Here is a 54,326-nt window from a genome sequence, read left to right on the forward strand (position 1 = left end):
CGCGAGTAAGCGGGTTGTACAACGGCATGAACACCGCAGTGAAGATGAACAGCAGCGCCAGTGAACCCAGCGCCACGCGCCCCCAGAAGGTGCCGAAAACCCCGCCGATCAGTGCCCTCAGCATGATTCGAGCACCTGCCAGCCGGCCTTGCGCACCACTTCACAGCGCCAGCACAGGCGCGCTTCCTCGGCGGGGCCGCGGGCGGCGATCAGGTTGTTCCAGAACAGCCGGCGCAGATCACCATCCGGCAGATAGGGTCGCGCCCGTCCCAGATCCTCGCAGTCGAGCAACTCGCGCAGGCGATCACGCCCGGCGCTGCTCGCGGTCATCGGCAGGAAGGCCTGCCACAGGCGGCCGCTCTGCGCCAACAACGGCTGCAGCGCGCGCAGCGCCTCGGCACTGCCGGCCGGGTTGTCGGCCAACCATTGCAGGCCTTCCTCGGCCAGCGCCGGGTGGCCACCGCAGAGTGCCAGCAACTCGGTCAGCACTGCCTCGCGTGGCGGTACGTCGAGATTCATCCGTGCCGCCAGCAGGCGCAGGTCGGCCAGCTCAAGCTCAGGCCAGTGGCTGACCTGGGCGATGTTGAGCAGCGACAGATCGCCACTGCGGTATTTCAGATCTGCCAGCGCCTCGCTGCCGCAGAGCAGCAGGTGCAGGCGACCGCTGTGCATCTCCGAGAGGCTGCGCAGGATGCCGGCCAGAGTCTCGCGCAACGCAGGCGTACCCTGTTCGAAACGGCTGACCAGGACGAACAGTCGCTCACCCGCGGTCAGCCGCGCTTCCAGTGCCGCCTCGAATTCGTAGTCGGAGGTGATGCCGCTAAAACCGCATTGCCGGCCGATGGCGGCGAAGTAATCGGCGGCCACCGTACTGACGCTGAATGGCGGTTGCACATGCAGCACCGCCGCCTCGCCGTACAGGCTGCGTGCCTTGCCCAGCAGCTCGTTGCGAAACGGCGGCTGGCCCCAGTGCGCCTGGGACAGGAGCATGGCGATGGGGTAAGGACGCAACTGGCCGAGGCGCTCGAACAGCTGATCGATGAACAAGGCGAAGGGCCCGACACCATTGCCGACGTCCTGCAGCGGATACTCCGGCTCGAAGCCGGCGGCGCGGAACAGATGGTTGGTTTCCGCCTCGGTCAGGCGCAGGTAGGCGGCGCAGGCGATCAGCCGGTCACGGTTCTTGCTGCTCGGCAGAGAGATGCCGTTGCGCCAGTTGTTCACCGATTCGCGACTGATGCCGATCTCCGCAGCGACACCCGCGGCGCTGGCGCGGATGCGCCGCATGAACAGGGTCAGCAGGCGGGCGAACGCCTCGTTCTTCTCATCCATCCAGCCCGGCTCCCCTGCCCGGTAAAAAGGCGCAAAGCTTACCGGACCACGCCGCTCGCATTGCAGAAAATATTGATGTTCTCGCGCGTATCCTCGATCACCTCGCGGGCCTGGCGCGCGTCCATCTTCTCGGTGCGGCCGGTCAGCACGTTGTAACCCATCACGCCCTCGCGCTGGTACTTCTTCAGGCGCTCCTTGTACATCTCGCAGGCACGCTTGTCGCTGTCGCTCGCCTGTACCGGCAGAACGCTGCAAAGGCCCAGTAGCAGGGCCAGGGAAAGTCGCTGGATGATCATGCTGTCTCTCTCGTTCAGGTAAAAAGTTTCGGCAGCGGCACGTTCAGCGCACCACACCCTGTTCATTGCAAAAGATCTTCACGCTCTCGCGGGCGTCTTCGATGACCGCGCGCGCCTCGCGTGCGTCCATCTTTTCGCGGCGCCCGGTCGCCGGGTCTTGACGCCAGACGCCGTCGAGCTGGTAGCTCTTCAGGCGTTCGCGGTACAGCTCGCACAGACGCTGGCGCAACTCGTCGGCCTGGGCCGGGGCACAACCCAGGGCGAGCAACAGGCCCAGCACTGCGGCGGTTGTGGTTTTGCGCATGGTCACCTCCGCTCAGCGGCACAGCTGCTGGACCCGCTCGCGGGTGCGCTCGATCACGATCCGCGCCTGGTCCGCGCTCATCCGCTGCAGATTGCCACTGCGCGGATCGTAGGCCATCACCCCGTCGCGCTCGAAACTCTGCAGGCGCTCGCGGTACTTCTGGCACAGCTGCCGGTCGGCATCCTCGGCCTGGGCGGTCCCTGCCAGGGGCAGGCTGCAGACCAGGGCCAGCGCCACGCCGGCAATTCGCATATTCATCGTCATCCGCTCCTTTCTAGTTCGCCAGCTGCGCGCGCAGCATCCGCCGACGCAAGCTGCGCCCGGTGAGAAAACCGATGAGGAAGGTCGTACCCAGGGCGATGGCCAGGGTCACCAGCAGGTCTTGGGCGATCGTCAGCAGCGAGGCCTTGCGCTGGTAGCTCTGGCGCAGATCACTGGTGTTCGGGTCGGCGCGTCGATAGAGGATCTCAAGACGGCTGGGGACCGCCCCGCTGGCCTCGTCTTCCGCGCCGCCCGTTGTAGAAAGGTAAACCGCTTCGCTGACGCGGACCTCCCGCTCGAACGGCTGGCCGGCGCCGTCGCTGAAGCGATAGACCAACGCGTAGCGATCACTTTCACGGCCCTTTCGGCCGCTCTCGATCCAGTGCTTCTTCTGCACCACCACTGCCTCGGTGGCGACCCCTTCGGCGAGCATTTCGCGCGCTTCGATGTAGGCATTGCCCCGACCGAAGGCGACCAGCAGCAGCACCGCGGCACTGACCACCAGACCCAGAGTGCGTACCCCGCGCACGCGGCGGGCGATGGTTTGTTCGTTGACTGTGTTCATCTTGGGCTCCGTGCGCTAACTGGAAAGCTCACTGTTCGATCGCAAGGTCGAGGTTGCCGGGCAGGCGTGCCACTGCAGCCGCCAGCTCGTCGTCGCTTTCGGCATGCAGGAAGAGGCCACTGCAGCCGTGGATCTGCAGCAGGGTCGAGCTGCCGGCGAAGGCGAGGACCAGATTGCCCTCGATGTCGTGGCCGATGATCGACTCGGCCAGCCGCTCCTCGACGCTGCGCGGCTCGTCGATGTAGCCGATGCCGGTGTTGGTGTAGAAGCGCACCAGGTTGTTCCACAGCAGATTGGCCAGGGCCTGTGGGTTGGTCAGGCGATAGAACTCCAGACCGCGCTCGTAGGTCGGCGTGAGCACGTAGATGGCGCCGCCGCCGGCCAACGACTCGACGATGCGCAGATCGTCGGCGTGGCGCTGCTCGAGCAGTTCGACGATGCGTCGACCGCCGCAGCGGGCCTGCTCGGTGGCGGTCGGGCTCATCATCGAGGCGCGCTGGTAGAAGTCGCTCAGCAGCGAGATGTCGCAGTCATCCTGGCGCGCCAGACGGGCACTGATGAAGGCGTCGTCCTGCTGGTGGTAGCAGATGCCCCAGATCGGCTCCAGCGGTCGCAGCATGCGCTCCGGCACCTCGGCCTGGCTGCACAGCAGCAGGTCGTTCCTGCCGATGGGGCGCGACGGCTGGATCTCCGGCTCGTCGTCGTGATTCTTGTTGACCACCTCGATCAGCTGGCCATACAGCTCGTTGCGTACACCCATCGCCTGCTCTCCTGTGCACCGGGTTGGTTGGAAGTGGCGCCAGTATCGGCAGCCCCCCTCGCCCACGCAGCACCGCAGTTGTCAGGTGAACCGGACGCGCACTGGACAGAACGTCAAGTGCGCTTCCGACGCTGCAGACGTGAACGCCGTCATCCCGTGGCGCAGCGCCAAGGACGTATCCTGCGCGGCGCGCCTCCGAGGCCGGCACATCGCCACCACCGCGCGTGACCTTCCGTTGCAGGAGATACCCCGACCATGAAACCGCTCGCCGGCGCCCTAGCCGCCCTGTGCCTGTGCTCCTGTGCCAGCGCGAACGACTGCAGCTTCACCTCGCTCGAACTGAGCGCAGACCCCGCCGCGCCGAGCAACTTCGTCGGCGAGGGTCGTCAGCTGCAGGTGCGCTTCGTCAATGAAAACCCGGACATCAGCGCGCCGGATGCCTTTCCCGAACCGCCGCTGGTATTGCTGAACAAGGCCACCGGCGTCAGCTGCAGCATCGAGGACGGCGGCATCTGGGCGCGCTCGCCACTGCTGCTGAGCAGCGACGAAAGCCGCCTGCTGACCTACGAGTTCAGCGGCTCGAATGCCGAGCTGGTGGCCTATGACACGGCCACCTGTGCCGTCGTGCAGCGCCAGGACATTTCCGGCCAGCGCGCGGGCCTTCGCGACGGTCAGCTGACCCTCGGCCAGCAATGCGATGGCGACGGGCTGGACAGCTGCAAACAACTCGCGCCCCTGCCCACCCAAACCTTCTGCGCCCCCTGATCAGGATCCGAAACATGGAAAGTCTCGACCAATGCATCGTCGCCGCCTGCACCCGCAGCTGGGACATGAGCCATATCGCCGGCACCCTCAACCGTAACAACTGCTCGGGCTTCGTCCACTCGGTTGCCGCCGAGCTGGGCGTGCCGCTGCCTGCCGGCAATGCCGATTCGATCATGGGCGGGCTGGCACAGTCCGCGGAATGGAAGAAGCTCGACAATGGCGAGGAGGCAGCCAAAAAGGCGGCCGAGGGTTATCTGGTCATTGCTGGCCTGAAGGGCAACGAACACCAGCCGGGGCGCAACAATGGCCACGTTGCCGTGGTGATCAGCGGCCCGCTGTATCGCGGCAAGTACCCGCGCTGCTGGAGCGGCAGCATCGCCGGCTCGGTCGGTCAGAGCCAGGGCCTGCGCTCTATCGGCGAAATCTGGAACCGTACCGACCGCGATCTGGTGAAGTACTACGTCTACGCCACCGTCAGCTGCCGGGTACCGCGCGGCTGACACCCTGCGCGAATGAGCCCGCCTCATCGCCACGCCACCTGCAGCCCCTTCGCCGCCACTGCCAGAGCGGCCGCCTGCGCCAGCCAGCCGGCGCCGCGAGCGACCAGACGACCCTAGGCAAAAATGGCGCAAGCGTGCCGACCGCTGCACCAGCACGGAAGCGGCGGCCAGGGCGTGACCGAACCGAGCCCCGTCGACTGCCGGACCGGCGCTCCAGCACTGCGACCTAGTGTCGCGTCAACCTGAACGAAATTCATGCAAAAGCGGACCAAGGCCGTGGAACGCGCGGATTTGCTATGATTCGCGCCCTTTTCACCCAGCTGTCAGGTTACCCATGTCCAGCCCGCTCCTCGATCGCAGCGCCCGCCTGCAAGCCCTCCAGCAAGCCCTCAAGGAACGCATCCTGATCCTCGACGGTGGCATGGGCACCATGATCCAGAGCTACCGGCTGGAGGAAGAGGACTACCGCGGCGCGCGCTTCGCCGACTGGCCGCAGGACGTCAAGGGCAACAACGACCTGCTGCTGCTGAGCCGCCCGGACGTGATCCAGGCCATCGAGAAGGCCTACCTCGACGCTGGCGCCGACATCCTCGAAACCAACACCTTCAACGCCACCCAGGTATCCCAGGCCGACTACGGCATGGAAAGCCTGGTGTACGAGCTGAACGTCGAGGGTGCGCGCCTGGCCCGCGCAGTGGCCGACGCCAAGACCCTGGAAACCCCCGACCGCCCGCGCTTCGTCGCCGGCGTCCTCGGCCCGACCAGTCGCACCTGCTCGATCTCGCCGGACGTCAACGACCCCGGCTACCGCAACGTCACCTTCGACGAGCTGGTGGAAAATTACCTCGAAGCCACCCGCGGCCTGATCGAGGGTGGCGCCGACCTGATCCTGATCGAGACCATCTTCGACACCCTCAACGCCAAGGCGGCGATCTTCGCCGTGCAGCAGGTGTTCGAGGAGGACGGCGTCGAACTGCCGATCATGATCTCCGGCACCATCACCGATGCCTCCGGGCGCACCCTCTCCGGGCAGACCACCGAGGCTTTCTGGAACTCGGTCGCCCACGCCCGGCCGATTTCCGTGGGGCTGAACTGCGCCCTCGGCGCCAAGGATCTGCGCCCGTACCTGGCCGAACTCTCGGCCAAGGCCGGCACCCACGTTTCCGCCCACCCCAACGCCGGCTTGCCGAACGCCTTCGGCGAGTACGACGAAACCCCGGCGGAAATGGCGGCGGTGGTCGAGGAATTCGCCGCCTCGGGCTTTCTCAACATCATCGGCGGCTGCTGCGGCACCACGCCGGGGCACATCCAGGCCATCGCCGAAGCCGTGGCCAAGTACCCGCCGCGCGCGATCCCGGAGATTCCCAAGGCCTGCCGCCTGTCCGGCCTTGAGCCCTTCACCATCGATCGCAGCTCGCTGTTCGTCAACGTCGGCGAGCGCACCAACATCACCGGCTCTGCCAAGTTCGCCCGGCTGATCCGCGAGGAGAACTACACCGAGGCGCTGGAAGTCGCCCTGCAGCAGGTCGAAGCCGGTGCCCAGGTGATCGACATCAACATGGACGAGGGCATGCTCGACTCCAAGGCGGCGATGGTGAAGTTCCTCAACCTGATCGCTGGCGAGCCGGACATCTCGCGCGTGCCGATCATGATCGACTCCTCCAAGTGGGAAGTGATCGAGGCCGGCCTGAAGTGCATCCAGGGCAAGGGCATCGTCAACTCCATCTCGATGAAGGAAGGCGTCGAGCAGTTCAAGCATCACGCCCGCCTGTGCAAGCGCTACGGTGCCGCCGTGGTGGTGATGGCCTTCGACGAAGCCGGCCAGGCCGACACCGCCGCGCGCAAGAAGGAAATCTGCCAGCGCTCCTACGACATCCTGGTGGACGAGGTGGGTTTCCCGCCGGAAGACATCATCTTCGACCCGAACATCTTCGCCGTGGCCACCGGCATCGAGGAGCACAACAACTACGCGGTGGACTTCATCGAGGCCTGCGCCTACATCCGCGACAACCTGCCCTACGCATTGACCTCCGGCGGCGTGTCCAACGTGTCCTTCTCGTTCCGTGGCAACAACCCGGTGCGCGAGGCGATCCACTCGGTGTTCCTCTACTACGCCATCCAGAACGGCCTGACGATGGGCATCGTCAACGCCGGCCAGCTGGAGATCTACGACGAGATCCCGAAGGAGCTGCGCGACGCCGTCGAGGACGTGATCCTCAACCGCACCCCGGAAGGCACCGAAGCCCTGCTGGCCCTGGCCGACAAGTACAAGGGCGACGGCAGCGTCAAGGAAGTCGAGGACGAAGCCTGGCGCGCACTGCCGGTCGACAAGCGCCTGGAACACGCCCTGGTCAAGGGCATCACCGCGTTCATCGTCGAGGACACCGAGGAAGCCCGTCAGCAGTGCGCGCGCCCCATCGAGGTCATCGAAGGCCCGCTGATGAGCGGCATGAACATCGTTGGCGACCTGTTCGGCTCGGGCAAGATGTTCCTGCCCCAGGTGGTCAAGTCGGCCCGGGTGATGAAGCAGGCGGTGGCGCACCTGATCCCCTTCATCGAAGCGGAAAAAGGCGACAAGCCCGAGGCCAAGGGCAAGATCCTCATGGCCACGGTCAAGGGCGACGTCCACGACATCGGCAAGAACATCGTCGGCGTGGTGCTCGGCTGCAACGGCTACGACATCGTCGACATGGGCGTGATGGTCCCGGCAGAGAAGATCCTGCAGACGGCGATTGCCGAGAAATGCGACATCATCGGCCTCTCCGGCCTGATCACCCCGTCGCTCGACGAGATGGTCCACGTCGCCAAGGAGATGCAGCGCCAGGGCTTTACCCTGCCGCTGATGATCGGCGGCGCGACCACCTCCAAGGCCCACACCGCGGTGAAGATCGAGCCGAAGTACCAGAACGATGCGGTGATCTACGTCACCGACGCCTCGCGCGCGGTCGGCGTGGCGACCCAGCTGCTGTCCAAGGAGCTCAAGCCGGCCTTCGTGCAGAAGACCCGCGACGAATACGTGACGGTGCGTGAGCGCACCGCCGCGCGCAGCGCCCGCACCGAACGCCTGTCCTACGCTGCCGCCGTCGCCAACAAGCCGCAGTTCGACTGGCAGACCCACCAGCCGACCGCGCCGAGCTTCACCGGCGTCAAGGTGCTGGACGACATCGACCTCTCGGTCCTGGCCGAGTACATCGACTGGACGCCCTTCTTCATCTCCTGGGACCTGGCCGGCAAGTACCCGCGCATCCTCACCGACGAGGTGGTCGGCGAGGCCGCCACCGCGCTGTTCGCCGATGCCCAGGCGATGCTGAAGAAGCTGATCGAGGAAAAGCTGATCAGCGCCCGCGCGGTGTTCGGTTTCTGGCCCGCCAACCAGGTCGACGACGAAGACATCGAGGTCTACGGTGACGACGGCCAGCCACTGGCGCGCCTGCACCACCTGCGCCAGCAGGTCATCAAGCCCGACGGCAAGCCGAACCTGTCGCTGGCCGACTTCGTCGCGCCCAAGGACAGTGGTGTGACCGACTATGTCGGCGGCTTCATCACTACCGCCGGCATCGGTGCCGAGGAAGTGGCCAAGGCCTACCAGGATGCCGGCGACGACTACAACTCGATCATGGTCAAGGCCCTCGCCGACCGCCTCGCCGAAGCCTGCGCCGAATGGCTGCACCAGCGCGTGCGTACCGAGTACTGGGGTTATGACAAGGACGAGCAGTTGAGCAACGAAGACCTGATCCGCGAGCAGTACAAGGGCATCCGCCCTGCTCCCGGCTACCCGGCCTGCCCCGACCACACCGAGAAGGCCACCCTGTTCAGCCTGCTCGACCCCGAAGCCGAGGTCGGCAAGCCCGGCCGCAGCGGCGTGTTCCTCACCGAGCACTACGCCATGTTCCCCGCAGCCGCCGTCTCCGGCTGGTACTTCGCCCACCCCGAGGCGCAGTACTTCGCCGTCGGCAAGGTCGACAAGGATCAGGTCGAAAACTACACCGCACGCAAGGGCCAGGAGCTGGCGGTGACCGAGCGTTGGCTGTCGCCGAACCTGGGGTATGACGACTAAGCCCTGGCGGGCGTCTTCGCAACGAATGCCCGCTTTCCAGAAGGATCTGTCATGGCTCAAAACCCGTTCTACGTTTATGCGCTGAGACCCGCGCCAGAATCCGGCCAAACCCTTCTACATTGGGAAAGGCACCGGGAATCGGGCGTGGGAACATCAGGCCCAGGGTGACGGCTCCGAGAAAGGCACACTAATCCGCGAGATTCTGGAAAGCGGCCACAAGGTCATCCATACCATCATTGCGGACAACCTGACCGAGCCTCAGGCCCTGAAGATCGAGGCTGAGCTGATTTCTGCCTTTTGGCATTCGCAGTCAGGGAGGCCTGCTCACCAACCGCGTGCGCCCGAATACCGAGATCATGGGAAAGCAGCTCAGCCTGAATATTCCCGAAGGCTGTTATGAAAAGGCTCAGATGGGTTTGGAGCTGCTTAAGTCGGCCGTGATGGAGTTGGCGAAAGCCAACCCTAACGGAATTGGTAATGCTGACGTCGCGAAGTACCTTGGACTGCAGTCCGATTACGGTGGTGGCTCCAAGGACTATCTGAGCTACAGCATTCTGGGCCTGCTAATGAAAGAAGGCCGTCTGCAACGGTCTCCGACCGGTCGCCGTCATATTGCCTGCGGCGAATAGACCTCCGTAATACAAGGCGGCAGACCACGATTAGCTCTGGCTCCTTGATTTCTCTGGCTAAGAAGCCGTGATCTGTGTCCGCTATCACCCCGAGGTCAACCCCTCCCCGCAGCCGGACGTGCGTCAGATTCTTCCTACAAACAGTGATCTGCCTCACTCATGCGATCCCGACCGCTGCGCTATACAGCAGGCAGCGGCATTACCGCTAGCCGCTCGCCCTCTGACTAGGTTGTACAAGGGCTAACGGTTTCTTCCCGCAATGACATGAGCAAGGAGATGAGAATGTCCGGAACATTTGAGGTTTACCAGGACAAGGCCGACGAGTTTCGCTTTCGGCTCAACGCCAGCAATGGCCAGACCATCCTTGCTAGCGAGGGCTACAAGGATCGAGCTGGCTGCAACAACGGGATCCAGTCGGTAAAGAACAACGCTACCGAAGACAGTCGCTACGAGCGCAAACAGACCTCCGCCGGCAAGTTCATGTTCAACCTCAAGGCTGCCAACCACCAGATTATCGGCACCAGCCAGTCCTACGAATCGGCCGCCTCCCGTGACAAGGGCATTGAATCGGTGAAGAAGCACGCACCGGACGCCAAGGTGTTAGAAGTCTGACTTCCGACACGGCGCGTCATGAACAAAAGGGGGGACCAACCACGATTAGCTTTGACTTCGTGAGAGCCCGTGGTCTGTCCCGGATTACCCCCTTAAACCGCTGCCCGAAACCCCTCCGCCATAGATGGTCATATCGATGCACTCGCACCTGTGGATTCTGCTGCTGATCCTACTGCCGAACGTGCTGCAGGCCGGTCCGCTACGCGAGCGCCTGCAGGCGCGGCAGACGGTGCCGGAGTGGACTGTGGAGCACGACCTGGCCTACGGACCTGCACCCGAGCAGCGCTATGACGTCTACCGCGCCGCGAACATGCAAGACGCACCGATCATCATGCTGGTGCACGGCGGCGGCTGGGCTCACGGCGACAAGGCGATGGACGCGGTGGTCGAGAACAAGGTGGCGCGCTGGGTGCCGCGCGAGCTGATCCTGGTCTCGGTCAACTACCGTCTGTTGCCACAGGCCCGACCAGCGCAACAGGCCCGCGATATCGCCATGGCCCTGGCCGAGGTGCAGCGCCAGGCGCCGCGCTGGGGCGGCGATCCGGGCAAGGTCGTGCTCATGGGTCACTCAGCCGGGGCGCATCTGGTGGCACTGCTGTCCAGCGACCCGGGCATTCGCCAGGACCTCGCTCTGCAGCCCTGGCTGGGTAGTGTGACGCTCGACAGCGCCGCCTTCGATGTCGAGGCGATCATGCTCAAGCGCCATCCGCGACTGTATGACCAGGCGTTCGGCAACGACCCGACCGGTTGGCGCGCCGCCTCCCCGCTGCACCGCCTGCAGCCGGGGCTGCACCCGCTGCTGGCGGTCTGTTCCAGCAAACGTGAGGATGCCTGTCCCCAGGCGCTTGCCTTTCAGCGAAAGGCTCAGGCGCTGGGCGCGCGGGTCGAGATCATGCCGCAGGACTTGTCGCATCGCCAACTCAACCAGCAACTGGGTACTGCCGGCGCTTACACCGAGGCGGTAGAGCGCTTTCTTGGCAGCCTGGACGTGCAGCTGGCCGAGCGGCTAGAGAAATTCAACGAATAGACGGCATTCTCCAGACGAACAATCCCAGGCAGAGCCGTCATTCCCCCTCTCGCATGAGCTGAGACAGCCATGAACAAGCAAGAGCGCTTCGTAGATACCGGAAAGTTTCTGTCCGCTTTTGCGGATGAGATTCTGGTCGACTGCACGGGCTGCGGTGCGCCGGGGGTCGTCCACGCTACCTGGGCGCCCTACAGATGGGACGCTCACTTCGAGTGTGGCAATGCCATCTGACACTGTCGTCGAAACTCGGACACTGGGTCGGCTCCGGCACGTTTAAACAGGAGAGCGAGGCCAATGGCGTCACTGTCGTCTATGAATAGGTTGCAAGCAGGGGTGTGCAGGCAATGAACAGGAAGAACCGATTCGACGCATTCAAAGTCGCGCTAGTGGTCCTTGTCAGCTCTCTGCTGCCGCAGTACCTGCGCGATGGAGAGAAGGTCTCGTTTGCCCTGGTCGCAGGGACCGTCGTGGCCGCCACAGTGCTCGGGCTGGCTCACCTTCTTTTCACCACGTCCATAGCCAAGGCCCAGACGCAAGGCCCCGATCAGTCTCCGCTCAAATGGTACTTCTCGCCTGTTCTGTTCATTGGTGTCGGACTTGCCGTTGTATTTCTCTGGTTTGCCTAGTCGTGCGGAGATATTCATGAAGAGCTTTCTATACGTATTGATCGTGCTCGGCTTGGTATTGGCCTGCTTCGGATTTTTCGGCAGCCCGCGCAAGCCACCCCTGGCGCATGTACCTGCACCAGTAGCTGTGCCGGAGACAAACATTCCCCTCCCACGCGCACCTGTCGCTCAGCTGCAGTTGTACAAGCGTGACCGCTTCTTCAAGTACTACATCGACTTCCGCATCATGAATGCCCATTGCAAGCACCACGGCTATGACGAGTCGGAACGAATAGAGCAGTATTTTCGGGAAAAAATTGCACTGGCCGATGCTGTGCTCGCGAGATCCGACACTCCCGCAGAGCTACGCGTCCTCTTCCATGATGCTCTGGAGAAGGCAAAAAACATGCGCATCGAAGAAGCCGAATATGAGGCGGAGGCCACCCGCAGCAGATACCACCAGATCGAGGATGTGCACAGCTTCTGCGAACTGCTGCCACGGATGGTCGCGAGGGATCTCCAGGAAATGCGTGATGGCGTCGCCTTCGCCAGGGACCTGAGCCATTCCTTGCGCTAACAGCACTTCCTGGTGCTTTCAGACGAGCACGCATTTTTTCATCAGTCATCCCCCAGCAGAGCACCTGTTGAACGTCTCGGAAACACAGAACCGGATCGGCTACCCCTGCATCTTCAGTCGGACCCCCAATGATGCCGCCGATAACCTCGTGCGCCTGATCAGCCGCCAGGAGTGTGGCTACGTGGAGGGCACGACCGCGTGGATTGCTGCGCTGCGACTGTGGCTCGAGCCGAATGTTGATCTGCTACCGCTCAACTACTGCGGCGCCAGGTTCAGCGCGGAACAGTGGCGGACGATCCTTGAGAAGGTTGTCCAAAGGCTGGAACGCCACTAAGCAGGCTGGCGCGAGCATCCTGCGTATGGATGGATGCGAGCTGTACACGGTCTCTGTACCCTCATCACCCAAGGCACCGGTGTTCATGGCGCTGATCGAGCGCACCTTCGGCAAGAACGTCACCACGCGTACGCTGGAGACCGTCAGAAAATGTGCCGCGGCCTGACCGCGGCCTGGAGATCCATCGATGAACCTTTCACGTACCACGCCGATTCTGCGCAGCTTCGATCAGGCCAAGGCGGTCGAGTTCTATGTCGACTTTCTCGGCTTCCGCATCGACTTCGAGCATCGTTTCGAGCCGGGTCTGCCGCTCTACATGCAGGTCTCGCGGGGCGATTGCGTGCTGCACCTGTCCGAGCATCACGGCGATGCCTGCCCCGGTGCCGCGCTGCGGATCGAGGTCGACGCACTCGATGAGCTGCATGCGGAACTGCAGGCGAAGCGCTACGGCAATGCCCGGCCGGGTATCGAGGAAACGCCCTGGGGCAGCCGTGAAATGAGCGTGCGCGACCCCTTCGGCAATCGCCTCACCTTCACCAACGCTGGCTGAGACTGCCGATGTCCTTCGATGATCGCCAGGTGCTGGCTGACTGGCAGCTCAATGCCAAGCCCTGGACCCGCGCCGTGCGCGAGTCGCGGATCGAGAGTCGGCGCCTGGTGACCGATCGCGCCCTGCTCGAGGTGATCGAGCGCCATGCCCCGGCCTCGGTGCTGGACCTTGGCTGTGGCGAGGGCTGGCTGGTGCGCGAACTGCTCCGGCGCGGCATCCACGCCCAGGGCATTGACGGCGTCGCGGAGCTGGTCGAGGCGGCAAGGGCCGCCGGGCCGGGCAGCTTCAACCTGCTCAGCTACGAGGCCTTTGCCGATGCCGTTGCTGCGGGCCAGTGGCAAGCACAGGTCGAAATGCTGGTATGCAATTTCTCGCTGATCGGCCGGGAGTCGGTGGAACGTCTGCTCCATGCGGCGCCGCAGGTCCTGCGGCCCGGCGGGCTGCTGGTCGTGCAGACGCTGCATCCGCATCTGCTTGAGCCACCCTACCAGGACGGCTGGCGCCAGGGCTCCTGGGATGGCTGCGGCGAAGGTTTTGCCCCGGCACCGCCCTGGTACTTCCGCACGCTGGGCAGCTGGGTCGAGCTGTTTACCCGCAGCGGCCTGCCACTGTACGAGTTGCTCGAACCGCTACACCCGCACAGCGGCCGTCCGGCCTCGATACTCTTTGTCGTGCGTCGATCCGAAGCAACGGACGCCAGCCGATGAGCCGCGCTCGCGCAGCAGACTGGAACCGCCTCGCCCACCCCGAGCAGCGCGAGCTGCTGGCATTTCACGCCGAGTTCGACTCGGCTGAACTGGCGCAAATCAGCCAGGGGCTGGTACCGCAGGCGATGGAGGACAAATGGTTCATCTATCTGGATGAGGATGACTGGCTGTACTTCCACAGGAGCTGGACCGGCGCCTGCATCTACGCCGTGCAATTGCTACGCAGCGCTGAAGGTGCGCGAGTGGGCACGGCCTGGGTCAGTCGCGATCCTGCGCAATACCGCCGCACCGACAGCGACGCTGATCTGCATTTGCTGCGTTTTCTCATCGACGCCCTGCTGCTCGGACGCGATGCGGCCTTCCCCCACTGAAAAGGAATGTCTCGATGCACGGAATCCGCTATCTGATCTGCAGCCTGCTGCTGGTGGCCCCCCTGGTGCGTGGTGACCTGCAGACAGTCGCTGCGCCGGCCGATGCCGAGGCAGTGGCACGAGGCTTCTACGCCTGGGTGCTCAGCCATCCGTCCGCCGGCATCCCGGGTGCAGAGGAGCTGGAGCAGCTGCGGCCGTTGCTGAGTGCAGAGCTCGTCACCCGCCTGCAGACGGCCGCCATGGCCCAGGGCGACTGTGAGCGCAGCGCCGCAGCCGATGAGAAGCCGCTGATGCTGGAGGGCGATCTGTTCGTCGGCAGCTATGAAGGTGCCAGCGAGGTGGCGCTGGGAGCCGTGAGCCTTGACGGCGAGCGAGCCGTTGTCAGCGCCACCCTGATCTATCTGGACCCGCGCTTCGCCCTGGCGCACCCCTATCGAGCCGTAGTCTGGCAGGACCGCCTGCAGCTGGCTCGCGAGAGCGGTAGCTGGCGGGTCGCCGATGTTCATCCCGGGACAGGCGACAACCTGAGGGCTACGCTTGAGTCCTTTATCGAGCAGGCCGGCCGGGAATGCCGCAGTGAACGCTGAACCCAGGGCGTTTGACCTGGCGCGCGGCGGGCGCATGCAAAAGGTCGGCAAACGCGGTCGTAGTTGCTGAGCGCCGAGTTGCGTTGATCGAGCCAGGTTGATCGGGGCACGTTGATCCGAGCCGTTGATCACGCAGGTGGCAGTGCCGATCTCGTCGCGGTCCGAACAGACGCGATACCGTCACAGGCTGCGCTGTGAGCGCCGCTGGCAGCTCGCCGCAACCCCTTAAAACCCACCCCCTAAGGAACCTGCAGATGAACAAGACCGGCGCCATCGACTACCTGGAACTGCCCGCCCGCGACCTGGCGGCGACCCGTGCGTTCTTCACCAGCGCCTTCGGCTGGCGCTTCGTCGACTACGGCCCGGACTACCTGGCCTTTGAGGACACCGGCGTACAGGGCGGTTTCTATCGTGCAGAGCTTTGCGCGCGCAGCGATCAGGGCAGCGCGCTGGTGGTGCTCTACAGCGCCGATCTGGAGCAGACCTTGCGCCAGGTCGAAGAAGCTGGCGGCGAGGTATTCAAGCCAATCTTCCAGTTCCCCGGCGGTCGTCGCTTCCATTTCCTCGAACCCAGCGGCAACGAGATGGCCGTGTGGTCCGACCAGGGTCTGTGAGCGAATGCTGCAGGTAGCTCCCGCGCCGGCACTGCGTCCGTTCATCAGCCACTACTGGCTCAGCCGCGACAACCGCGCCAGCGAACACCGCATCCTCCCGGACGGCGCCGTCGACCTGGTGCTGCTCGGCAGTCGACGCGAGGCAACGCTGTTTGGCAGCGTCAGCCGCTGCAGTCTGTTGCCGGTCCTACCGGGCGAACACTATCTCGGGGTGCGTTTCCGACCGGGGCAGAGCCGGCACTTCATCCGCCCCACGGCGGGCGAGCTGACCGACAGCAGCGTCTCTGCGGACGGCCTGCTGCGTTTCGAGCTGCAACCGTTACAGCAACGCCCCCTGCTTGAGGATGCGTTCGACCTGATCGACGACCTGCTGCTGACCCACCTGCAGCGCCAGCCGCCCGAGAGGAGCCGGATCGATGCGGTGATCGACTGGCTGGCGCAGCATCCGCGCGACGCGGATCTCGACCAGGCCGCGGCGCTGTTCGGACGCAGCCGTCGCCAGCTCGAGCGGGTGCTCGGCGCAACCCTCGGCCTCGGCGCCCGTCGCTATGCCGCAGTGCTGCGCCTGCAACAGGCCAGCGCCCTGCTCTGCCATAGCCAGCAGCCGCTGGCCGAGGTGGCGTTGGCGGCGGGTTATTGCGACCAGAGCCACATGAACCACGACTTCCGCCGCCTGACCGACAGCACCCCCGCACAGCTACGCAAGATGTCGCGCTGATACAAGAACCTTGTAATCGAGTCTTGCAGACTGCCGGCTGAGCGGCGCTGAACGGCTGATTCGGCGCACCCTTCAGCCCCATCATCGAGGATACGCAGATGAAGATCTGGACCGGGATCATCACCACCCAGGTGGCCGCATCACGTGAGTTCTACAACCGGGTATTCGACGCGCAGACGCTCTACCAGGGCGATGACGACTGGATAGTGTTGCTGCAGATCGGCGACAGCGAACTGGCCTTCATGCAGCCGGGCCTGGAAACGCAGGGCGCGATGTTCCGCCCCTGCTTCGAGGGCAAGGGCATCTGGCTGACCTTCGAGGTCGCCGATGCCGCCGCCGAGCAGGCGCGCCTGCAAGCGCTGGACATTCCCATCGCACAGTCCCTGCGCGACGAACCCTGGGGCGACCGTCACTTCGTCGTGATGGACCCCAACGGGGTGGCGTTGGATCTGGTGCAGCGGATAGCTTGAAGCGGCGGCCCTGCAGGCCGAAGTCATGCCGCGCCCGACTCCCTGCAGGCCCCAGCATCCCTCATCCGGCGCTGCGCACCACCTTCTCCCGGAGGGAGAAGGAAAACCGTGCCGGCACGACGTCGGGGATGGCAATCGTAGGGTGGATCGCGCTCTATCGATCCACCGCTTTGGTGGATGAAAAGAGCGTCATCCACCCTAGGTTCCTCGGCATCCTGCGCGCCGCGACCTCCCTCAGCCGTCGCATAACCCCAGCTTCTCCCGGAGGGAGAAGAAAAACCGTGCCGGTACAGAGCCGGAGGTGGCAATCGTAGGGTGGATCGTGCTGTATCGATCCACCGCTTTGGTGGATGAAAACAGCGTCATCCACCCTAGGTTCCTCGGCATCCTGCACGCCGCGGCTTCCCTCATCGGGCGCTGCGCGCCGCCTGCTCTCGGAGGGCCATTACTCCTGCGGCGCGAGAATCAGCATGCCGAGCGGCGGTAACGTCAGGCTGAGGGACTGCGCCTCTCCATGCGCCTCTATCGGATTACTGTCGATGCCGGGGCCGTTGCCGATGTTGGAGCCGGCGTAGCACTCGGCATCGCTGTTGAGCAGTTCGCGCCAGCGCCCTGGCAGCGGCACGCCGATGCGGTAGTCGGTGCGCACCACCGGGGTGAAGTTGCCCACCACCAGCAGCGGCCGCCCCTGGGCATCCAGGCGCAGCCAGGCAAACACGCTGTTGGCCGAGTCGTCGCCGATCAGCCAGCGAAAGCCCTCCGGGCTGCAGTCACGTTGGTGCAGCGCCGGCTGTTCGCGGTACAGCCGGTTGAGATCCCTGACCAGTTGCTGCAGCCCCTGATGATCCGGGTAGCCGAGCAGGTACCAGTCCAGTTCGCGGTCGTGGCTCCATTCCCGCCACTGACCGAACTCGCAGCCCATGAACAAAAGCTTCTTGCCCGGGTGGGTCCACATGAATGACAGATAGGCGCGCAGGTTGGCGAACTGCTGCCAGCGGTCACCGGGCATCTTGTCGATCAGCGCGCGCTTGCCGTGGACCACCTCATCGTGGGAAATCGGCAGGACGAAGTGCTCGGAGAACGCGTAGATCAGGCCGAAGGTCATCTTGTCGTGGTGGTAACGGCGGTTGACCGGGTCTTCCTCGATGTACTTGAGGGTGTCGTGCATCCAGCCCATGTTCCACTTGAAGTCGAAACCCAGACCGCCCTCGGCGGTGGGCTTGCTCACGCCCGGCCAGGCAGTGGACTCCTCGGCAATGATCAGCGCGCCAGGGATCTCGCTCTTGGTCACGTCGGCCAGGTGGCGGATGAAGTCGATCGCCTCGAGGTTCTCGCGGCCGCCATGGCAGTTCGGAATCCACTCGCCGTCCTTGCGCGAATAGTCGCGGTAGAGCATCGAGGCTACGGCGTCGACGCGCAGCGCATCGACATGGAACTCGCGCAGCCAGTAAAGCGCCGAGGCCAGCATGAAGCCGTGCACCTCGGTGCGGCCGAGGTTGTAGATGTAGGTATCCCAATCCTGGTGGAAGCCTTCGAAGGGGTGCGCATACTCGTAAAGCGCGGTGCCGTCGAAACGGCCCAGGCCGTGATCATCGGTGGGGAAATGCGCCGGCACCCAGTCGAGGATCACGCCGATGCCGGCCTGGTGACAGGCATCGACGAAGGTGGCGAAGTCATGCGGGCTGCCGTAGCGCGCGCTCGGGGCGAACTGTGACAGCAACTGGTAACCCCAGGAGCCACCGAATGGGTGCTCCATTACCGGCATCAGCTCGATATGGGTAAAGCCCAGGTCACACACGTAGGGAATCAGCCGCTCGGCCAGCTCATGCCAGTCATAGAGTCGGCCTTCGTCACCACCGTCGCGGCGCCAGGAGCCGACATGCAGCTCGTAGATCGATATGGGGGCATCGACGGCCTGACGCCGAACTCGCTCGGCCATCCATTGCTGGTCCAGCCACTCATGCTGCAGCGGTGCCTCGATCCGCGAACTGGTATCGGGCGGCAAGGTGGTCGCGCGGGCCATCGGGTCGGCCTTCAGCGGCAGAATCCCGCCATGGCCGAGGATCTCGTACTTGTAGCGCTCGCCCGGCTGCAGACGCGGAATGAACAACTCCCAGATGCCCGAAGGATGGCGCAGGCGCATGGGATGGCGGCGCCCGTCCCAGCTGTTGAAGTCACCCACCACCGAGACCCGCCGTGCGTTTGGGGCCCAGAGCGCGAAACGCACGCCAGAGATGCCATCGACACTGAGGCACTGGGCGCCCAGGCAGTGACCCAGGTCGCGATGATTGCCCTCGCTGAACAGGTAGGTATCCACCTCACCGAGCAGTGGACCGAAGCTGTAGGGATCTTCGGTTTCCTGCTCACCGCCGGCCCAGCGGATGCGCAAGCGGTAGGCACAGGGTTGCTCCAGGCGCGCCTCGAACAGACCTGGCGCCTGCTCGTCATGCATGCGGCACAGGGTGCGTCCATCATCACTGGCGATCAGTTCGACCGAAAGCGCACCGGGCAGATAGGCGCGAACGCAATAACCCTCGGCGTCACGGTGAGGACCCAGCACGGCAAACGGGTCCGGGTGGGTCGCCGCGATCAGCGCCTCCAGATCGTTGCGCGCAAGACCGGGTGCAGCCTGTTCAGTGGTCAAAGCTCTTCCTCCAGCAATAGCATGAGCCCGCGCAGCGGGACGTCCAGCCAGGCGGGACGGTTGCGCGCCTCGTAGGCGATTTCGTAGAGCACCTTCTCCAGGGTGAACAGCCACAGCGCTGCCCGCTCGCCATTGGCATCTACCCAGCGATGGGCAATGCCGGCGCCGGCCTCGTTGTACGCCGCGAGAAAGGCCCGACTGGCGCGCAGCCGATAGTGCTCGGAAATGGATTCGCGCAGCTGTTCGGCAGTGACCGAACTGTCGCTGCTCTGGGCATTGCGGCGCGCCATGGCGGCGGCGTAGTCGAAGGAACGCAGCATCCCGCCGACATCCTTGAACGGGCTGTGCAACGCCCGCCGCTCGCTCAGCGGCCGGCTCGGCTCACCCTCGAAGTCGATCAGGCAGGCATCACCCTGCACCACCAGTACCTGGCCCAGGTGCAGGTCGCCATGCACGCGGATGCTCAGGCTGCCGATGCAGGCGTTGGCACATTCCTCGATGCGCGTACCGAGTGCCTCGCGCCTGTCCCGCAGCCGCGCCAGCGGCTCGTCGCAGCCGGCCGCTGCCAGCAGGGCGAGCGCATCGTCCAGCTGCGCCCGGACGCGAAGCTTCAATTGCCGCGCCTGTTCGGCATCGATCAGCTGCGGGGCGAATTCCGGCTTGTCGCTGGGCTGGGCCAGCAATGCATGCATCTCGCCCAGGCGACGACCGAGCACCGCGCTGAACTCCTCAAGCTCGGCGAGCGCGGCGTGGCTGCTGTCATCGGGCGCGTTACCACCCACCAGGGCGTCACGAATCGCCCGTTCCAGACCGTTCTGGGTCCATTCCCAGGCATCGCCCTGATTGCTCAGGTAACCCTGGGCGATCAGCAACAGGGTCGGTTCGCCGTCCACCCCGATGCGGCTGACCTCTCCCAGCAGCGGTGCGATGTTGGCAAAACCCAGCGCCCCCAGCTGGCGGGTCATCTCCAGCTCCGGATGCACGCCCGGCGAGAGCCTGCGCAGCAGTTTCAGCACCAGCTTGTCGGCGACGATCACCGAGCTGTTCGACTGCTCGGCCGACAGGTAGCGCAGCTCGGCCGTTTCACCGATCTCGCAGTTCGCCAGCGCCGGCTCAGCGCTGAAGCGCAACTGCCCACGCGCGTCTTCGAGCACGCTGCCGTGACGCATGCGCTCGATCACCACCTTGACGAACTCGTCCAGGCAGAAGGCATCGGTCAACAGGCCGACTTCACGACCGCGGCGCAGCCTGGCCATGGCCAACTGCTGGGCAAGCAGGCTGCCCTGCTCGTCTTCACCGAGAAAGCCCAGCGGCAGCAGGTAACGGGCGCTGCCGTCGGGGCTGTCGACCTCAAGCTCGGCGAGCAGGGTCTCGTGCGGGCTGCCGAGCGCGGTCATGGAGGCCAGGCGAACCTCGCCCAGCGCCTGATCCTTGCCGGCGAACCAGCGACGCTTGCCCAGGTAGGCCGGCAGCACCTCGCGGCACAGAGTCGCGGCAGCGGCCGGACGCTCCAGCTCGGCCAGCGAATTCTTGATCACCAGGGTATGCAGCTCGGGCAGCGTCTGCACCGGGCTCAGGTGCCAGCTCGGCATGCGCTCGGCGGATGACAGCATGAACCAGTAGAAACCGTATGGCGGCAGCGTCAGCAGGTAGCTGAGCTCGCCAATCGGCGGGAAGGCCGCACCGCCGAGCATCTCCACCGGCACCAGACCGGCATGCGCGGAAAGATCCAGCTCCACCGCCTGGGCCACCTTGGACAGGTTGGCGACGCAGAGAATGGTCTCGCCCTGCCCGTCCGCCCCCTGATGCTCGCGCAGATAGGCAAGGATGCGTCTGTTCGCCGGCGCCAGCATGCGCAGGCTGCCACGGCCGAAGGCCTGGAACTGACGACGCACCGCCAGCAACCGGCGCATCCAGTTGAGCAGCGAATGCGGATCGCGCTGCTGGGCCTCGACGTTGACCGCCTGAAAGCCGTACAGCGGGTCCATCACCGGCGGCAGCACCAGGCTGGCCGGATCGGCCTTGGAGAATCCGCCGTTGCGGTCGCCGCTCCACTGCATCGGCGTGCGCACGCCGTCGCGGTCACCCAGGTAGATGTTGTCGCCCATGCCGATCTCGTCGCCGTAATAGATCACCGGGGTGCCCGGCATCGACAGCAGCAGGCTGTTGAGCAGCTCGACACGGCGTCTGTCGCGCTCCATCAGGGGCGCCAGGCGACGCCGGATGCCCAGGTTGATTCGCGCCCGGCGGTCGGCGGCGTAGTGGTTCCAGAGGTAGTCACGCTCCTTGTCGGTGACCATCTCGAGCGTCAGCTCATCGTGGTTGCGCAGGAAGATCGCCCACTGGCAATTGGCCGGAATTTCCGGGGTCTGGCGCAGGATGTCGTTGATCGGGAAGCGGTCTTCCTGGGCCAGGGCCATGTACATGCGCGGCATCAGCGGGAAGTGGAAGGCCATGTGGCATTCATCGCCATGCTCGGGGTTGTCCATGCCGCCGAAGTACGGCCGGGTGTCCTCCGGCCACTGGTTGGCCTCGGCCAGCAGCATGCGGTCGGGATAGACGCGGTCCAACTCGGCGCGGATCTTGCGCAGCACCTCGTGGGTTTCCGGCAGGTTCTCGTTGTTGGTGCCGTCGCGCTCGACCAGGTAGGGAATCGCGTCCAGGCGCAGACCGTCGACGCCCATGTCGAGCCAGAAGCGCATCACGCCGAGCACCGCGCGCAGCACCTGCGGGTTGTCGAAGTTGAGGTCCGGCTGGTGCGAGTAGAAGCGATGCCAGAAGTAGGCACCGGCTACCGGGTCCCAGGTCCAGTTGCTGGTCTCGGTGTCGAGAAAGATGATCCGCGTGCCGTCGTACTTCTGGTTGGTGTCGGACCAGACGTAGTAGTTGCGCGCCGCCGAGCCGGGCTTGGCGCGGCGGGCGCGCTGGAACCAGGGGTGCTGATCGGAGGTGTGGTTGATGACCAGCTCGGTGATCACCCGCAGACCGCGACGGTGCGCCTCCTCGACGAAACGCCGGGCCTCGGCCAGGGTGCCGTAATCGGGGCTGACGGCCTTGTATTCGCCGATGTCGTAGCCATCGTCGCGCCGCGGCGAGGGATAGAATGGCAGCAGCCAGAGGGTGTTCACGCCGAGGTCGGCGATGTAGTCGAGCTTGGCGGTAAGGCCGGCGAAGTCACCGATGCCGTCGTTATTGGCATCGAAAAAGGACTTCACGTGGACCTGGTAGATGATCGCGTCCTTGTACCAGAGCGGATCCTGGCTGAAGGCCTGCGTCTTGCGTGCTTTCGGCATGTCAGGCTCCTGTATGGGCGGCGGCATCGGTGGTCAGGCGCCAGATGCCGAAGGGCTGGTGCCAGGGTTCAATGCGCATCCACTGGCGTTTGCCGTGCCATTGCCAACGGTGGCCGGTCATCAGGTCCTCACCGTGGGTCATGGCCTCGTCTGGCAGACCCAGCTCCCACAGCGGCAGCTCGAACTCCGCCTCCTGGGCGTTGAACGGATCCAGGCTGACGGCGACCAGGATGAAGTTGCTCAGATCCTCGGTGCGCTTGCCGAAGAACAGGATGTTGTCGTTCCACGCGGTGTAGGCGCGAAAGCCCAGGTGGCTCTGCAACGCGGGATTCTGCCGGCGGATACGGTTGAGCTGGGCGATCTCGGCGACGATGTTGCCGGGCGCGCCGTAGTCGCGCGGGCGGATCTGGTATTTCTCCGAATCCAGGTATTCCTCCTTGCCGCCGATGGCTGCGCTTTCGCACAGCTCGAAGCCGGAGTACATGCCCCACAAGCCGGAGCCCATGGTCGCCAGCGCGGCGCGGATGAGGAACCCGGCACGGCCGCTGTCATGCAGGAAGAACGGGTTGATGTCCGGCGTATTGACGAAGAAGTTCGGCCGGTAGCAGTCGCGCCAGGGCGGCTGATTGAGTTCGGTGAAGTAGCTTTCCAGCTCCTGCTTGGTATTGCGCCAGGTGAAGTAGGTGTAGCTCTGCGAGAAGCCGACCTTGCCCAGCCGCGCCATCATTGCCGGACGGGTGAACGCCTCGGAAAGGAAGATCACCTGCGGATGACGGCTGCGCACCTCGCCGATCAGCCATTCCCAGAACGGCAGTGGCTTGGTGTGCGGGTTGTCCACGCGGAACAGTGTCACGCCCTCTTCCACCCAGCCCAGGATCACGTCACGCAGCGCCAGCCACAGACCCGGCCGCGCGTCCTCGGCGTAGAAATCGACGTTGACGATGTCCTGATACTTCTTCGGCGGGTTCTCCGCGTAGCGGATGCTGCCGTCCGGCCGCCAGGCAAACCAGCCGGGATGCTCCGACAGCCAGGGGTGATCCGGCGAACACTGGATGGCGAAGTCCAGGGCGATCTCCAGGCCATGCTCGGCGGCGACCCGCACCAGTTCGCGAAAGTCCTCGCGGGTACCGAGCTGCGGATGGATCGCGTCGTGGCCGCCGTCCTCGCTGCCGATGGCGTAGGGGCTGCCCGGGTCGCCAGGCCCTGCTATCAGCGAGTTGTTGCGGCCCTTGCGGTGCTTGCTGCCGATCGGGTGGATCGGCGGGAAATAGAGCACGTCAAAACCCATGTCGCGAATCATCGGCAGGCGCCGCATGACGTCGCGGAAGGTGCCGTGACGAGCCTCATCGTCGGTTTCCGAGCGTGGGAACAGCTCGTACCAGCTGGCAAAACCGGCCAGCTCGCGCTCGACCTCGATCTGGCGGATGGCACTGCGGGTGGGGTGCAGGTGGGGTTCGAGCTGCTCGAACAGTACACGGGTGGCCGGGTCCAGCCAGAGCCGCACCTGGCGGTCATGGTCCTCGGGATGATCGGCCAGCGCGCCGAGAAATCCCTGCAGAGCCGCCTGTAGCGAAGCCGGCGCGCGCGTCACGGCCGCTTCGGCAAGCTGCACGCCCTCCTGCAGTTCGAGGGTGATGGGCACGCCGGCGCCATATTTCTTCTCCAGCTCGTAGCAGTAGCTGGCGAAGGCGTCCCACCAGGCCTCGACGAAGAACAGCAAGCGACCGGGGCGGGTCGGGCGCAAGCCGGCCTGCCACAGGTCGTTGCCCATCTCGACCAGCGGCAGCTGCTGCCACTGGGCGTCGTCCTGGTGCTTCCAGTGCACCGCCGCGCCTAGGCGCTCGTGGCCATCGGCAAAGATGCACGCGCTGACCTGCAGCGGCTGGCCCACCGTGGCCTTGGTCGGGAAACGGCCGTTCTCGACCTGCGGTGACAGGTCCTCGATGGCTATACGTGGCGCCATCAACGCCTGTTCCAGCGCGAGGATCTGATCTTCCTGGCGCATGCTCTGCTGCGGCATGGGGTGCTTACCTCTGTTGCGATAACTGTTTGGTCCTTCACGGATCATTGGGTTCAACCCGGAACGCCGACTCAGCCGTTGACCACGCTGCCGCCGTTGATATGCAGCACCTGGCCACTGACGTAGGACGAGTCGTTGCACGCCAGGAAGACGTAGGCCGGCGCCAGCTCTTCCGGCTGACCGGGGCGTCCCATGGGGGTGTTCTCGCCGAAATGCGCGACCGTATCCTCGGGGAAGGTCGAAGGAATCAGCGGCGTCCAGATCGGCCCGGGCGCGACGGCGTTGACGCGAATGCCGCGCGAGGCGAGGTTCAGCGATAGCGAACGGGTGAAGCTGGTGATCGCGCCCTTGGTCGAGGAGTAGTCGATCAGCTTGGGATTGCCCTTGTAGGCGGTGATCGAGGTGGTGTTGACGATGGTGCTGCCCTCTCCCAGATGCGGCAGCACCGCCTTGGTCAGCTGGAACATACCGAAGATGTTGGTACGGAAGGTGCGCTCCCACTGTTCCTCGGTGATGTCTTCCAATCGTTCCTGCGGGTGCTGCTCGCCAGCGTTGTTGACCAGCACATCGATGCGCCCCAGCGAGTTGAGCACTTCGGCGACGACCTTGCTGCAGAACTCGCCATCGGCCACGTCACCGGCGAAACACAGGCAGCGACGCCCCGCCTCCTCGATCTGCCGACGCGCCTCGTCCGCATCCTCGACCTCATTCAGATACAGCAGGGCGATGTCGGCACCCTCGCGGGCGTAGGCAAGGGCCACTGCGCGACCAATGCCGCTGTCGCCACCGGTGACCACCGCCACCTTGCCGCGCAATTTGCCGGCGGCCAGGTACTTGCGACCCTCGTAGGCAGGCCGCGGGTGCATCTCGGTTTCCTTGCCGGGGCGTTGATCCTGATGCTGGGGTGGCAGTATCGATGAATCGCTCATGTGGGCCTCCGAGGGTGTGCAGCGGTCTGCGTAGCGGCGTGTGCAGCGGCGAATGTCAGCAGAGGACTTGGCCACCAGGAAAAAAGTTTCTCCGCATGCGACAGCGGTAGCGTGGATCGACTGGCGGCGAGCGGCGCCGCAGCAAGCGGCAGAAAAACAAACGCCCCGAGGGTTTCGGGGCGTGGGGTCTGCTGCAAGTCCCTGGCATGGCCGAGCTGCCGGACTGAAGCCACACGGCTCAGGCGTAGGTCGGCAGCTTCACTCGGCTCTGGCTCTGCAGATTGGCGATCACCGGCGACATGCCGGCTTCCAGCGCCAGGTCGCGGCGAATCGCGCTGATCAGCCATTCCAGCTGCAGGGTGGAATTGCACTGATTGAAAGGGACGGCGCGCTGCAGGATGCGCTGATCACCAGACATCAGGGTCAGCAGCAGACCGCCGCCGGGACGGGTCTGGGTCTGGACGTCGAACTCGGGGAAGGCAGCGGTCAGGGTGTCGATGGCAAGTTGCATGGGTTAGCTCCATTGGCACGGAAGAATTTGTATCTGCATTCCCTAGAGCAGTGATCGTGCCAACCAAAAATCAAAAATATCTCCTTTAAATTCAAGCAGTTAAGGCAATAGAAAAACAGAACGAAACGTGCACTTTGCATGACCGAGCGAGACGGGCGATGCATTTTGCATGCGCCGCCCGCGCGCAGCTCTGCCACGGAATCATCCTGGCGATGAGCAGGTCTATCTCAAGCCTCACGCAAGGAGCCACGGATGCTCACCATCACTTCCCCTGCCGATTACGAGCCTCGAACATGAAGACACTGGACTGGGAACGCATGCTGCTGAATGAGCTGCCGACGACATTCATGCTCGAGGTCGCGGTACGCGTACTCTTTGCCTATCTGCTGGTGTTTGCGTTTCTCAAGCTGAGCGGGCGCCGCGGGGTCCGTCAGCTGTCGCTATTCGAGCTGGTGGTGATCCTGACGCTCGGTTCCGCCGCCGGCGACGTCGCCTTCTATGAAGATGTGCCGCTGCTGCCGATTGCCGGCGTGTTCTTTTTCCTGCTTTTGCTCTACCGCGCCACGCTCTGGGCGATGGATCGATTTCCGCGTGTCGGGCTGTGGATCGAGGGCGGTCCGGTCACCATCATCCGCGACGGCCAGTACGACATGCCGGCGTTGCGCCAGCAGAACATTTCCTGCGACGAATTCTTCATGGAGCTGCGCCAGCTGGGCGTCGAACACCTTGGCCAGGTGCGCCTGGGCATCCTCGAGGTGGATGGCGACCTGAGTCTGTACTACTACTCCGACGAGATGGTCCGCCCCGGATTGTCGGTACTGCCGGAGGAGTTCAAGTCCTGCTACCGCAAGGTGCCGGATAGCGGCATGTACGCCTGCAGCACCTGCGGCGCGATACAGCTGATGCTGCAGGAACAGCAGGGAGTCTGCGAGCGCTGCGACAACGAGCACTGGACCCCCGCCCTGGAGTCGACCCGGTGTCACTAGCAGAGCCGGCGACGCCGCAGAAGCTGCCGGAGCAGTTGCGTTTCGCCGACGAAACGCTGCCTGGCCTGCGCCGGCGGCGCTACGGCAAGCGCTATCACTATTACCGCGTGGACGGCGAGCGCATCCACGACGAGGAAGACATCCGTCGCATCAACGCCCTGGCCATTCCGCCGGCCTGGGAGCAGGTGTGGATCTGTGCCGATCCCTGCGGACACCTGCAGGCCACCGGCCGCGATGCCCGCGGCCGCAAGCAGTATCGCTACCACCCGCTCTGGCGCGAGGTGCGTGACTGCAGCAAGTACGGCCGTCTGCTGGCCTTCGGCGAAGCCCTGCCGCGGATTCGGCGCCAGGCCGAGCAGCACCTGCAGCTTGCCGGCCTTGGGCGCGACAAGCTTCTGGCGAGCGCGCTGACCCTGCTCGACCAGACGCTGATCCGCGTCGGCAATCGTCGTTACGCGCGGGAAAATCGCTCCTACGGCCTGACCACCCTGCGCAACCGTCACGTCAGCCTGAGCGGCAGCGCGATTCGCCTGCGCTTTCGCGGCAAGAGCGGCGTCGAGCACCAGGTCACCCTGCGCGACGCGCGGCTGGCGCGCATCGTCCGCCGCTGCATGGAGCTGCCCGGCCAGCAGCTGTTCCAGTATCTCGACGAGCAGGGTCAAAGGCGCAGCCTCAGCTCGGGCGATATCAACGACTATCTGCGCCGCCTGGGCGGAGCCGACTTCAGCGCCAAGGACTACCGCACCTGGGCCGGCAGTGCACTGGCGCTGGCATTGCTGCGCGGCAAGGCGCCAGAAAACGATACCCAGGGACGCAAGGTGCTGGCGGAAACGGTGAAGGAGGTCGCCAGCCAGTTGCGCAACACTCCTGCCGTCTGCCGTACCTGCTACATCCACCCGCAAATCATCGATGCCTATCTGCAGGGTCGCCTGGCCGGCCTGGCCCCCGCCAGGCGGCGGCGATGGCTGGATGCTTCCGAAGCGTTACTGGTGCGTTTCCTGAAAAGCGCGGCGGCACGGGAGACGTACGGTCAGTCAGATCCGGTAGAACTCCTGCCGGCGGCCGAGGTCGAGTAATTGCACGCTGTAGCGCCGAACGACGGCGAGTGTGCAGCCTACTACGCGAAAATAAGGACATCAGGATGAAAAAAGCAGTCACCGCGTTCGCAATCGGTGTAATCGCCTCCGCAACCCTTCCTTCCGCCCTCGCCGCGGGGCTGAGCTTTGACGTCGGTCAAACCAGCGAATCGACCATGGTCTACCGCCTGGGTGTGCAGAAGGACTTCAAGAGCAGCTGGTGGCAGAGCGATGTCGGCCGCCTTACCGGCTACTGGGATCTGTCCTATCGCTACTGGGATGGCGACGAGGACTCGTCGATGCACAGCCTGTCGCTCTCGCCGGTGTTCGTCTACGAGTTCTCCGGCGAACGCATTCGCCCCTATGTTGAGGCAGGCATCGGCATTGCCGCCCTATCGGAAACCGAATACGAAGGGCGCGACTTCGGCTCCTCGTTCAACTTCGAGGATCGTATCGGCCTGGGCATCCGCTTCGGAGAAAACCAGGAACTCGGTCTGCGTGCGATGCACTACTCCAACGCCGGCATCAAGCAGCCCAACGACGGTATCGAAACCTACAGTTTGCACTACCGTACGTCGTTCTAAACCAGGCGCACTGCAGCTCGCTGATCCGGCAAAACGCCGTGCGATGCGGGCTGCGGGTTGCCTGAGTCCAGCTAACGAGCAAATGGCCATCATTTACAGCGCGACGACCACTGCTAGTCTGACCCCTTCGGCGCAACAACGCAGACCGACGGTGGAGAGGCACAATGGGCAGCCAGGCAACCGCGACAATGATCGAAGGCATTCTGAACGAGATGCTGGTGCCGTTCCGTTGCGAATGTCAGTTGCTCAAGGATGCTTCCCTGGTGGTCTGCGTGCACGAGCCGGAACGTCCCGAACGCTGCTTTACCGTCGCCGGGATCAGCGATTCGGACTGCCGCAGCGAAGCACACGTGCGCCAGCTCGCTGAAGCGATCCGTGATGATCTGGTCGCCCTGGTCGACCGTCATGAAAACTTTCCCAGCCCGTTGTCCGAACGGTCTAACCACGCCTGAGGCCTGTTCAGGCCCTGCGCCCCGGCATCCACCGCATACCGCCCACCGACATGGGCGGACAAGCATTATTCGCGGGTCAGCGTACGCAAAGTCACGAACTCTTCGGCAGCGGTCGGGTGAATGCCGAGGGTGTCGTCGAACACCGCCTTGGTGGCTCCCGCTTTCATCGCCACAGCCAGCCCTTGGACGATTTCTCCTGCCTCCGGGCCGACCATGTGACAACCGATGACCTTATCGGTCTGTGCATCGACCACCAGTTTCATCAGGGCGCGTTCCTGGGAATCGGTCAGACCAAGCTTCATCGGGCGGAAGCGGCTCTCGTAGATGCGCACCTGGCGTCCGGCCTTGCGCGCCTGTTCCTCGCCCAGGCCGACGGTGCCGATATTGGGTAGTGAAAACACCGCGGTGGGAATCAGGTCGTAGTCGACCTTGCGGTATTCCTGCGGGCGGAACAGCCGACGTGCCACCGCCATGCCCTCGGCCAGCGCCACTGGCGTGAGCTGCACCCGGCCGATCACGTCGCCGATCGCCAGAATGGAAGGCTCGGCGCTGCGGTAATGCTCATCCACCTGGATGTAGCCGCGCTCGTCGAGTTTCACGGCGGTGTTTTCCAGACCCAGATCATCGAGCATCGGTCGTCGCCCGGTGGCGTAGAACACGCAGTCGGCGTCCAGTTCGCGGCCATCCTTGAGCGTCACGCGGAGGCAGCCGTCGGTCTGTTTGTCGATACGCGCGACATCGGCGTTGAACTGCAGGTCGAGGCCCTTGCGCGACAGCTCGATCTGCAGGTGCTCACGCACCGCCTGGTCGAAGCCGCGCAGGAACAGCTCGCCGCGGTAGAGCAGCGAGGTATCCGCGCCCATGCCGTGGAAGATCGAGGCGAACTCGACGGCGATATAACCGCCCCCGACCACCAGCACTCTTTTCGGCAGCTCGGTCAGGTGAAACACCTGATTCGAGTCGATTGCGTGCTCGCAGCCGGGGAACTCCGGAATGAACGGCCAGCCACCGGTGGCAACAAGGATGTGCGCTGCGCTGTAGGTCTTGCCGTCGACCTCGACCTGATTCGCTCCGAGCAACCGGGCATGGCCTTCGAGCAGCTCCACGCCGCTGTTCAGCAACAGGTTGCGGTAGATGCCGTTGAGGCGATGGATCTCGCGATCCTTGTTGGCGATCAGCGTCGGCCAGTCGAAGGTTGCGCCCTCGACGGACCAGCCGAAGCCACCGGCGTGGGCGAATTCTTCGGAGAAGTGCGCGCCATAGACCAGCAGCTTCTTCGGCACGCAGCCAACGTTGACGCAGGTGCCGCCCAGATAGCGGCTCTCCGCCACGGCCACGCGGGCGCCAAAGTCGGCGGCAAAACGTGCCGCACGCACACCGCCGGAACCGGCACCTATGACGAAGAGGTCGAAGTCATGAGTCATCGCAGAATCTCCTTGCTAGGCTGCGAAGCATACCCCACGCCGCCGGCATGACGCGTCCTCAACCCTGGAGCCCGAGATGTCCGTCACCCTCACCCACGTCGCACTGCAGGTCCCCGACCTGGATGCCTGCATCGCCTTCTACCGGGATTTCTGCGGTATGCAGGTGATCCACCAGCGCCCCGGCAAGGGTTCGCGCATCGTCTGGATGGCGGAGCCGGGACGCGAGCAGGATTTCATCTTCGTGATGATGCCCGGCGGCAGCGAACGGCAGCTGGCCGGGCGCGACTACAGCCACCTGGGCTTCGCCATGGAAACCCGGGACGCAGTCGACGCCATTGCCGCCCAGGCGCGAGCAGCGGGCTGCCTGCTCTGGGAGCCGCGGGACGAGCCCTACCCGGTCGGCTACTACTGCGGGCTGCGCGATCCGGCCGGCAACCAGGTCGAGTTCAGCTACGGGCAGCCTCTCGGGCCGGGCGCGGAACAGCTGGAGATTCCCTGAGGGAACCTCCGCAAAAGCACTGAGCTGGGCCTGGCGTCGTTGCAATGAACCGCAAAATGCTCATGTACCCTACTCAGGGGTTCCTGAACCGGCTCAGTAGCCCTTGCCGGCCTTGTAGAAGTGCTCGTAGCAGAAGTTGGTGGCGGCCATGTAGCCCTCGGCGCTACCGCAGTCGAAACGCTGGCCCTTGAACTTGTAGGCCAGCACCAGCCCGTTGCGCGCCTGCTGCATCAGCGCGTCGGTGATCTGGATTTCACCGCCCTTGCCCGGCTCGGTCGCCTGGATGATCTCGAAGATGTCCGGCGTCAGGATGTAGCGGCCGATGATCGCCATGTTCGACGGCGCGTCGGCCGGCTTGGGTTTCTCCACCATGGTGCTGACCCGCATGATGTCGTCGCGCAGCATCTCGCCAGCGACGATGCCGTACTTGTGGGTTTCCTCCGGCGGCACTTCCTGGATCGCCACGATCGAGCAGCGGAACTGGTTGTACAGACGCACCATCTGCGCCAGAACGCCCTCGCCTTCGGTGTTGATACAGAGGTCATCCGCCAGCACCACCGCGAAGGGTTCGTCACCGATCAGCGACTGACCACTGAGAATGGCGTGACCGAGCCCCTTCATCTGCACCTGACGGGTATAGGAGAAGGTGCACTCGTCGATCAGCCGGCGGATGCCTGTCAGGTAGCGTTCCTTGTCGGTGTCCTGGATCTGCTGTTCGAGTTCGTAGCTGATGTCGAAGTGATCCTCCAGGGCGCGCTTGCCGCGACCGGTGATCATCGCGATCTGCTTGAGCCCGGCTTCGAGGGCCTCCTCGACGCCATACTGGATCAGCGGCTTGCTGACGATCGGCAGCATTTCCTTGGGCATCGCCTTGGTCGCCGGGAGAAAGCGGGTGCCGTAACCCGCAGCGGGAAACATGCATTTCTTGATCATGGGAGTCCTTGCTGGAAGTGGCCGATTGAACCCGCCCGCGCGGAGCCTGCCGGCGCGGGCCACGAGCTAGAGACCCTGACAGGGAAAAACAGTTGCGGGTTATTTCTCCGATGGTGGCCGTTTCGCCTGTTGCGCCGATTACCGGCGCTGTCTTGACCAAATCGCTATGCCAGGCATGGCGTCGCCGGGTATAAATCCGCCACCGCTGATCTGTACTGGAATCATCCTCGTCATGCGTTTCCGTCTTGTTGCAACAATCGCCGCCCTGCTGATCTCGAGCCCTGCTCGTGCCGAGCAGCTGCTGGTTGCGGTGGCCGCCAACTTCGCCGAGCCGATGCGCGAGATTGCCGCACAGTTCGAGCGCGACAGCGGCCATGCTGTGCGCCTGGCATTCGGCGCAACCGGCAAGCTCTACGCCCAGATCAGTAATGGCGCTCCCTATGACGTGCTGCTGGCGGCAGATGAGATCACAGCGGAAAAACTGGTCGAACAGCAGCTGGCACTAGCCGATACACGCTTCACCTACGCCACCGGGCGGCTGGTGTTGTGGTCGGCGCAGCCAGCCCGGGTCGATTCCGCCGGCAAGGTGCTGGCAGAAGGCGACTTCCGCCGCCTGGCGATCGCCAGCCCGGCTGCGGCGCCCTATGGGGCGGCGGCCATGGACGTACTCGAAGCGCTCGGTTTGCAGCACCTCAGCGAGCGTCTGGTGCGCGGCGAAAGCATTACCCACGCTTATCAGTTCGTCGCCTCCGGCAATGCCGAGCTGGGCTTCGTCGCCCGCTCCCAGGTTTACCGTGATGGCCGGTGGCTCAGCGGATCGGGCTGGGAGGTGCCGGCCGAGCTGCACCGTCCACTGCACCAGCAGGCGGTGCAGCTGAGTCGCAGCCGCGACAATCCCGCGGCCAGCGCCTTGCTCGACTATCTGCGCCAGCCGCAGATACGCGCACTGATCGCCAGTTATGGCTACGGGGTGAGCCCTTGAGTGGCGAAGACCTGGGCGCCATCTGGCTGACGCTCAAGCTGGCGACGGTCGTGACCTTGCTGTTGCTGCTGTTCTGCACCCCGCTGGCCTGGTGGCTGGCGCGCACCCGCTCGGCCTGGAAGGCGCCGGTCGGGGCACTGGTGGCGATGCCGTTGATCCTGCCGCCCACGGTGATCGGTTTCTACCTGCTGCTGTTCATGGGCCCCCAGGGACCGCTCGGCCAGCTCAGCGACTGGCTCGGCATCGGCCTGTTGCCGTTCACCTTCAGCGGTCTGGTGATCGCCTCCATGGTCTATTCGCTGCCTTTCGTGGTACAGCCGTTACAGACCGCGTTCGAGCAGATCGGCCAGCGTCCGCTGGAGGTCGCTGCCACCCTGCGCGCCTCACCCTGGGACAGTTTTCGCCATGTGGTGCTGCCCCTCGCACGGCCGGGATTCTTCACCGCCAGCGTGCTCGGCTTTGCCCATACGGTCGGCGAATTCGGCGTGGTACTGATGATCGGCGGCAGCATTCCCGGCCAGACCAAGGTGATCTCGGTACAGATCTACGATCACGTCGAGGCCATGCAGTACGGCAGCGCGCATCTGCTGTCTGCGGTACTGCTGGCGTTCAGCTTCGTCGTGTTGCTGCTGCTGCACCGCTATCGCAAGGGGCACCTGCATGTCTGAACAGGCGGTAGGAATTGCCGCGCGGCTTCGCCTGCAGCGCGACGAGTTCGTTCTGGATGTCGACATGCGCCTGCCGGGCAGTGGCGTCTGCGTCCTGTTCGGTCGCTCCGGCTGCGGCAAGACCAGCCTGCTGCGGGCCATCGCCGGTCTTGAGCGCGCCGAAGGCGTGCTGGAGTTTCGCGGTCAGCGCTGGCAGGACCGCTACAGCTTTCGCCCACCGCACCTGCGCCCGCTGGGTTATGTGTTCCAGGAAGCCAGCCTGTTTGCGCACCTGGACGTGATGGGCAACCTCACCTTCGGCTACCAGCGTGTACCACCGGCGCAGCGCCGCATCGTCCTCGACGAGGCGATCAGCCTGCTCGGCCTCGACAATCTGCTGCAGCGCAACGCCCAGACCCTTTCCGGCGGCCAGCGCCAGCGCGTGGCGATCGCTCGCGCCTTGCTGACCAGCCCGCAGTTGCTGCTGCTTGATGAACCACTGGCCAGCCTGGACGGCCCCAGCAAGGCCGAAATCCTGCCCTATCTGGAACGCGTCCGCGATGAGCTGGCATTGCCGATGATCTACGTTACCCATGCACCGGAAGAGGTCGCCCGTCTGGCCGACCAGTTGATCCTGCTGGAGAACGGACGAATTCAGGCCTACGGCACCCTCAACCAGCTGCTGACGGCGCCGGATCTGCCGCTGGCCCATCTCGACGACGCTGCTGCGGTGCTGCCCGCACGGGTGCTGAGCCACGATGCACACTACGCCCTGAGCGAGCTCGCCGTGCCCGGCGGCAGCCTGTGGATCGCCGGCTGCCAACTGGCTCAAGGTAGTGCCACCCGCGTCCGTATCCTCGCCCGCGATGTCAGTCTGGCGCTGCAGCCGAGCCCCGGCAGCAGCATCCTCAACAGTCTGCCGGCGCAGCTGGTCGATCTGTCCGCGGATCGCGATCCGGCCAACCTGCTCGCCCGTCTGGAGCTGCGCGCGGAGGGTCAGCCGAGCCAGAGCATTCTTGCCCGCCTGACCCGGCGTTCCGCCGACCGCCTGGCTCTGCAGGTGGGCATGCGCGTGCACGCGCAGATCAAGGCCGTGGCGCTGATGCGCTGAACCCGCCTCAGGCGGCGTCGGCCGCCGCCACGCCCAGACTGGGACGACCGATCGCCCGGTAGACGAAGCCCAGCTCGAACAGCTGCTGCGGATCGTAGATATTGCGCCCATCGAACAGCGCCGGGGTGCGCATCAACGCCCTGACGCGGGCGAAATCCGGCTGGCGGAACTGCTTCCACTCGGTCACCAGCACCAGCGCATCGGCACCCTCGGAGGTCTCGTAGGGCGACTCGCACAGGCGCAGCCGGCCCTCGCCAATCGCCTGTGGATAGCGCGCCGCGACCGCCGCGTTGGCTACCGGGTCATGCGCCTGAATCCGCGCACCGGCCGCCAGCAGAGCCTCCAGCAGTACCAGGCTGGGTGCCTCGCGCAGATCATCGGTGCCCGGTTTGAACGCCAGCCCCCAGATGGCCACCAGGCGCCCCTTGAGCTGCCCGCCGAAGTGCTCGCGCAGGGCCTGGAACAGCAGCGTCTTCTGCAATGCGTTGCGCGCCTCCACCGCGCGCAGGATGCCCGGCTCCATCCCCTCCAGCTCGGCGCAGCGGATCAGTGCGCGCACATCCTTGGGAAAGCAGGAACCACCGTAACCGCAGCCGGCGTAGATGAAGTGGGTACCGATGCGTCGGTCACTGCCGATGCCGCGACGCACTTCCTCGATATCCACGTCCAGCCGCGCGCAGAGACTGGCCATCTCGTTGATCAGCGAGATCCGCGCAGCAAGGAAGGCATTGGCCGCGTACTTGCTGAACTCGGCGGCACGCAGGCTCATGCACAGGATGCGCTCGTGGTTGCGCATGAAAGGCGCGTACAGACGTCGCAGCAGATTGATCGAGGCCTGGTCGGCAGCACCGATGATGACCCGGTCCGGGCGCATGAAGTCCTCCACCGCCGAGCCCTCCTTGAGGAATTCGGGGTTGCTCGCGACCCGCACCTTGAGTGCCATGCCGCGCTCGGACAACTGCTGGCGGATGCTTTCCTGAACGCGCTCGCAGGTACCCACCGGCACGGTCGACTTGACCACCACCAGGCAGTTGTGGGCCAGGCTCTGGCCCAGCTCGCGAGCGACCTGCAGGACGTGTCCGAGATCAGCCGAGCCGTCCTCGCCCGCCGGCGTGCCCACGGCGATGAAGATCACTTCGGCATCGGCGACCGCTTCCGCCAGCTCGCAGCCGAAACTGAGCTGACCGCTGCCCAGCTGGGTACGCAGCAACGGCTCCAGACCCGGTTCGTGAATCGGCAGGCGTCCCGCGCTCAGCTGCGCCACGCGCGCGGCGTCACGCTCCACGCAGCGCACCCGGTTGCCCATCTCGGCCAGACAGGTCGCACTGACCAATCCGACGTAACCTGCCCCAATCACGCTTATCCGCATCGCCGTCTCTCCCGAGTAATCCAGGGTCGATTGCAGCGCGTGCCGATGGCAAGGCGGTGACGGTCTGACTACCGGCGCATGACAGGGCCACCCTGTTCCAGCGCCCGGTGGGTAGTGGCTGGATCCAGCGCGGCGAGCGCCTCGTACTGGCTGAGGAATACCCCACCGCCGAAGTGCGCCAGGAAGCTGGAACGGCGCAGGCCATCCATGACCGGGCCCTTGACCTCCGACAGATGCAGCTGGATACCGCCTGCCTGCAAGCGCTCGCTGATCGCCTCCAGGCTCTCCAGGGCGCTGGCATCGATCAGGTTCACACCCGCACACATCAGCACCAGATGACATGCCTGCGGGTGCTGGGCGACCAGTTCGGCAATGCGTTCCTCGAGATAGCGGGCGTTGGGAAAGTACAGGCTCTCGTCGATGCGGATCGACAACACCTCGCGGCTCTCGATCACCGCGTGACGCTCGACATTGCGGAAATGCTCGCTGCCGGGAATCTGACCGACTACCGCGATATGCGGCTTGCTGGTGCGCCAGAGAAACAGCAGCAGCGACAGCCCGACGCCGATCAGGATGCCCGCCTCGACGCCGATCAACAGTACCCCGAGCATGGTCGCGGCCATGGCTGCGGCATCCTGACGGGAATACCGCCAAGTACGCCGCAGGGCACCAAGGTCGACCAGGCTGAGCACAGCCACCACGATGGTAGCGGCCAGTACCGCGTGCGGCAGGTTGGCGAACAGCGGCGTGAAAAACAGTACCGTCACAGCGACGCCCACGGCCGTCAGCGCTCCTGCCATCGGCGTCTGCGCACCCGCCTCGTAGTTGACCACCGAGCGGGCGAAGCCTCCGGTTACCGGAAAGCCGCCCGCCAGCGCTGCGGCAACATTGGCGCCACCGAGGGCGATCAGTTCCTGATTCGGCTCGATCCGCTGGCGACGGCGGGCTGCCAGCGTCTGCGCCACCGACACCGACTCGACGAAGCCGACCAGACTGATCAGCAGCGCCGCAGGCAACAGCTGCATGGCCAGTTGCAGATCCAGTGTCGGCAAGGCCAGCTCCGGCAGGCCGGCCGGAACCTCACCAACCAGTCGAACACCCGCGTCGCCCAGGTCCAGCAGGACAACCAGCAGTACCGCGATCAGCAGCGCCAGCACCGGGCCGCTACGCGCCAGGTTGCCCGCCAGGCGCGCTCCAAGCCCCAGCCGCTGCAGCAGTGGGCTGCCGTGACGACGCAGCAGATGGAGAAACAGCAGGCTGCTCGCCCCGATCGCCAGCGTCGGCAGATGCACCTGGGGCAGTGCCCTGACCAGAGCCAGCAGTTTCAGCACCGGGTTCTCACCGGAAACATGCACACCCAGCAGCGGGCCGAGCTGGCCCACGGCGATCAGCAGAGCGGATGCACTGATGAAGCCGGAAATCACCGGATGGCTGAGAAAGTTGGCGAGAAAGCCCAACCGCAGCGTTGCCATCAGCAGCAGAACCGCCCCCGATAGCAGCGCCAGCAACATCGCTGCACCCAGGTACTCCGCGCTGCCGGCGACGAACAGCGGCGCCAGCGCCGCTGCGGTCATCAGGGAAACGACTGCCACCGGTCCCACGGACAGTGTCCGGCTGCTGCCGAACAGGGTGTAGGCCAGCAGCGGCAGGATGCTTGCGTAAAGGCCGGTCACCGGCGGCAACCCGGCGAGCATGGCGTAGGCCAGGCTCTGGGGAATCAGCATCAGGGTCACTATCAGCGCGGCCAGGCTGTCGCTGGCGGCGGACTGAAGATCGTACTGCCGTAGCCAGACCAGACAGGGTAGCTTCATGGCCTGCGCCCGCGGCAAAGATCGGCAATGCCGGTAGCCGGGTCAGCGATCGCCATAGCCGAAGCCGGCTGCAGCCAGCTGACGCCCAACACACAGGCCACGCTGAGCGCCTCCATAGTTTCGCACCTCAATCGCTCAGAGCGTGTCCAGGGGAATCTTCAGATAACGCACGCCGTTGCTCTCCGCCGGTGGCAGCTGACCTGCACGCATGTTCACCTGCACCGACGGCAGGATCAGCGTCGGCATCTCTAGCGTGGCGTCGCGGGCCTGGCGCATCGACACGAAGGCTTTCTCGCTCACGCCCTGGTGGACGTGCACGTTTGCTTCGCGCTCGGCGGCGATGCTGGTCTCGTACAGATGATGCTCGCGACCAGGAGCCGTGTAGTCGTGGCACATGAACACCCGGGTTTCACCGGGCAGCTGGAACAGCTTCTGGATCGAGCGGTAAAGCGTGGCTGCATCGCCACCGGGAAAGTCGCAGCGCGCCGTGCCGTAGTCGGGCATGAACAGAGTGTCGCCGACGAACGCCGCGTCACCGATCAGATAGGTCATGCAGGCCGGCGTGTGCCCCGGGGTGTGGATGGCCCGCGCCTCGATACCGCCCAGATGAAAGACGTCGCCGTCATGGAACAGATGGTCGAACTGGCTGCCGTCCCTTGCGAACTCGCTGCCGGCGTTGAACAGCTTGCCGAAGGTCTGTTGCACCACCTTGATGTTGTCGCCTATCGCGAGTTTTCCGCCCAGTTTTTCATGCAGATAGGGCGCTGCGCTGAGGTGGTCGGCGTGCACGTGGGTTTCAAGTATCCAGCTGACCCGCAGACCGCGCGCGCGAACATGGTCGATCAGACGGTTTGCGCTGGCGAACGACGTCCGACCGGACGCCGGATCGTAGTCGAGCACCGAGTCGATGATGACGCACTCGCTGGTCGCGCTGTCGCTGACGACGTAGCTGTAGGTGGAGGTGGCCGGATCGAAGAAAGGCTCGACCAAGGGCTTGTTCATGCTCACGCACACATACTCCTATGGGTATTAATGGCCACCAGAGTAGCCGATCAATTTCGAATATGCATATACGTTTTAGGAATATGTACCCTGCGCACTGACACACCCTCCCCAGAACGAAAAACCCCGCGAAGGGATCACCTTCGCGGGGTTCTGTTTACAGCTGCGGCGGAGCCGCGATGAAGATCAATCGTCGCCGCTGAACGCACCGACCAGTTGCAGCAGACTGACGAACAGGTTGTAGATGGATACGTACAGGCTGATGGTGGCCATGATGTAGTTGCGCTCGCCACCATGGATGATTGCGCTGGTCTGGAACAGGATCGATGCCGAGGCGAACAGTACGAAACCGGCGCTGATCGCCAGCTGCAGACCGGGGATGTTGAAGAAGATGCCCGCGACCATTGCCCCGATCAGCACGAAGAAGCCAGCGATGATGAAGCCGGCGAGGAAGCTCATGTCCTTGCGGGTGGTCAGCACGTAGGCTGAGAGGCCGAAGAACACCAGCGCGGTCATCGCCATCGCCGTGCCGATCACTTCACCGCCGTTGGCCATGCCAAGGTAGCGGTTCAGGATCGGGCCGAGGGTGTAGCCCATGAAGCCGGTCAGCGCGAAGGTACTCAGCAGACCCCAGGACGAGTTGCGCAGCTTGGCGGTGAGGAAGAACAGGCCGTAGAAGCCGATCAGCACCACGAAGATGTTCGGATAGCGAACGTTCATCTGCTGGGCAACGAAGGCGACCAGGCCACTGAACGCCAGGGTAATGGCCAGCAGGCCGTAGGTATTGCGCAGCACACGGCTGACGTCGCCTTGTTCCGCCAGGGAACCTTCGAGGGCGTAATTCTGATCTTGCATGGCGAACTCCTGAGATTTAATGGTTATCCATCACCTGGACCAAGGTTGCCGCCGATCATAGCAGAGGCATCGGCGCTGCCAAGCGGCAGAATTTGACAGTGTGTTGCGTTCGGGTAACATCTCGCGCTCGCTCGTCGGAGGTGTGGCAGAGCGGTTGAATGCAACGGTCTTGAAAACCGTCGAAGGGGAAACTCTTCCGTGAGTTCGAATCTCACCGCCTCCGCCATCTTGCAAGTCGAAAGCCCCGTATTCCGGGGCTTTCGCGTTTCTTCCCAATAGAAGGCGGCTCAACCCGTTCGTTCCGCGCCAAGACCAGCAGGTCCGGACGCTGATTGCCCCCGGATCCCCAGAGCCGCGCGCAGCTAGGACTGCCGGTCACTTTTTGTTAAGGTTGCCGCCAGCCAAAAGACCGCTGCCCAGGCGGCGTCAACGCAGACAGAGGTGGCAGTGTGATCAGGGTCCTGGTGGTCGATGACCACGACTTGGTTCGTACAGGCATTACCCGAATGCTGGCCGATATCGATGGCCTGCAGGTCATCGGGCAGGCCGACTCCGGGGAGGAGTCGCTCAAGCGCGCCCGCGAGCTGAAGCCTGACGTCGTGCTCATGGACATCAAGATGCCCGGCATCGGTGGCCTTGAAGCGACTCGCAAGCTGTTGCGCAGCCATCCGGACATGCGCGTGATCGCGGTCACCGCGTGTGAGGATGACCCCTTCCCCACCCGTCTGTTGCAAGCTGGCGCCTCCGGCTACCTGACCAAGGGCGCGGGGCTCGACGAGATGGTCCAGGCGATTCGCCTGGTGTTCGCCGGCCAGCGCTACCTGAGCCCGCAGATTGCCCAGCAGCTGGCGCTCAAGTCGTTCCAGCCGCAATCCGGTGGCTCACCCTTCGATACGCTCTCCGAGCGGGAGATCCAGATCGCCCTGATGATCGCCAACTGCCACAAGGTGCAGACGATCTCCGACAAGCTGTGCCTGTCGCCCAAGACCGTGAACACCTATCGCTATCGGATATTCGAGAAGCTCAGTATCGACAGCGACGTGGAACTGGCCCTGCTCGCCGTACGCCACGGCATGGTCGATGCCGTCAGTTGAATGAGCAGCAGCTTCGATCCCTCCGCGTTCCTCGCAACCTGCAGTGGCAGACCTGGCGTCTATCGGATGTACGACGCCCAAGGCAGCCTGCTCTACGTCGGCAAGGCGAAGAACCTCAAGAAGCGCCTCTCCAGCTACTTCCGCAAGACCGGCCTGGCGCCCAAGACCGCAGCCCTGGTGGGACGCATCGCGCAGGTTGAGACAAGCATCACCGCCAACGAGACCGAGGCGCTGCTGCTAGAGCAGACGCTGATCAAGCAGTCGCGGCCGCCCTACAACATCCTGCTGCGCGACGACAAATCCTACCCCTACGTATTCCTCTCCGACGGTGACTTCCCCAGGTTGAGCATCCATCGGGGTGCCAAGCGCGAAAAAGGTCGCTACTTCGGTCCGTATCCCAGCGCACTGGCGATCCGCGAAAGCCTCAGCCTGCTGCAGAAGACCTTCCACGTCCGCCAGTGCGAGGACAGCTACTTCCGCAACCGCAGCCGACCCTGCCTGCAATACCAAATCAAGCGCTGCAAGGGGCCTTGCGTCGCCGGCCTGGTCAGCCAGGAGGAGTACGCCGAGGACGTGCGCCACTCCGCAATGTTTCTCGACGGTCGCAGCAATGCCCTGGCCAACGAATTGTCCAGTGCGATGGAGCAAGCCGCGCAGCGCCTGGACTTCGAGCAGGCGGCCATGCTCCGCGACCAGATCGGCATGTTGCGGCGTGTGCAGGACCAGCAGAGCATGGAGTCCGGCAATGGTGACGTCGATGTGGTCGCCGCCATGGTCAACCCCGGAGGGGCCTGCGTGCACGTCATCTCCGTGCGTGGCGGTCGGGTGCTGGGCAGCAAGAACTTCTTTCCCCAGGTGGCGATCGAGGAGAGCGTCACCGATGTGCTCGAAGCCTTTCTGGCGCAGTACTACCTCGGCAGCAGCGAGCGCGATCTCCCCCAGGAGGTGATCGTCAACGCGGCGCTGGAAGGCGGAGAAGCCCTGACGGGCGCCATCAGCGCGGCGCGCGGGCGCGAGCTCGACTTCAGCCACCGGGTTCGCAGCACGCGTGCGCGCTGGCAGAAGCTTGCGGTAACCAATGCCGAGCAGGCGCTGGCTGCACGACTGGCCAACCGTCAGCATCTGGCTGCGCGTTTCGAAGCGCTGGCCGAGGCGCTGAAGATGGATGAGATCCCGCAGCGCCTGGAGTGCTTCGACATCAGTCATTCCAGCGGCGAGGCAACGGTAGCCTCCTGCGTCGTGTTCGGTCCGGAAGGCCCGTTGAAATCCGACTATCGCCGCTACAACATCGACGGCATCACCGCCGGCGACGATTACGCGGCCATGCACCAGGCATTGACCCGCCGTTTCGCCAAGGCTGCCGAGGGCGAAGGAAAACTCCCCGACGTCCTGCTGGTGGATGGCGGCAAGGGCCAGCTGGCAATGGCCCGCGAAGTGCTGCAGGAACTCTCTGCGCCCGACATGCTGCTGCTCGGTGTGGCCAAAGGCAGTACGCGCAAGCCAGGCCTGGAGACGCTCTATCTCAACGATCCCACCAATGAATTCACGCTCTCGGGCGACTCTCCGGCGCTGCACCTGATCCAGCAGGTGCGTGACGAAGCACACCGCTTCGCCATCACCGGTCACCGCGCCCGACGCGCCAAGGCACGTACCACTTCACGCCTGGAGGATATCGCCGGTATCGGCCCCAAGCGCCGCAGGGAACTGCTCAATCACTTCGGCGGTCTGCAAGAACTCGTTCGTGCCAGCAGCGACGAGATCGCCAAAGCGCCCGGCATCAGCAAAAAGCTTGCAGAGTCGATTTATGCAGCACTGCACAGCGAGTAGAATCGCCCATTGCTTTCCTCCTTCAGCCAAGTCGTGCCAATGAATATCCCCAATCTGATCACCGTTCTGCGCGTACTGCTGATTCCGATCTTCATTCTGCTGTTCTACATGCCGTTCTCTTGGAGCTACTACGCCGCCAGCGCCGTGTTCGCACTGGCCGCCGTCACCGACTGGCTGGATGGCTACCTGGCGCGCCGACTGCAGCAGAGCACGCCCTTCGGCGCGTTCCTCGACCCGGTGGCGGACAAGCTGATGGTTGCCGTGGCGCTGGTACTACTGGTCGAACACCACGGCAATCTCTGGCTGACCCTGCCGGCTGCAATCATCATCGGACGAGAGATCGTGATTTCGGCATTGCGCGAGTGGATGGCGGAGATCGGCGCCCGCGCTCAGGTCGCCGTGTCCAACCTGGGCAAGTGGAAGACCGCCGCGCAGATGGTTGCGATCATCACGCTACTGGCAAATCCGCCGCTGATGACGCTCTGGGTCGGGATTGGCTACGGCCTGCTGATCATTGCTGCAGGCCTTACGCTGTGGTCGATGCTGCAGTACCTGCTTGCCGCCTGGCCGCATCTGAGCGCCAGCTCGCAGAAGAAATAAACTTTTTTGAATCAAGGGGTTGACGGACCACTCCGAAACTATAGAATGGCGCCCGTCAACACGACGCCAAGCGGGAATAGCTCAGTTGGTAGAGCACGACCTTGCCAAGGTCGGGGTCGCGAGTTCGAGTCTCGTTTCCCGCTCCAGATTTTACGGGCCGATTATTCGGCCCGTTTGCTTCATGGCTGAGTAGCAGAGTGGTTATGCACCGGATTGCAAATCCGTGAACGCCGGTTCGATTCCGACCTCAGCCTCCAATTCAGAAAAGCCCGGTAAATCACTGATTTCCGGGCTTTTTCGTTTCCGCCCCATGAATGGCTCGGCTTGTTCTGAGGGCGGCGGACTTATATAGTCCGGACCTCGTCGCCTGCGGGCGACGGCGCTACCGCCCGAATGGCGAAATCGGTAGACGCAGGGGACTTAAAATCCCTCGCCAGCAATGGCATGCCGGTTCGAGTCCGGCTTCGGGCACCAATCTTCGCAACAACCGCCTTCGCCGCCTGTATTTCAGGCCGCCAGGTCTTATCATTCCGCCAGTTATCCACTCACGCGGTCTGCCATGAAATTCGCCATTGCCCTGTTTTCACCGCCGCACGCGCCCTCCTCGCGCCGCGCTCTGCGCTTCGCCGAGGCGGTACTGGCCGGCGGGCATGAGATCGTGCGGCTGTTTCTCTATCAGGATGCAGTGCAGCACGCCTCGGCGGCACTGGTGCTGCCACAGGACGAAACCGACGGCGCCAGGCAGTGGCAGACATTCATCAGCGACAACCAGCTCGACGCGGTGGTCTGCATTGCCGCAGCGCTGCGCCGCGGCGTACTCAACGACGAGGAAGCCGCACGTCATGACAAGCCTGCGACAGTACAGTCGCGGGCCTGGACGCTTTCCGGCCTGGGCCAGCTGCACGAAGCCAACCAGCTCGCAGATCGGCTGATCTGCTTTGGAGGCCCCTGATGAGCCAGTCGCTGCTGATCGTCACGCGTCAGGCGCCATGGAGCGGCCCTGGTGCCCGTGAGGCGCTGGACATCGCCCTGGCAGGCGGAGCCTTCGATCTGCCGCTGGGCCTGCTTTTTCTCGACGACGGTGTTTTTCAGCTGGCACCCGGGCAGCAACCAGCGAGCCTCACGCTCAAGGATCTGCAGGCCAATCTACAGGCGCTGCCGATGTTCGGCGTCGAGGCGCTGTATGTCTCCGCCCGCAGCCTGAATGAACGAGGGCTGAGCGACGGCGCTCTGCAATTGCCGGTGGAGGTGCTCGACGATGTCGGTCTGAGCGCCCTCTTCGAGCGTTACGACCAGGTGATCACTCTCTGATGAGCACGCTGCACGTTCTTTCCCACTCGCCGTTCAGCGACAGTCGCCTGTCCAGCTGCCTGCGCCTGCTCACTCCGGGCGACGGCCTGCTACTCTGCGGCGACGCGGTCTATGCCCTGCAGGGCGGCACGGCTCAGCGCGCGGCCCTGGAGCTGATGCCCGAGACTATCGCCCTGTTGGCGCTGGCCGAGGACCTCCACGCCCGCGGCCTGGTGCAGCTTCCCGAGCGCCTGCAGCTGCTCGACTACCCAGGCTTCGTTGCCAGCAGCATCGCCTTCGACAAGGTGAATACCTGGCTATGAACAGTCTGCAGGTGAACGGCCGCAGCATCGCACTCGACAAGGATGGCAATCTTTGTGACCTCGATGAGTGGTCCGAGTCGGTCGCCGAGGCGCTCGCCGAGTACGAAGGCCTGCAACTCGGCTCCGAACACTGGGAAATACTCCTGCTGCTGCGCGCCTTCTACCAGGAATTCCAGCTGTCGCCGGCGACCCGGCCACTGATCAAGTACGCGGCGCTCAAGCTGGGGCCGGACAAAGGCAACAGCCTGCACCTCAACCGCCTGTTCAAGGGCACTCCCGCCAAGCTCGCTGCCAAGCTTGCCGGCCTGCCGAAACCGAGCAACTGCATATGAACCTCGTTACCCCAGCTGAACATCCGTTTGCCGTCTTTGTGCGCATTCTCGGCAAGGGCAAACGCGGCGCCCGCGACCTGACCCGCGAAGAAGCCCGTGAGGCCATGGGCATGCTGCTCGACGGCAAGGTCGAAGAAACCCAGCTCGGCGCCTTCCTCATGCTGCTGCGGCACAAGGAAGAAAGCGCCGAGGAAATGGCCGGGTTTGCCGAAGCGATCCGCGCCCGCCTGAATGCTCCGCAGATCGCCGTCGACCTCGACTGGCCAAGTTACGCCGGCAAGAAGCGTCACCTGCCCTGGTACCTGCTGGCGGCCAAGTGTCTGGCTGGCTCCGGGAAGCGCATCCTGATGCATGGCGGCGGTGCCCACACTGCCGGCAGGATGTACAGCGAGCAACTGCTCGACAGGCTCTCCATCCTGGTATGCAGGGACTGGTCACAGGTCGCCGGCGCGCTCGACGCTGAGGGTCTCGCCTTCGCACCGCTGGGCGACTGGATGCCCGAGCTGCAGCGAATGATCGACCTGCGCAACATCCTCGGCCTGCGCTCGCCGATCCATTCGCTGGCGCGCATCATCAATCCGCTCGGGGCGCGCTGCGGCCTGCAGAGCATCTTTCACCCTGGCTACCAGGAAGTGCACCGGGCGGCCAGCCAGCTGCTCGGTGACAACGCGCTGGTGATCAAGGGCGACGGCGGCGAGATCGAGCTCAACCCAGATGCCAGCTCGCACCTCTACGGCACCCGCGGTGGTGAAAACTGGGACGAGGAATGGCCGCCACTGTCCCCGCAACGCCACGTCAAACCGCCAAGTCTCGAGCCCGAACAGCTGCTTGCGTTCTGGCGCGGCGAGCGCGATGACGCCTACGGCCGGCTGGCCACTCTCGCTACCATCGCCCTCGCCTTGCGGGCGCTGGGCACACCGCGCGAGCAGGCGCTGAGCGACGCGGAAAGACTCTGGGAAGAACGCAACCGATCGATCTGACCGATCCTTTCCATTGAGGATTCGAACCCATCCGCCCTGCCCCTGTCGCTAGAGTGAGCAACTCATTCTTTGCAAAGAGGTAAGGCCGGTGGGACTCCTGATCGACGGGCAATGGCATGACCAGTGGTACGACACCAGCGACGGCCGCTTCAAGCGCGAGGATGCGCAGCGGCGCAACTGGATCACCGCAAGCGGCGATGCCGGACCCAGCGGCGAAGGCGGCTTTCCCGCACAGGCCGGCCGCTATCATCTGTATGTATCGCTGGCCTGCCCCTGGGCCCATCGCACGCTGATCCTGCGCGAGCTGAAGCAGGTGCAGCCGCTGGTCGAGGTGTCGATCGTCAGCTGGCTGATGGGCGAGGATGGCTGGACCTTCGACCCGGCCACCGGCTCGAGCGGCGATGCCCTGCACGGATTCAGTCATCTACATCAGCTCTATACCCGCGACGACCCGGACTACAGCGGCCGGGTAACCGTGCCCACCCTCTGGGACCGCGAGCGCCAGCGGATCGTCAGCAACGAATCGGCGGAGATCCTGCGCATGTTCAACCAGGCCTTCGACGACATCACGGGCTCGCGGCTGGATCTGTACCCGGAGGCCCTGCGCGAGGAGATCGACGCCCTTAATGCCCGCATCTACCCGCAGGTGAACAACGGCGTCTATCGCGCAGGCTTCGCCACCACCCAGGAAGCTTACCGGGAGGCCTTCGATGAGCTGTTCGGCGCGCTGGACTGGCTCGAAGCGCTGCTACAGAAGCAGCGCTATCTCTGCGGCGAATACCTGACCGAGGCCGATTGGCGCCTGTTCACCACCCTGATCCGCTTCGACAGCGCCTACCACGGGCATTTCAAGTGCAATCTGCGGCGTATTCAGGACTACCCGGCGCTCTCGGGCTGGCTGCGCGAGCTCTACCAGTGGCCAGGCATCGCCACGACCGTCGACTTCACCCATATCAAGCACCACTACTACCGAAGCCACGCCAACATCAACCCGACCGGCATAGTGCCGGCGGGCCCGGCGCTGGATCTGGACGGCGCCCATGGCCGCGAGGCCCTTCCCGGAAGGGGGATCTGGCAGCGAGCGGGTTAGCGCTTACGAGGCGCCAGTTGGGCTCGATGGCGCAATGCGCTGCGCTTATTACGCCCTAGGCAACGCAGCACCTCAGCGGAACTTGCCACACGAGGCAGGGTAGCAGCCGCGTGCCGCTGTCAGCCCCGTGCGCCTTCGAACCAGGCAAGCTTCTCGCGCAGGCTGACCACCTCGCCGACGATCACCAGGGTCGGCGCCTGCACCTCATGCCGGGCCAGCAGATCGGGCAGACTTTGCAGGGTACCGGTGTAGACGCGCTGGTTGCTGGTAGTGCCTTGCTGTACCAGCGCTACCGGGGTACTCGCGGCACGACCATGGGCGATCAGTTGCTCGCAGATCACCGGCAGCCCCACCAGGCCCATGTAGAACACCAGCGTCTGCCCGGGCGCTGCCAGCTCCTTCCAGGGCAGATCGCAGCTGCCATCCTTGAGATGGCCGGTGACGAAACGCACCGACTGGGCATGGTCGCGATGGGTCAGCGGGATGCCGGCATAGGCTGCGCAGCCGGAGGCCGCGGTGATGCCCGGCACCACCTGAAAGGGAATGCCGTGGGCGGCGAGCTCTTCGATCTCCTCGCCGCCACGGCCGAAGATGAACGGGTCACCGCCCTTCAGTCGCAGCACGCGCTTGCCTTCCTTCGCCAGATCGACCAGACGCCGGTTGATCTGCTCCTGTGGCAGCGCATGCTCGGCACGCTGCTTGCCGACATAGATGCGTTCGGCGTCACGCCGGCACAGCTCGATGATCGCTGGCGCCACCAGGCGGTCGTAAAGCACCACGTCGGCCTGCTGCATCAGGCGCAGGGCGCGAAAGGTCAGCAGGTCAGGGTCACCGGGGCCCGCACCAACCAGATAGACCTCGCCGAGCATGCGCGGCGCCGCGCCGCAGATCTTTTCCTCGAGCAGACGCTCGCCCTCGCCGAGCTTGCCGGCGAACACGCTTTCGGCAATCTGCCCCTGGAACACGTCTTCCCAGAACACCCGACGTTGCTGCACGTTGGGGAACAGCGTCTTAACCTGCGCGCGAAACTTCTTCGCCAGGCCGGCCAACTGACCGTAGGTGGCTGGAATCCAGGTCTCGATCTTGGCGCGGATCAGGCGTGCCAATACCGGTGCGTCGCCGCCGCTGGTCACTGCGACTATCAACGGCGAGCGATCGACGATGGCCGGGAAGATCACGCTGCACAGCTTGGGCGCATCCACCACATTGACCGGAATGCCACGCTGCTGCGCCTGCTCCGATATCCGCGCGTTGAGCGGCTCGTCATCGGTGGCAGCGATCACCAGGGTAACGCCCTGCAGGTCGCCTTCCTCGTATCCGCGCTGCAGAACCTCTCCGCCACCCTCCCCGGCCATCTGCAGCAGCTCAGCCCGGATCTGCGGGGCAACCACGCGCAGGCGTGCGCCGGCGTCCGCCAGCAACCGCGCCTTGCGCACTGCCACCTCGCCACCACCAACGACCAGAACGATCTTGTCCTGCAACTTGTGAAACAGGGGAAGGAAGTCCATGGCGGCGCCTTGTCGAGAAAGTGATGACAGGAATACGACATCGCAGGAGGCGAGCCGCATGTCGAAAATCAAGTCTGGCGTTCAGGGCGCACATCGCTGCGCGCCCGCCACCACGATCAAGCGATGCTTTCGATCCCACCCATGTAGGGCTTGAGTACCTCGGGCACGCGGATCGAACCATCCGCCTGCTGGTAGTTTTCCAGCACCGCCACCAGGGTACGACCGACCGCCAGGCCCGAACCGTTCAGCGTGTGCACCAGCTCCGGCTTGCCGGTTTCCGGGTTGCGCCAGCGCGCCTGCATGCGCCGCGCCTGGAAGTCACCGCAGTTGGAGCAGGAGGAAATCTCGCGGTATTTGTCCTGGCTCGGTACCCAGACCTCGAGATCGTAGGTCTTGACCGCGCCAAAGCCCATGTCGCCGGTGCACAGCGCCAGCTTGCGGTACGGCAGCTCGAGCAGCTGCAGCACGCGCTCGGCGTTGGCGGTCAGGCTCTCCAGCGCTTCGAAGGACTTGCCCGGCTCGACGATCTGTACCATCTCGACTTTGTCGAACTGGTGCTGGCGGATCATTCCGCGGGTATCGCGGCCGGAGGCGCCGGCCTCGCTGCGAAAGCACGGCGTGTGCGCGACCAGCTTGATCGGCAGCAACTTGGCGTCGAGGATCTCGCCGGCGACCAGGTTGGTCAGCGACACCTCGGCGGTGGGGATCAGATAGAGGTCGGCCTGCTCGTCGCGCTGGATGCGGAACAGGTCCTCCTCGAACTTGGGCAACTGGCCGGTGCCCTGCAGCGCCGAAGCCTGCACCAGGTAAGGCGTATAGGCCTCCTCGTAGCCGTGCTCGGAAGTGTGCAGGTTGATCATGAACTGCGCCAGGGCGCGATGCAGACGGGCGATCGGGCCGCGCAGCACGGCAAAGCGTGCGCCGGACAGCTGCGCGGCACGCTCGAAGTCGAGCCAGCCATGCTGCTCGCCGAGGGCGACGTGATCCTGAATGGGAAAGTCGAACTGTCGCGGCGTGCCCCAGCGCGACACCTCGACGTTGCCCTCCTCGTCCGCACCCACCGGCACCGATTCGTCGGGCAGGTTGGGAATGTTCAGCAGCAACTGGTCGAGTTCTGCCTGGATGGCGTCCAGCTCGCGCTTGCCGGCTTCCAGGTCGCTGCCCATCCGATCCACTTCCGCCAGCAGCGGAGCAATGTCTTCACCGCGCTGCTTGGCCTGGCCGATGCTCTTGGAGCGCGCGTTGCGTTCGGCCTGCAGCTGCTCGGTGCGGGTCTGCACGGTCTTGCGCTGCGCCTCGAGGGCTTCGAAACGCGCCACATCCAGAGTGAAGCCGCGGGTCGCCAGACGCTGCGCGACGTCGTGCAGCTGGGTACGAACGAGTTTGGAGTCGAGCATGGAAAATTTCTCAAACAGGACAATCGAAGGATTTCGCGATGCCGCGCAGTTTACGGAGTACGGCGCGGCATTCCGAGGCTTTTGTATCTACCAGCGCGCCAGACTCATGCCGCCCCAGGCTGCGAGCAGACCGCCCGCGACGCTGCCGAACAGATAGGCGAACGCCAGCGGCGCCTGCCCGCCGTCGAGCAGCTTGAGGACTTCGAGGCTGAAGCTGGAAAAGGTCGTCAGGCCGCCCAGCACGCCGGCGAGCAGACCGGTACGCAGCGGCAACGGCAGATCCGTACGCAGCAGGAACCAGGCAGACAGAAAGCCGATGGCGAAGCAGCCGATCAGGTTGACCAGCAGCGTGCCGAGGTAGAAATGCCGCGGCCAGTTGGCGACCACCCAGTAGCTGGTCAGAAAACGCAGGCAGGAACCCACCGCCCCACCCAGAGCCACCGCCAGCAGCACCTTGATCATGGTTTTCTCCGTTGCCGCGGGCTGGCCTGATCCAGTGCGGACAGGTGTGCGAGCTTGTCGCGGATCTTGCCTTCCAGGCCGCGGGGTGCCGGCTGATAGTACTGGCGCGGCGTCATGGCCTCGGGGAAGTAGTCTTCGCCGGCGGCATAGGCATCCGGCTCGTCATGCGCGTAGCGGTATTCGTCACCGTAGCCGAGCTCCTTCATCAGCCGGGTCGGCGCATTGCGCAGGTGTAGCGGCACCTCCAGCGAACCCTGCTCGGCGGCGTCGCGCATCGCTGCCTTGAACGCCGTATAGACCGCATTGCTCTTCGGCGCACAGGCCAGATAGACCACCGCCTGCGCCACCGCCAGCTCACCCTCGGGGCTGCCCAGGCGCTCCTGTACATCCCAGGCGTTCAGGCACAGGCCCAGCGCGCGCGGATCGGCATTACCGATGTCCTCGCTGGCCATGCGCACCACCCGGCGCGCCAGATAAAGCGGGTCGCAGCCGCCATCAAGCATGCGCGCGTACCAGTAAAGCGCAGCATCCGGACTGGAGCCGCGGATGGACTTGTGCAGTGCGCTGATCTGGTCGTAGAAGGCTTCGCCACCCTTGTCGAAGCGCCGGCGACTGTCGCCGAGCAGGCTCTGCAGCAGCTCGACACCGATTTCGCCGCCGTCCTCGACCAGATCTGCCGCGTTCTCCAGCAGATTGAGCACCCGCCGGCCATCGCCATCAGCCGCGCTCATGAGTATCTGCTGTGCCTCGTCGGACAGTCTCAACTGGCGCTCGCCCAGGCCTTTCTGCTCCTCCAGCGCACGCCCGATCAACTGGCGCAATGCGGCCTCGTCCAGGCTCTTGAGCACGTACACCCGCGCGCGCGACAGCAGCGCGTTGTTCAGTTCGAACGAGGGGTTCTCGGTGGTCGCGCCGATGAAGATCAGCGTGCCGTCCTCGACGTAAGGCAGGAAGGCATCCTGCTGCGACTTGTTGAAGCGGTGCACCTCATCGACGAACAGAATGGTCCGCCGGCCGGACTGCGCCGCATGCTGACGGGCGATCTCGACCGCCTGGCGAATCTCCTTGACCCCGGAGAGCACCGCCGAGAGGGTCTCGAAGTGCGCATCCGACACCTGCGCGAGCAACCGTGCCAGGGTGGTCTTGCCGACCCCGGGCGGGCCCCAGAAGATCATCGAATGCAGCGCGCCCTGCTCCAGCGCCTCGCGCAGCGGCTTGCCCTTGCCCAGCAGGTGCTCCTGGCCGACGTATTCGTCCAGGCTGGCGGCCCGCAGACGGGCTGCCAGGGGCTGGGCGATCGGGGGGCGGCCGAACAGGTCCAAGATGCTGGTCCGCTATTCCTGGATCACATCCACGCCTTCGGGAATCTCGAAGGTGAACTTATCCGGGTTGAGAATCTCGTTCATCTTCACGCCGAGGAAGAGGATGTTGGTGCGCTGACCGACACTGTCGATCAGTTGCATGTCATTGATCACGCCGCCGCGGAAGGACAGGCGCAAGCTGTCGAACAGGGTATCGCTGCTCTTGGGCTTGAGGATGAAATCGACCACATCGCCGGCTTCCTTGTGGGTGATCTCGAAGCTCTCGCGGATCTGCGACACATCCCCGGAGAGCAACAGCGCGGGGGTATGGGTCAGCCTCTGGTCGAGCGCCTGGATGGTGACCTGCTCCAGATCCGGGTCATACAGCCAGACCTTCTGCCCATCGGAAACCAGCAACTGCTCCAGCGGCGCATCGGTATGCCAGCGCAGCTGGCCGGGTCGCTTGAGCGCCAGCTCGCCGGAAGTCTCCTGCAGATGGGTGCCGGATGCATCCAGGGTCAACTGCGAGAAGCGCGCAGTCAGGGTCTTGGCATTGCCGAGCAGGCCGGACAGTCGCTTCGCCGTGGCCTCCTCGTCGGCCTGGGCGCCGAGGGTGAAACAGGCCAGGCTGGCCACAAGCAGCAAACGGATCAGGCGCATTGGATTCCTCGAAACAGGTTGGATAAATCAGTCGCGCATCGAGCCGGGCGCGATCACTTCGCGCGAGCCGTTGCCATTCATGGCCGATACCACACCGGCCACTTCCATCGCCTCGACCATGCGCGCGGCGCGGTTATAGCCGATCTTCAGCTTGCGCTGCACTGCAGAAATGGAGGCACGGCGACTCTCCAGAACGAAGGCCACGGCCTCGTCATACAGCGGATCGTCTTCGCTGCCTTCGCTGCCCTCGCCCGAGCCACTGCCGTCGAAGCCACTGCCGGACTCTTCCACGCCGGCCAGAATGTCTTCGATGTAATCCGGCGCTCCGCGCTGCTTCCAGGCTTCCACTACCCGATGTACTTCCTCATCGGAGACGAAGGCGCCGTGCACGCGGATCGGCAGGCCGGTACCCGGCGGCAGGTAGAGCATGTCGCCATGGCCGAGCAGCTGTTCGGCGCCACCCTGATCGAGGATGGTCCGCGAATCGATCTTGCTCGACACCTGGAACGCCATGCGGGTCGGAATGTTGGCTTTGATCAGACCGGTGATCACGTCCACCGACGGACGCTGGGTCGCCAGGATCAGGTGGATGCCGGCGGCACGGGCCTTCTGCGCGATCCGTGCGATCAGCTCTTCGACCTTCTTGCCGACGATCATCATCATGTCGGCGAATTCGTCGACCACCACCACGATGGTCGGCAGGGTTTTCAGGTACGGCGGCTCATCGTCCATCGACTCGCGCTTGTACAGCGGGTCATGCAGCGGCTGCCCGGCCTCCTCCGCGTCCTTGACCTTGCGATTGAAGCCGGCCAGGTTGCGCACGCCCATCTTCGACATCAGCTTGTAGCGGCGCTCCATCTCGGCGACCGACCAGCGCAGCGCGTTGGCGGCCTCCTTCATGTCGGTGACCACCGGGCAGAGCAGATGCGGGATGCCTTCGTAGATCGACAGTTCGAGCATCTTCGGATCGATCATGATCATCCGCGCCTCTTCCGGCGTGGATTTGAACAGGATCGACAGGATCATCGCGTTGACCCCTACCGACTTGCCCGAGCCGGTGGTGCCGGCGACCAGCAGGTGCGGCATGCGCGCAAGGTCGGTGATCACCGGGCGACCACCGATGTCATGACCCAGCGCCAACGTCACCGGCGACTTGGCCTCATCGTATTCGCTGGAAGACAGCACCTCGGAGAAACGCACGATCTGCCGGTCTTCATTGGGGATCTCGATACCGACCGTGGTCTTGCCGGGAATCACCTCGACCACCCGCACACTGATCACCGCCAGCGAGCGCGCCAGATCCTTGGCCAGGTTGGAGATGCGGCTGACCTTGACGCCGATGCCCGGCTGGATTTCGAAACGGGTGATCACCGGACCCGGATGAACCGATTCCACCACCACCTCGACGCCGAACTCCTTGAGCTTGATCTCGAGCAGGCGCGACATCGCCTCCAGCGACTCGGGCGAGAATTTCTTGGGTTTCTTCTCCGCCACGTCGAGGATCGAGATCGGCGGCAGCGAGCCTTCCACGGCACTGTCGAGGAATAGCGGCACCTGCTTTTCCTTCAGCACGCGCTTGCTCGGCTCGGCCTTCTTCGGCATTTCCGGCTCACTGATCACCGGCGGCACGCGCTTCTCGCGCTCGCTCATGTGCTTGCTCAGCGCCTCGTCACGCTCGATCACTCGCGCCTTG

At 64.4% G+C, this 54,326-nt stretch carries 59 protein-coding genes and 4 tRNA genes (2 of these 63 running past the window's edge); 39 read left to right on the forward strand and 24 right to left on the reverse strand.

Going from position 1 to position 54,326, the window contains the following annotated elements; translation table 11 throughout:
- The 7 genes in view from DBO85_RS15740 to DBO85_RS15770 are tightly spaced (at most 43 nt apart) and all read right to left on the reverse strand, a layout consistent with a single transcriptional unit that may run on beyond the window.
- Positions 1-124 carry the start of an AAA family ATPase gene (locus DBO85_RS15740; RefSeq protein ID WP_108108201.1) on the reverse strand. The gene continues 2,039 nt to the left of window position 1, outside the view, so only the first 124 of its 2,163 coding nucleotides appear in the window; it begins with the start codon at positions 122-124; its stop codon lies off the left edge, out of view.
- Positions 118-1,332: a helix-turn-helix domain-containing protein gene (locus DBO85_RS15745; RefSeq protein WP_108108202.1), complete on the reverse strand. Its 1,215-nt coding sequence runs from the start codon at positions 1,330-1,332 to the stop codon at positions 118-120. The genes DBO85_RS15740 and DBO85_RS15745 overlap by 7 nt, the downstream gene beginning before the upstream one ends.
- Before the next feature lie 38 nt (positions 1,333-1,370).
- The gene (locus tag DBO85_RS15750; RefSeq protein WP_108108203.1) at positions 1,371-1,628 is read right to left on the reverse strand and encodes a hypothetical protein; all 258 of its coding nucleotides are present in this window, start codon (positions 1,626-1,628) and stop codon (positions 1,371-1,373) included.
- Between the two features lie 43 nt (positions 1,629-1,671).
- Positions 1,672-1,932, reverse strand: a complete 261-nt coding sequence (locus DBO85_RS15755) for a hypothetical protein (protein ID WP_108108204.1) — start codon at positions 1,930-1,932, stop codon at positions 1,672-1,674.
- 12 nt (positions 1,933-1,944) lie between these two features.
- Positions 1,945-2,190: a hypothetical protein gene (locus DBO85_RS15760; RefSeq protein ID WP_108108205.1), complete on the reverse strand. Its 246-nt coding sequence runs from the start codon at positions 2,188-2,190 to the stop codon at positions 1,945-1,947.
- 16 nt (positions 2,191-2,206) lie between these two features.
- A complete protein-coding gene (locus DBO85_RS15765; RefSeq protein WP_108108206.1) occupies positions 2,207-2,758 on the reverse strand; it encodes a DUF3592 domain-containing protein in 552 nt (183 codons plus the stop codon).
- A 28-nt stretch (positions 2,759-2,786) separates the two neighbouring features.
- Entirely contained in the window at positions 2,787-3,518 is a 732-nt protein-coding gene (locus tag DBO85_RS15770) for a hypothetical protein (RefSeq protein WP_108108207.1), read from the reverse strand.
- A gap of 255 nt (positions 3,519-3,773) precedes the next feature.
- Here DBO85_RS15770 and DBO85_RS15775 point away from each other — a divergent pair, with 255 nt between their 5' ends.
- The 18 genes from DBO85_RS15775 to DBO85_RS15850 all read left to right on the forward strand — a co-directional run bounded on the left by DBO85_RS15775 (position 3,774) and on the right by DBO85_RS15850 (position 16,641).
- Complete coding sequence (locus DBO85_RS15775) at positions 3,774-4,283, forward strand: hypothetical protein (RefSeq protein WP_108108208.1); 510 nt, start codon at positions 3,774-3,776, stop codon at positions 4,281-4,283.
- A gap of 14 nt (positions 4,284-4,297) precedes the next feature.
- Positions 4,298-4,783: a hypothetical protein gene (locus tag DBO85_RS15780; protein ID WP_108108209.1), complete on the forward strand. Its 486-nt coding sequence runs from the start codon at positions 4,298-4,300 to the stop codon at positions 4,781-4,783.
- Between the two features lie 334 nt (positions 4,784-5,117).
- On the forward strand, positions 5,118-8,840 hold the full coding sequence (metH, locus tag DBO85_RS15785; protein ID WP_108108210.1) for a methionine synthase: 3,723 nt from the start codon (positions 5,118-5,120) through the stop codon (positions 8,838-8,840).
- Positions 8,841-8,958: 118 nt separating this feature from the next.
- Positions 8,959-9,240: a GIY-YIG nuclease family protein gene (locus tag DBO85_RS19785; protein ID WP_407681482.1), complete on the forward strand. Its 282-nt coding sequence runs from the start codon at positions 8,959-8,961 to the stop codon at positions 9,238-9,240.
- Entirely contained in the window at positions 9,197-9,469 is a 273-nt protein-coding gene (locus DBO85_RS19345) for a hypothetical protein (RefSeq protein ID WP_199287000.1), read from the forward strand. Before DBO85_RS19785 ends, DBO85_RS19345 begins: the two co-directional genes overlap by 44 nt.
- A 282-nt stretch (positions 9,470-9,751) precedes the next feature.
- Positions 9,752-10,081, forward strand: a complete 330-nt coding sequence (locus DBO85_RS15795; protein ID WP_108108211.1) for a YegP family protein — start codon at positions 9,752-9,754, stop codon at positions 10,079-10,081.
- A 136-nt stretch (positions 10,082-10,217) separates the two neighbouring features.
- Positions 10,218-11,108 carry an alpha/beta hydrolase gene (locus tag DBO85_RS15800; protein WP_108108212.1) on the forward strand — a complete coding sequence of 297 codons (891 nt, stop codon included), beginning with the start codon at positions 10,218-10,220 and terminating at the stop codon, positions 11,106-11,108.
- A gap of 344 nt (positions 11,109-11,452) precedes the next feature.
- Complete coding sequence (locus tag DBO85_RS15805) at positions 11,453-11,734, forward strand: hypothetical protein (protein ID WP_108108213.1); 282 nt, start codon at positions 11,453-11,455, stop codon at positions 11,732-11,734.
- Positions 11,735-11,750: 16 nt separating this feature from the next.
- Complete coding sequence (locus tag DBO85_RS15810; RefSeq protein ID WP_108108214.1) at positions 11,751-12,290, forward strand: hypothetical protein; 540 nt, start codon at positions 11,751-11,753, stop codon at positions 12,288-12,290.
- Positions 12,291-12,357: 67 nt separating this feature from the next.
- Complete coding sequence (locus DBO85_RS15815) at positions 12,358-12,624, forward strand: hypothetical protein (protein ID WP_108108215.1); 267 nt, start codon at positions 12,358-12,360, stop codon at positions 12,622-12,624.
- A gap of 25 nt (positions 12,625-12,649) precedes the next feature.
- Positions 12,650-12,790, forward strand: coding sequence for a hypothetical protein (locus DBO85_RS19210; RefSeq protein ID WP_158268903.1), 141 nt, complete (start codon positions 12,650-12,652; stop codon positions 12,788-12,790).
- A gap of 21 nt (positions 12,791-12,811) precedes the next feature.
- Positions 12,812-13,174 (forward strand): glyoxalase superfamily protein, encoded by a 363-nt coding sequence (locus DBO85_RS15820; RefSeq protein ID WP_108108216.1) that lies wholly within the window; start codon positions 12,812-12,814, stop codon positions 13,172-13,174.
- Between the two features lie 8 nt (positions 13,175-13,182).
- On the forward strand, positions 13,183-13,881 hold the full coding sequence (locus DBO85_RS15825) for a class I SAM-dependent methyltransferase (protein WP_108108217.1): 699 nt from the start codon (positions 13,183-13,185) through the stop codon (positions 13,879-13,881).
- The gene (locus DBO85_RS15830; protein ID WP_108108218.1) at positions 13,878-14,252 is read left to right on the forward strand and encodes a hypothetical protein; all 375 of its coding nucleotides are present in this window, start codon (positions 13,878-13,880) and stop codon (positions 14,250-14,252) included. The genes DBO85_RS15825 and DBO85_RS15830 overlap by 4 nt, the downstream gene beginning before the upstream one ends.
- 14 nt (positions 14,253-14,266) lie before the next feature.
- Positions 14,267-14,839: a hypothetical protein gene (locus DBO85_RS15835; RefSeq protein ID WP_108108219.1), complete on the forward strand. Its 573-nt coding sequence runs from the start codon at positions 14,267-14,269 to the stop codon at positions 14,837-14,839.
- A 254-nt stretch (positions 14,840-15,093) separates the two neighbouring features.
- Positions 15,094-15,453 (forward strand): VOC family protein, encoded by a 360-nt coding sequence (locus tag DBO85_RS15840; protein WP_108108220.1) that lies wholly within the window; start codon positions 15,094-15,096, stop codon positions 15,451-15,453.
- A 4-nt stretch (positions 15,454-15,457) separates the two neighbouring features.
- A complete protein-coding gene (locus DBO85_RS15845) occupies positions 15,458-16,171 on the forward strand; it encodes a helix-turn-helix domain-containing protein (RefSeq protein ID WP_108108221.1) in 714 nt (237 codons plus the stop codon).
- Positions 16,172-16,269: 98 nt separating this feature from the next.
- Positions 16,270-16,641: a VOC family protein gene (locus tag DBO85_RS15850; RefSeq protein ID WP_108108222.1), complete on the forward strand. Its 372-nt coding sequence runs from the start codon at positions 16,270-16,272 to the stop codon at positions 16,639-16,641.
- Positions 16,642-17,086: 445 nt separating this feature from the next.
- On the opposite strand, the gene glgB is transcribed toward DBO85_RS15850, so the two are convergent.
- From glgB to DBO85_RS15875, 5 genes are all read right to left on the reverse strand, one after another.
- Positions 17,087-19,285: a 1,4-alpha-glucan branching protein GlgB gene (gene glgB, locus DBO85_RS15855; RefSeq protein WP_233356622.1), complete on the reverse strand. Its 2,199-nt coding sequence runs from the start codon at positions 19,283-19,285 to the stop codon at positions 17,087-17,089.
- Positions 19,282-22,578: a maltose alpha-D-glucosyltransferase gene (treS, locus tag DBO85_RS15860; RefSeq protein ID WP_108108223.1), complete on the reverse strand. Its 3,297-nt coding sequence runs from the start codon at positions 22,576-22,578 to the stop codon at positions 19,282-19,284. The genes glgB and treS overlap by 4 nt, the downstream gene beginning before the upstream one ends.
- Position 22,579: 1 nt before the next feature.
- Positions 22,580-24,646, reverse strand: coding sequence for an alpha-1,4-glucan--maltose-1-phosphate maltosyltransferase (locus DBO85_RS15865; protein ID WP_407681475.1), 2,067 nt, complete (start codon positions 24,644-24,646; stop codon positions 22,580-22,582).
- A gap of 23 nt (positions 24,647-24,669) precedes the next feature.
- On the reverse strand, positions 24,670-25,527 hold the full coding sequence (locus DBO85_RS15870) for an SDR family oxidoreductase (protein WP_108108225.1): 858 nt from the start codon (positions 25,525-25,527) through the stop codon (positions 24,670-24,672).
- Positions 25,528-25,765: 238 nt separating this feature from the next.
- Complete coding sequence (locus DBO85_RS15875) at positions 25,766-26,038, reverse strand: DUF3509 domain-containing protein (RefSeq protein ID WP_108108226.1); 273 nt, start codon at positions 26,036-26,038, stop codon at positions 25,766-25,768.
- Positions 26,039-26,331: 293 nt separating this feature from the next.
- Between DBO85_RS15875 and DBO85_RS15880 the strand changes: the two genes are divergently transcribed.
- The 4 genes from DBO85_RS15880 (at position 26,332) to DBO85_RS15895 (ending at position 29,136) form a co-directional block, all read left to right on the forward strand.
- Positions 26,332-27,024, forward strand: a complete 693-nt coding sequence (locus DBO85_RS15880) for a DUF421 domain-containing protein (RefSeq protein ID WP_108108227.1) — start codon at positions 26,332-26,334, stop codon at positions 27,022-27,024.
- Positions 27,015-28,100, forward strand: a complete 1,086-nt coding sequence (locus tag DBO85_RS15885; RefSeq protein WP_233356623.1) for a DNA topoisomerase IB — start codon at positions 27,015-27,017, stop codon at positions 28,098-28,100. Before DBO85_RS15880 ends, DBO85_RS15885 begins: the two co-directional genes overlap by 10 nt.
- A 65-nt stretch (positions 28,101-28,165) precedes the next feature.
- The gene (locus DBO85_RS15890) at positions 28,166-28,684 is read left to right on the forward strand and encodes an acyloxyacyl hydrolase (RefSeq protein ID WP_108108229.1); all 519 of its coding nucleotides are present in this window, start codon (positions 28,166-28,168) and stop codon (positions 28,682-28,684) included.
- Between the two features lie 164 nt (positions 28,685-28,848).
- Positions 28,849-29,136, forward strand: a complete 288-nt coding sequence (locus tag DBO85_RS15895; RefSeq protein WP_108108230.1) for a DUF1652 domain-containing protein — start codon at positions 28,849-28,851, stop codon at positions 29,134-29,136.
- A 65-nt stretch (positions 29,137-29,201) separates the two neighbouring features.
- Here the strand turns inward: DBO85_RS15895 and gorA are convergent, their stop codons facing one another.
- Positions 29,202-30,560 carry a glutathione-disulfide reductase gene (gene gorA / locus DBO85_RS15900; RefSeq protein ID WP_108108231.1) on the reverse strand — a complete coding sequence of 453 codons (1,359 nt, stop codon included), beginning with the start codon at positions 30,558-30,560 and terminating at the stop codon, positions 29,202-29,204.
- A gap of 76 nt (positions 30,561-30,636) precedes the next feature.
- Here gorA and DBO85_RS15905 point away from each other — a divergent pair, with 76 nt between their 5' ends.
- Entirely contained in the window at positions 30,637-31,059 is a 423-nt protein-coding gene (locus DBO85_RS15905; protein ID WP_108108232.1) for a VOC family protein, read from the forward strand.
- Between the two features lie 93 nt (positions 31,060-31,152).
- Here DBO85_RS15905 and galU read toward each other — a convergent pair whose 3' ends face one another.
- The gene (galU, locus tag DBO85_RS15910; RefSeq protein ID WP_108108233.1) at positions 31,153-31,992 is read right to left on the reverse strand and encodes a UTP--glucose-1-phosphate uridylyltransferase GalU; all 840 of its coding nucleotides are present in this window, start codon (positions 31,990-31,992) and stop codon (positions 31,153-31,155) included.
- 232 nt (positions 31,993-32,224) lie between these two features.
- On the opposite strand from galU, the gene modA reads away from it, so the two are divergent.
- Genes modA through modC form a run of 3 tightly spaced genes read left to right on the forward strand, consistent with a single transcriptional unit; the run spans position 32,225 to position 34,732 of the window.
- Positions 32,225-32,974, forward strand: coding sequence for a molybdate ABC transporter substrate-binding protein (modA, locus tag DBO85_RS15915; protein WP_108108234.1), 750 nt, complete (start codon positions 32,225-32,227; stop codon positions 32,972-32,974).
- On the forward strand, positions 32,971-33,642 hold the full coding sequence (gene modB / locus DBO85_RS15920; protein WP_108108235.1) for a molybdate ABC transporter permease subunit: 672 nt from the start codon (positions 32,971-32,973) through the stop codon (positions 33,640-33,642). Before modA ends, modB begins: the two co-directional genes overlap by 4 nt.
- Complete coding sequence (gene modC / locus DBO85_RS15925) at positions 33,635-34,732, forward strand: molybdenum ABC transporter ATP-binding protein (protein ID WP_108108236.1); 1,098 nt, start codon at positions 33,635-33,637, stop codon at positions 34,730-34,732. Before modB ends, modC begins: the two co-directional genes overlap by 8 nt.
- Before the next feature lie 7 nt (positions 34,733-34,739).
- Here the strand turns inward: modC and DBO85_RS15930 are convergent, their stop codons facing one another.
- From DBO85_RS15930 to DBO85_RS15945, 4 genes are all read right to left on the reverse strand, one after another.
- The gene (locus DBO85_RS15930; protein ID WP_108108237.1) at positions 34,740-36,101 is read right to left on the reverse strand and encodes a UDP-glucose dehydrogenase family protein; all 1,362 of its coding nucleotides are present in this window, start codon (positions 36,099-36,101) and stop codon (positions 34,740-34,742) included.
- 68 nt (positions 36,102-36,169) lie between these two features.
- The gene (locus DBO85_RS15935) at positions 36,170-37,912 is read right to left on the reverse strand and encodes a SulP family inorganic anion transporter (RefSeq protein WP_108108238.1); all 1,743 of its coding nucleotides are present in this window, start codon (positions 37,910-37,912) and stop codon (positions 36,170-36,172) included.
- Between the two features lie 135 nt (positions 37,913-38,047).
- Positions 38,048-38,914, reverse strand: a complete 867-nt coding sequence (locus DBO85_RS15940) for an MBL fold metallo-hydrolase (protein ID WP_108108239.1) — start codon at positions 38,912-38,914, stop codon at positions 38,048-38,050.
- Between the two features lie 186 nt (positions 38,915-39,100).
- Positions 39,101-39,769 (reverse strand): Bax inhibitor-1/YccA family protein, encoded by a 669-nt coding sequence (locus DBO85_RS15945; RefSeq protein WP_108108240.1) that lies wholly within the window; start codon positions 39,767-39,769, stop codon positions 39,101-39,103.
- Positions 39,770-39,905: 136 nt separating this feature from the next.
- Between DBO85_RS15945 and DBO85_RS15950 the strand changes: the two genes are divergently transcribed.
- The 13 genes from DBO85_RS15950 to DBO85_RS16010 all read left to right on the forward strand — a co-directional run bounded on the left by DBO85_RS15950 (position 39,906) and on the right by DBO85_RS16010 (position 47,305).
- Positions 39,906-39,995, forward strand: a tRNA-Ser gene (locus DBO85_RS15950).
- A gap of 223 nt (positions 39,996-40,218) precedes the next feature.
- Complete coding sequence (gene gacA / locus DBO85_RS15955) at positions 40,219-40,863, forward strand: response regulator transcription factor GacA (RefSeq protein WP_108108241.1); 645 nt, start codon at positions 40,219-40,221, stop codon at positions 40,861-40,863.
- Complete coding sequence (gene uvrC / locus DBO85_RS15960; RefSeq protein WP_108108242.1) at positions 40,864-42,690, forward strand: excinuclease ABC subunit UvrC; 1,827 nt, start codon at positions 40,864-40,866, stop codon at positions 42,688-42,690.
- 39 nt (positions 42,691-42,729) lie between these two features.
- Positions 42,730-43,290 (forward strand): CDP-diacylglycerol--glycerol-3-phosphate 3-phosphatidyltransferase, encoded by a 561-nt coding sequence (gene pgsA / locus DBO85_RS15965; protein WP_108108243.1) that lies wholly within the window; start codon positions 42,730-42,732, stop codon positions 43,288-43,290.
- A gap of 70 nt (positions 43,291-43,360) precedes the next feature.
- Positions 43,361-43,436, forward strand: a tRNA-Gly gene (locus tag DBO85_RS15970).
- Between the two features lie 37 nt (positions 43,437-43,473).
- Positions 43,474-43,547: transfer RNA gene (locus tag DBO85_RS15975), tRNA-Cys, on the forward strand.
- A 130-nt stretch (positions 43,548-43,677) separates the two neighbouring features.
- Positions 43,678-43,764: transfer RNA gene (locus tag DBO85_RS15980), tRNA-Leu, on the forward strand.
- A gap of 85 nt (positions 43,765-43,849) precedes the next feature.
- The gene (gene tusD, locus DBO85_RS15985) at positions 43,850-44,242 is read left to right on the forward strand and encodes a sulfurtransferase complex subunit TusD (RefSeq protein ID WP_108108244.1); all 393 of its coding nucleotides are present in this window, start codon (positions 43,850-43,852) and stop codon (positions 44,240-44,242) included.
- Positions 44,242-44,601, forward strand: a complete 360-nt coding sequence (tusC, locus tag DBO85_RS15990; protein ID WP_108108245.1) for a sulfurtransferase complex subunit TusC — start codon at positions 44,242-44,244, stop codon at positions 44,599-44,601. Before tusD ends, tusC begins: the two co-directional genes overlap by 1 nt.
- On the forward strand, positions 44,601-44,903 hold the full coding sequence (gene tusB, locus DBO85_RS15995) for a sulfurtransferase complex subunit TusB (RefSeq protein WP_108108246.1): 303 nt from the start codon (positions 44,601-44,603) through the stop codon (positions 44,901-44,903). Before tusC ends, tusB begins: the two co-directional genes overlap by 1 nt.
- Positions 44,900-45,235, forward strand: coding sequence for a TusE/DsrC/DsvC family sulfur relay protein (locus tag DBO85_RS16000; RefSeq protein WP_108108247.1), 336 nt, complete (start codon positions 44,900-44,902; stop codon positions 45,233-45,235). The genes tusB and DBO85_RS16000 overlap by 4 nt, the downstream gene beginning before the upstream one ends.
- Positions 45,232-46,215: a glycosyl transferase family protein gene (locus tag DBO85_RS16005; RefSeq protein WP_108108248.1), complete on the forward strand. Its 984-nt coding sequence runs from the start codon at positions 45,232-45,234 to the stop codon at positions 46,213-46,215. The genes DBO85_RS16000 and DBO85_RS16005 overlap by 4 nt, the downstream gene beginning before the upstream one ends.
- Before the next feature lie 88 nt (positions 46,216-46,303).
- Positions 46,304-47,305, forward strand: coding sequence for a glutathione S-transferase family protein (locus DBO85_RS16010; RefSeq protein WP_108108249.1), 1,002 nt, complete (start codon positions 46,304-46,306; stop codon positions 47,303-47,305).
- Between the two features lie 119 nt (positions 47,306-47,424).
- Here the strand turns inward: DBO85_RS16010 and cysG are convergent, their stop codons facing one another.
- The 6 genes from cysG to DBO85_RS16040 all read right to left on the reverse strand — a co-directional run.
- Entirely contained in the window at positions 47,425-48,813 is a 1,389-nt protein-coding gene (gene cysG / locus DBO85_RS16015; RefSeq protein ID WP_108108250.1) for a siroheme synthase CysG, read from the reverse strand.
- 116 nt (positions 48,814-48,929) lie between these two features.
- Positions 48,930-50,210, reverse strand: a complete 1,281-nt coding sequence (gene serS / locus DBO85_RS16020; RefSeq protein WP_108108251.1) for a serine--tRNA ligase — start codon at positions 50,208-50,210, stop codon at positions 48,930-48,932.
- A gap of 87 nt (positions 50,211-50,297) precedes the next feature.
- Positions 50,298-50,672: a fluoride efflux transporter CrcB gene (gene crcB / locus DBO85_RS16025; protein ID WP_108108252.1), complete on the reverse strand. Its 375-nt coding sequence runs from the start codon at positions 50,670-50,672 to the stop codon at positions 50,298-50,300.
- Complete coding sequence (locus tag DBO85_RS16030; protein WP_108108253.1) at positions 50,669-51,994, reverse strand: replication-associated recombination protein A; 1,326 nt, start codon at positions 51,992-51,994, stop codon at positions 50,669-50,671. The genes crcB and DBO85_RS16030 overlap by 4 nt, the downstream gene beginning before the upstream one ends.
- Before the next feature lie 12 nt (positions 51,995-52,006).
- Entirely contained in the window at positions 52,007-52,633 is a 627-nt protein-coding gene (lolA, locus tag DBO85_RS16035; protein WP_108108254.1) for an outer membrane lipoprotein chaperone LolA, read from the reverse strand.
- A gap of 27 nt (positions 52,634-52,660) precedes the next feature.
- A protein-coding gene (locus tag DBO85_RS16040; protein WP_233356624.1) for a DNA translocase FtsK crosses the window boundary here: on the reverse strand, positions 52,661-54,326 show its 3' portion. Its footprint extends 740 nt past the window's final position; the window shows 1,666 of its 2,406 coding nt (coding positions 741-2,406); its start codon lies off the right edge, out of view; the stop codon is at positions 52,661-52,663.

The organism is Pseudomonas mangrovi, from assembly GCF_003052585.1.
Taxonomy (GTDB): Bacteria; Pseudomonadota; Gammaproteobacteria; order Pseudomonadales; family Pseudomonadaceae; genus Aquipseudomonas; species Aquipseudomonas mangrovi.

What these genes read in the sequence shown, in the direction of transcription:
- DBO85_RS15745 (WP_108108202.1), bottom strand. Translation starts at nt 1,332, where the DNA reads ATGGATGAGAAGAACGAGGCGTTCGCCCGCCTGCTGACCCTGTTCATG.
- DBO85_RS15750 (WP_108108203.1), bottom strand. Translation starts at nt 1,628, where the DNA reads ATGATCATCCAGCGACTTTCCCTGGCCCTGCTACTGGGCCTTTGCAGC.
- DBO85_RS15755 (WP_108108204.1), bottom strand. Translation starts at nt 1,932, where the DNA reads ATGCGCAAAACCACAACCGCCGCAGTGCTGGGCCTGTTGCTCGCCCTG.
- DBO85_RS15760 (WP_108108205.1), bottom strand. Translation starts at nt 2,190, where the DNA reads ATGAATATGCGAATTGCCGGCGTGGCGCTGGCCCTGGTCTGCAGCCTG.
- DBO85_RS15765 (WP_108108206.1), bottom strand. Translation starts at nt 2,758, where the DNA reads ATGAACACAGTCAACGAACAAACCATCGCCCGCCGCGTGCGCGGGGTA.
- DBO85_RS15770 (WP_108108207.1), bottom strand. Translation starts at nt 3,518, where the DNA reads ATGGGTGTACGCAACGAGCTGTATGGCCAGCTGATCGAGGTGGTCAAC.
- DBO85_RS15775 (WP_108108208.1), top strand. Translation starts at nt 3,774, where the DNA reads ATGAAACCGCTCGCCGGCGCCCTAGCCGCCCTGTGCCTGTGCTCCTGT.
- DBO85_RS15780 (WP_108108209.1), top strand. Translation starts at nt 4,298, where the DNA reads ATGGAAAGTCTCGACCAATGCATCGTCGCCGCCTGCACCCGCAGCTGG.
- metH (WP_108108210.1), top strand. Translation starts at nt 5,118, where the DNA reads ATGTCCAGCCCGCTCCTCGATCGCAGCGCCCGCCTGCAAGCCCTCCAG.
- DBO85_RS19345 (WP_199287000.1), top strand. Translation starts at nt 9,197, where the DNA reads ATGGGAAAGCAGCTCAGCCTGAATATTCCCGAAGGCTGTTATGAAAAG.
- DBO85_RS15795 (WP_108108211.1), top strand. Translation starts at nt 9,752, where the DNA reads ATGTCCGGAACATTTGAGGTTTACCAGGACAAGGCCGACGAGTTTCGC.
- DBO85_RS15800 (WP_108108212.1), top strand. Translation starts at nt 10,218, where the DNA reads ATGCACTCGCACCTGTGGATTCTGCTGCTGATCCTACTGCCGAACGTG.
- DBO85_RS15805 (WP_108108213.1), top strand. Translation starts at nt 11,453, where the DNA reads ATGAACAGGAAGAACCGATTCGACGCATTCAAAGTCGCGCTAGTGGTC.
- DBO85_RS15810 (WP_108108214.1), top strand. Translation starts at nt 11,751, where the DNA reads ATGAAGAGCTTTCTATACGTATTGATCGTGCTCGGCTTGGTATTGGCC.
- DBO85_RS19210 (WP_158268903.1), top strand. Translation starts at nt 12,650, where the DNA reads ATGGATGGATGCGAGCTGTACACGGTCTCTGTACCCTCATCACCCAAG.
- DBO85_RS15820 (WP_108108216.1), top strand. Translation starts at nt 12,812, where the DNA reads ATGAACCTTTCACGTACCACGCCGATTCTGCGCAGCTTCGATCAGGCC.
- DBO85_RS15825 (WP_108108217.1), top strand. Translation starts at nt 13,183, where the DNA reads ATGTCCTTCGATGATCGCCAGGTGCTGGCTGACTGGCAGCTCAATGCC.
- DBO85_RS15830 (WP_108108218.1), top strand. Translation starts at nt 13,878, where the DNA reads ATGAGCCGCGCTCGCGCAGCAGACTGGAACCGCCTCGCCCACCCCGAG.
- DBO85_RS15835 (WP_108108219.1), top strand. Translation starts at nt 14,267, where the DNA reads ATGCACGGAATCCGCTATCTGATCTGCAGCCTGCTGCTGGTGGCCCCC.
- DBO85_RS15840 (WP_108108220.1), top strand. Translation starts at nt 15,094, where the DNA reads ATGAACAAGACCGGCGCCATCGACTACCTGGAACTGCCCGCCCGCGAC.
- DBO85_RS15845 (WP_108108221.1), top strand. Translation starts at nt 15,458, where the DNA reads ATGCTGCAGGTAGCTCCCGCGCCGGCACTGCGTCCGTTCATCAGCCAC.
- DBO85_RS15850 (WP_108108222.1), top strand. Translation starts at nt 16,270, where the DNA reads ATGAAGATCTGGACCGGGATCATCACCACCCAGGTGGCCGCATCACGT.
- treS (WP_108108223.1), bottom strand. Translation starts at nt 22,578, where the DNA reads ATGCCGAAAGCACGCAAGACGCAGGCCTTCAGCCAGGATCCGCTCTGG.
- DBO85_RS15865 (WP_407681475.1), bottom strand. Translation starts at nt 24,646, where the DNA reads ATGATCCGTGAAGGACCAAACAGTTATCGCAACAGAGGTAAGCACCCC.
- DBO85_RS15870 (WP_108108225.1), bottom strand. Translation starts at nt 25,527, where the DNA reads ATGAGCGATTCATCGATACTGCCACCCCAGCATCAGGATCAACGCCCC.
- DBO85_RS15875 (WP_108108226.1), bottom strand. Translation starts at nt 26,038, where the DNA reads ATGCAACTTGCCATCGACACCCTGACCGCTGCCTTCCCCGAGTTCGAC.
- DBO85_RS15880 (WP_108108227.1), top strand. Translation starts at nt 26,332, where the DNA reads ATGAAGACACTGGACTGGGAACGCATGCTGCTGAATGAGCTGCCGACG.
- DBO85_RS15890 (WP_108108229.1), top strand. Translation starts at nt 28,166, where the DNA reads ATGAAAAAAGCAGTCACCGCGTTCGCAATCGGTGTAATCGCCTCCGCA.
- DBO85_RS15895 (WP_108108230.1), top strand. Translation starts at nt 28,849, where the DNA reads ATGGGCAGCCAGGCAACCGCGACAATGATCGAAGGCATTCTGAACGAG.
- gorA (WP_108108231.1), bottom strand. Translation starts at nt 30,560, where the DNA reads ATGACTCATGACTTCGACCTCTTCGTCATAGGTGCCGGTTCCGGCGGT.
- DBO85_RS15905 (WP_108108232.1), top strand. Translation starts at nt 30,637, where the DNA reads ATGTCCGTCACCCTCACCCACGTCGCACTGCAGGTCCCCGACCTGGAT.
- galU (WP_108108233.1), bottom strand. Translation starts at nt 31,992, where the DNA reads ATGATCAAGAAATGCATGTTTCCCGCTGCGGGTTACGGCACCCGCTTT.
- modA (WP_108108234.1), top strand. Translation starts at nt 32,225, where the DNA reads ATGCGTTTCCGTCTTGTTGCAACAATCGCCGCCCTGCTGATCTCGAGC.
- modC (WP_108108236.1), top strand. Translation starts at nt 33,635, where the DNA reads ATGTCTGAACAGGCGGTAGGAATTGCCGCGCGGCTTCGCCTGCAGCGC.
- DBO85_RS15930 (WP_108108237.1), bottom strand. Translation starts at nt 36,101, where the DNA reads ATGCGGATAAGCGTGATTGGGGCAGGTTACGTCGGATTGGTCAGTGCG.
- DBO85_RS15935 (WP_108108238.1), bottom strand. Translation starts at nt 37,912, where the DNA reads ATGAAGCTACCCTGTCTGGTCTGGCTACGGCAGTACGATCTTCAGTCC.
- DBO85_RS15940 (WP_108108239.1), bottom strand. Translation starts at nt 38,914, where the DNA reads ATGAACAAGCCCTTGGTCGAGCCTTTCTTCGATCCGGCCACCTCCACC.
- DBO85_RS15945 (WP_108108240.1), bottom strand. Translation starts at nt 39,769, where the DNA reads ATGCAAGATCAGAATTACGCCCTCGAAGGTTCCCTGGCGGAACAAGGC.
- uvrC (WP_108108242.1), top strand. Translation starts at nt 40,864, where the DNA reads ATGAGCAGCAGCTTCGATCCCTCCGCGTTCCTCGCAACCTGCAGTGGC.
- pgsA (WP_108108243.1), top strand. Translation starts at nt 42,730, where the DNA reads ATGAATATCCCCAATCTGATCACCGTTCTGCGCGTACTGCTGATTCCG.
- tusD (WP_108108244.1), top strand. Translation starts at nt 43,850, where the DNA reads ATGAAATTCGCCATTGCCCTGTTTTCACCGCCGCACGCGCCCTCCTCG.
- tusC (WP_108108245.1), top strand. Translation starts at nt 44,242, where the DNA reads ATGAGCCAGTCGCTGCTGATCGTCACGCGTCAGGCGCCATGGAGCGGC.
- tusB (WP_108108246.1), top strand. Translation starts at nt 44,601, where the DNA reads ATGAGCACGCTGCACGTTCTTTCCCACTCGCCGTTCAGCGACAGTCGC.
- DBO85_RS16000 (WP_108108247.1), top strand. Translation starts at nt 44,900, where the DNA reads ATGAACAGTCTGCAGGTGAACGGCCGCAGCATCGCACTCGACAAGGAT.
- DBO85_RS16005 (WP_108108248.1), top strand. Translation starts at nt 45,232, where the DNA reads ATGAACCTCGTTACCCCAGCTGAACATCCGTTTGCCGTCTTTGTGCGC.
- cysG (WP_108108250.1), bottom strand. Translation starts at nt 48,813, where the DNA reads ATGGACTTCCTTCCCCTGTTTCACAAGTTGCAGGACAAGATCGTTCTG.
- serS (WP_108108251.1), bottom strand. Translation starts at nt 50,210, where the DNA reads ATGCTCGACTCCAAACTCGTTCGTACCCAGCTGCACGACGTCGCGCAG.
- crcB (WP_108108252.1), bottom strand. Translation starts at nt 50,672, where the DNA reads ATGATCAAGGTGCTGCTGGCGGTGGCTCTGGGTGGGGCGGTGGGTTCC.
- lolA (WP_108108254.1), bottom strand. Translation starts at nt 52,633, where the DNA reads ATGCGCCTGATCCGTTTGCTGCTTGTGGCCAGCCTGGCCTGTTTCACC.